Below are 57,671 nucleotides of genomic sequence, written 5' to 3' on the forward strand. Positions count from 1 at the left end.
TTCGTCTGTGCCTGAGCCATACCACGTTGTGTCACGCAGCACCGCCTCGCCTTTTCTAAACCGTTCCACTTCACTTTTCTTCACCAAATAGCCCGTTACACGGATTAAATCAGTATTTTTCAAATAGGTGGTGATGTAACGATAGTTCAGCGCAAAAGCACCATCAATAATATCGACTACCGCATCGAGGTGATCAACATAAGTTTGGTCAAAGGCAAACAGATCGCCCGTGCCTGATGGGAAATATTGATGAAACGGTGCAGATTGTTTTAAATGCGCCAGCAATGTTGGCTCTTGCCCCACTTTAATACGGTGTGCAGGCGTATTAGCTTTGTCTTCTTCGTGGCAGCTTGCCCCCACTTGTGCATGCAGTAAATAATGGTTATTGGTGCGCTCAACATAAAGCCCACGGTGCGCTTGGTTCACTTCATCAAGTTTTTGCATAATTTGAGTGGCAATTTCATCACCGCGCGTACTTTGCCCAAAGGTTTCATTGAGTCCCTCTTTGGCTAACAAATGATTGGTGGCGTCCGCTAACCCCACAATGGCGATCATGCTAGTGAAGTTTTCCCGCGCGATAAAGCCTTCTTTCGCCAAAAACGAGGTGTTGAAAAAGTTTGCTTCTTCCACCAAAAAGCGGTGGCGTTTGTCCATAGTAGACAGTGCCATTTTCGCTACCCTAGGGAGCAGATCGTTGACCATCTGATCGACACTTTCGCATGCACGAGCGATGGTACCCAAACGCAGGCGGGTTAAGGTATATGCCCCACCACACTCTGGCAGCGCATTATAACAACTGGCAATGCCATACTGCTCACCCAGATCGTCAATATAATACGCATCATTGGCAAACGACGGTTTAGACACAAGCAAACAGGCTTTCGCTGCCAATTCGGCAAATTCACGACTGGTTTTCGTTTTGTCATAGCGAATGGACATATTCGGCGTGGTGTTTTCAAGCTCAATCACCGCTTGCAAGATCAAACGCCCCGCACGGGTATCGTATGGTCCGATATTCGCGTGGCAAAAAGAATCAGGAATGGTTTTATCAATATGATTTAAAAAGCGTTTAATTTTGATGAAATCCGTTTTTTCATCAGTAACGAATGGATCGAGCAACACATCTAAGCGCCCGATGTAAACAGGATAGGTGGTAATCGACGGCACATTCGCATATAAAATCAGCAAGCCATCAAGCACGTCATCGAGCGTTTGCGGCACTGGCAATTCTAAAAATTCACAGCCTTTTTTAATGTACACCGAATAATCTGGCAAAATATAACGCGGACGGTAAATGGCATAGCCCTCATTGAGATCACAAATCATCTGATTTTCAATGTGTTGCCACTCTTCATCGGTGTATCCCAACAACTCACGAGGATCGAATAAACGTTCAGCAATATTGCCTAAACACATCAACTTTTGCTGTGTTGTCAAATTCTCCGCTTTCACTGTGTCTAAAATATCTTGTAATGTTGCCAGCATGTCCACCCCCTGAAAAAATCTGATCAGTGAATTTTATCGAAAAGGAAAATCGCGAACAATCAGATTTTCGCAAACAAGCACACCAATGTTGAAATTTGAGAGCTTTCTCACATTTTTGGTGCGGAAAAGTAAAAGTGCGGTTTAATTATTTTTAAGCCATAAAAAATAATGCAAACAATGCTTGCATAAGCGTGCAAATTTCAGTATGTTATTGCCATTACACAGGAGCTATTACATGAATTTTGTTCGTACCACTCATCATCACCATCATTTCCCTGATTAGTCTTTCAGGCGCTTGGTGTTGCTTGGAAGATAACTTCCGAGTGATGTACGACACAGTCAAACTAACCCCTCGGAAGGCCTTTCGAGGGGTTTATTTTTGCCAATTTTCAATGAAAAGAAAAAGGATATAACACTATGTCAGAAAAAAAACGCTTACGCATTGCTATGCAAAAATCAGGTCGCTTGAGTCGCGATTCCCAAGAATTATTAAAACGCTGTGGGGTAAAAATCAATCTCAACGAGCAGCGCCTGATTGCTTATGCGGAAAATATGCCTATCGACATCTTGCGCGTGCGCGATGATGATATTCCTGGCCTTGTATTTGATGGCGTGGTAGATCTTGGGATTATCGGCGAAAATGTGCTGGAAGAAGAAGAGCTTACCCGCTTAAGCGCAGGTGAAGATGTGAAATATCAAATGCTGCGGCGCTTGGATTTTGGTGGCTGTCGCTTGTCGCTCGCTGTACCACAAGATGCTCAATACAATGGCGCGCAATCGCTGAATAATATGCGCATTGCCACCTCTTACCCACAACTGCTCAAGCGCTTTATGGCAGAGCAAAATATTTCATTTAAAAGCTGCTTGCTTAATGGCTCAGTGGAAGTGGCGCCACGCGCGGGCCTTGCTGACGCTATTTGTGATTTAGTTTCCACTGGCGCAACCCTCGAGGCCAACGGATTACGCGAGGTAGAAGTAATTTACCGCTCCAAAGCGTGTCTCATTCAACGCGACGGCGAATTAGAACCTGAAAAACAGGCGCTGATTGATAAACTCTTGACTCGTATGCAAGGCGTGATTCAAGCGCGTGAATCCAAATACATTATGCTGCACGCACCAAAAGCACGCTTAGAAGAGGTGGTGGCACTGCTGCCTGGGGTGGAAAACCCAACTATTATCCCCCTTGCCCACGATGAAGAACGCGTTGCGTTGCATATGGTCAGCCAAGAAACCTTATTCTGGGAAACCATGGAACAATTAAAGAAAATTGGCGCAAGCTCAATCCTTGTGTTACCAATTGAAAAAATGATGGAGTAAAACATGCAAGTATTAAAATGGAATGAGCTGACTAAAAATGAACAGCAACAAGCACTTGTTCGTCCAGCCCTATCAGCGTCAAATAATATTCAAAGTGCGGTCAGCACCATTATGTCGCTGGTGCGCGAGCAAGGCGACAAAGCACTCATTTCACTGACAGAAAAATTCGACAAAGAGCTGATTGACTCCGTTGTGGTCAACCAAGCACAAATCGACGCTGCCTGCGAACGCGTGGATGTGGAACTGAAAGCGGCGATCCAAAATGCCTATGATAATATTCGCACCTTCCACCAAGCACAAACCACGCCTGCTGTGGATATAGAAACGCAAGCTGGCGTGCGTTGTCAGGTGCTCACCCGCCCAATCAACCGCGTGGGGCTGTATATTCCAGGCGGCAGCGCACCGCTCTTTTCAACGGTGTTGATGCTGGCAATCCCAGCCAAAATTGCAGGCTGTCACAAAATTGTACTTTGCTCTCCTCCACCGATTGCCGATGAAATCCTCTATTGCGCCAAACTGTGCGGCATTGAAACCGTCTACTCTGTCGGCGGTGCACAAGCGATTGTCGCGATGGCCTTTGGCACTGAAAGTGTTGCTAAGGTGGATAAAATCTTCGGCCCAGGCAATGCTTATGTCACCGAAGCCAAGCGCCAAGTAAGCCAAATGCCAGGTGGTGCGGCCATTGATATGCAAGCAGGCCCCTCAGAAGTGTTAGTTATCGCCGATGAAATGGCCGATCCTGATTTTGTCGCCTCTGATCTCCTCTCGCAGGCCGAGCACGGCGCGGATTCGCAAGTGATGCTTATCACCCCAAGTGAAAGTTTAGCCCTTGAGGTGGATTTAGCGCTGGAAAGCCAGCTCTCGAAACTACCCCGTGCAGAAACAGCACGCAAAGCGCTTGAACACAGCCGCACCATTATCGCAAGCGATCTCGCTCAATGCGTTGACATCAGCAACACTTACGCACCTGAACACTTGATTGTGCAAATTCAAAACGCGCGCAGCCTGTTGCCATTGCTGGATAACGCAGGTTCCATTTTTCTCGGCGCCTATTCGCCTGAAAGCATGGGGGATTACGCCAGCGGCACCAACCACGTGCTGCCAACTTATGGCTATTCACGCACCAGCTCAAGCCTAGGCTTGGCGGATTTTTCCAAACGTATGACCGTGCAAGAACTTTCCCCACAAGGGTTTAAAGATCTCGCCAAAACGGTTGAACTGATGGCCAGCGCCGAACAACTCGATGCGCACAAAAATGCCGTCAGCATCCGATTAAAAACGCTCTAAGGGTAAGTGAAGTAGAACGAGAAGCAGCTGTTGCAAAAAATGCAACAGCTCAAAAAACGTGCAATAGAACCGTTAATAGTATTTAAGAGAGAACACCATGACAATCACAGCATTATCACGCAAAAACATTCAAGCGCTGACACCGTATCAATCTGCACGGCGTTTGGGTGGCAGTGGCGATATTTGGCTTAACGCGAATGAATATCACAGCTCGCCCGACATTGCGCTGCAAAACCGTACTTTTCACCGCTACCCTGAGGCGCAGCCGCAAACGTTGGTTTCGCGCTATGCCCAATACGCCGGCCTTGATGACAGCAATGTGCTGGTTAGCCGCGGTGGCGATGAAGCCATTGAGCTGATTATCCGCGCGTTTTGCGAGCCTGGCCAAGATGCCGTACTCTACTGCCCGCCAACTTACGGTATGTATGCGGTGAGCAGTGAAACCTGCGGCGTGGCGCTCAAAGCCGTACCGCTGCGTGAGGATTTTCAGCTGGATTTGAGCGAAATCAAACGCAATCTCAACAGTGTGAAAGTGGTGTTTGTCTGCTCACCGAATAACCCGACGGGCACGCTAATTAACCGTGACGACCTGACCGCACTTTTGGATATGACCGCCGAGCGCGCCCTTGTGGTGGTGGATGAGGCCTACATTGAATTTTGCCCGCAGCACAGTGTGACCGCACTTTTAGCGCGCTACCCGCACTTAGCGATTATCCGCACACTGTCTAAAGCCTTTGCCTTGGCAGGATTGCGTTGTGGTTTCACGCTCGCCAATGCCGAACTGATTGGCGTGTTACAAAAAGTGATCGCCCCTTACCCGATCCCGGTGCCAGTGAGCGACATTGCCGAGCAAGCCTTGAGTGAAGAGGGCTTAAACGCCATGCGTGTGCGGGTGCAAGAGGTGTTGGATAACCGCACTTGGGTGATCAACGCCTTGCAACAATGCCCGATTATCGAGCACGTTTTTGACAGCGCCACCAACTATGTGCTCTTTCGCGCCAAAGACGGCCAAGCCCTGTTTAAATACCTGTGGGACAACGGCATTATCCTGCGCAACCAACACAGCCAATTAATGCTGCAAAACTGCATCCGCATGACCATTGGCACCCAAGACGAAAACGAACGCACACTCGCTGCAATTAACGCATTTGCACAACGCTAAGGACTGATTATGACACAACAAAATATCCTGTTTATCGACCGCGACGGCACGCTAATTGACGAGCCAAAAACTGACTTTCAAATCGACAGCCTCGAGAAGTTAAAGCTCGAGCCGAACGTGATTCCCGCTTTGTTGAAACTCAAAGATAATGGCTACCGTTTTGTGATGGTCAGCAACCAAGACGGCCTAGGCACCGAGTCCTTCCCGCAGGCGGATTTTGACGCGCCCCACAACGCCATGCTGGAGATTTTCCGCTCCCAAGGCATTACCTTTGATGACATCGTGATCTGCCCACACAAGCCCGAAGACAACTGCGACTGCCGCAAGCCGAAAACCAAATTATTGAAAAAGTACATCAGCAAAAAACTATTTGACCCTGCCCACAGTTTTGTGATTGGCGATCGTGAAACCGATTTGCAATTGGCGGAGAATTTAGGCATTACAGGCTTACAATATCACCCTGAAAAATTACCGTGGGAGCTGATCGCAGAAAAGATCCTCGCCGAGAAAAAAGTGTATAAAGATCACGCACCACGCCACGCTAGCGTAACACGCACCACCAAAGAAACCGACATTCACGTGGAAGTATGGCTGGATGAAACAGGCGTGAACAACATCGCAACGGGCTTAGGCTTTTTCGACCATATGCTCGACCAAATCGCCACCCACGGCGGCTTTAGAATGAATGTGAAAGTCAACGGCGACTTGCATATTGACGATCACCACACCATTGAAGACACCGCACTGGCTCTCGGCGAGGCGCTTAAACAAGCCCTTGGCGACAAACGTGGCATCGCCCGCTTTGGCTTTGTGCTACCGATGGACGAATGCGAAGCACAATGCTCATTGGACTTATCGGGGCGCCCATACCTGAAATTTAAAGCTAAATTCACCCGTGACAAAGTCGGCGATTTCAGCACCGAAATGGTGGAGCACTTTTTCATGTCGCTCACCTACGCGCTCGCCTGCACCTTGCATTTGAAAGTCAAAGGCAAAAACGCCCACCACCAAGTGGAAGCCCTCTTCAAATGCTTCGGCCGCACCCTGCGCCAAGCCTTTAAAGTCGAAAGCGACGTGCTACCCAGCTCGAAAGGGGTGTTGTAATGGCAAAGTGCGGTGCGACCGCACTTTAATGAGGTAAAAATAATGGATAAAAATTACCCACGAACAATCCAAATTTTTCTTCCAAGCGGTGATCCGACAAGTATTCGCATCGCTGAACAGACAACATCTATCATGCGTGTCATTGAAGTGCCGCGGCGTGATTTGCCTGCCTTTTTAGCCATGGAAGATGCCAAGCAAGTGGCGCTTTATTTTTTAATTGCGGGTGAAAATAAAGAGCGTGTCTATATTGGGCAATCAAATGATATTGGCGCACGATTATTGCGCCATCATCAAGATCCTAGAACAGAATATGAAGACTGGGAGCGTGCGCTGGTGTTGGTTTCACTAACACGGAATTTAACCCAAACCCATGTGCTTTATCTTGAGGCACTATCGCTCGAAAAAGCCAAATCATGCGAACGTTATCAAGTTGTTAATGCAAATAATGGTCAAAAAACACATATTACTGCGCCCATGAAAGCAGACTGTGATCAAATCCATGATATCACCGCACTTTTACTTGCTACGCTAGGTTACCCAATTTTTGAACCGCTACTCACTGAACATAATGAACAGCAAACGATCTTTTGCTGTACTCGTGGTGGCGTAGATGCACAGGGCATTTACACCAATGATGGTATGGTCGTATTAAAGGGATCAAGTATGCCCTATGCAGTCAAACGCAAAATGGATATCAAATCCGTTGAAAAACGGGATCATTTTTTACTTAAAGGTATTCTTAGGCGTGAAGGTGATCGCTGTATTTTTCAGCAAAATTATCTCTTCCAAACCCCTAGCGGTGCATCAAGTTTTCTACTTTTAGGCTCATCTAACGGCTGGGTAGATTGGAAAACAAAACAAGGTATAACATTAAGTCAACATCAAGGGCGAGAATAGTTTAATAAGGAATATTATGAAACTCACCATCATCGACACAGGTTGTGCGAACCTGTCTTCTGTTAAATTTGCGTTTGATCGCCTAGGGATTGCCGCTGAGATTAGCCGTGATTTAAATGCGATCCGTTCAGCGGATAAATTGTTATTGCCCGGCGTGGGCACGGCGAATGCGGCGATGGCGAACTTGCGCGATCGCGATTTGATTGACACCATCCAAGCCCTCACCCAACCTGTTTTGGGCATTTGTCTTGGCATGCAGCTGATGACGGATTTCTCCACCGAGGGCAATGTGGCGGCGCTCGGCGTGATTGGTGGGCAAACTGAAAAGCTGCTTGACTGCGCGCTGCCACTGCCACACATGGGCTGGAACAAAGTGCGGTTTGAAGACGCCCACCCGCTGTTTGACGGGATTGCGCAAGACAGCTACTTCTATTTTGTCCACAGCTTTGGCGTGCGCCCAAACGAGCACACCATCGCCACCTGTGACTATGGCGAGCCATTCTCGGCTGCCATCGCGCGCGGCAATTTCTACGGCGTGCAGTTCCACCCCGAACGCTCCGGCAAAGCCGGCGCGCAACTGCTGCGCAATTTTGTGGAGAAAGTATAATGCGCCCTTGGATAAAAAAGGGGCTGAAAAATGTCATCGCCCTCGCCCTGACATTGCTGGTGCTCTCGCTGATTATCGACCACCTCCGCCGCCCCGTTGCGCCGCAAAATGCGCTGGCGCAAGAGTGGGTGGATATCAATGACCGCACTTTGCACTTGGGGCAATTGAGTGAGGAAAAGCCTGTGTTGCTCTATTTTTGGGGCAGTTGGTGCTCGATTTGTCGGCTCACTTCGCCTGCGGTGGCGAGCCTTGCCGATGAGGGCGTGCAGGTGGTGAGCGTGGCGTTGCGCTCGGGGGATAAAAGTGCGGTTGCGGCCTATTTGCGTGAGCACGATTATCACTTTCGCACCATTAATGACCCACAAGGCGTGCTGGCAAAGGCGTGGCAAGTGCAGGTCACACCGAGCATTATTATCATCAAACAGGGCAAAATTGTGCATGCCACCACAGGGCTTGCCAGCCCGTGGGGCTTGAAATTACGATTATGGTTGGCGTAAATGCGCTGATTTCAGAAAAAATTAGGAAAAGGAAGACTATGACAACATCACTTATCATTCCTGCGCTCGATTTAATCGACGGGCATGTGGTGCGCCTGCATCAGGGCGATTACGCCAAGCAGACCACTTACAGCGACGACCCGATCACGCAGTTTGCTGACTATGTAGCTCAAGGCGCCGAGCAGCTCCACTTGGTGGATTTAACGGGGGCTAAAGACCCAAATGCGCGCCAAACAGCCCTTATCGGCGAAATTATTGCGCAAACGGGCTGCCCTGTGCAAGTGGGCGGTGGCATTCGCAGTGAGCGTGATGTGGCGGACTTGCTCCAAGTGGGGGCGAACCGTATTGTGATTGGCTCAACCGCTATCAAACAGCCCAATATGGTGAAAAGCTGGTTTGCGCGTTACGGTGCGGAAAAATTTGTGCTGGCACTGGATATTAACATCATCAACGAGCAGAAATTGATCGCCATTCACGGCTGGCAGGAAACCAGCAACCTAACACTCGAGGATGTGATCGACGATTTCAGCCAAGTAGGCTTGCAACATGTGTTGTGCACTGATATCTCGCGTGACGGCACGCTCGCTGGTTCCAATGTGGATTTGTACCGCCAAGTGTGCGCACAATTTCCCAAAGTGCGGTTTCAGTCCTCAGGTGGCATTGGCTCGCTGTCGGACATTGAAGCCCTCAAAGGCACAGGCGTAGCTGGCGTAATCGTGGGCCGTGCGCTGTTGGAAGGCAAATTTAATGTGGCGGAGGCAATCGCATGTTGGCAAAACGGATAATTCCTTGTCTGGATGTGCGCGACGGGCAGGTGGTCAAGGGCGTGCAGTTCCGCAATCACGAAATCATTGGCGATATTGTACCGCTGGCGAAACGCTACGCTGAAGAAGGTGCTGATGAGCTGGTGTTTTACGACATCACCGCTTCGGCGCACGGACGCACCATTGATAAAAGCTGGGTGCAGCGCGTGGCAGAGGTGATCGACATTCCGTTTTGCGTGGCGGGCGGCATTAAAACCGTCGCCGATGCCGAGCAAATTTTCGCCTTTGGGGCGGATAAGATTTCCATCAACTCGCCAGCACTCGCCGACCCAACGCTTATCGAACGCTTGGCTGATCGCTTTGGCGTGCAGGCGATCGTGGTTGGGATCGACACTTGGCATGACGTTGAAACGGAGAAATACTGGGTCAACCAATTCACGGGGGACGAAAAACGCACTCGCCAAACCACTTGGCAAACGTTAGACTGGGTAGAAGAAGTGCAACGCCGCGGCGCGGGGGAAATTGTGCTGAACATGATGAACCAAGACGGCGTGCGCAACGGCTATGACCTCGTGCAGCTGAAAAAAGTGCGGTCAGTCTGCCACGTGCCACTGATTGCTTCAGGTGGCGCAGGCGAAATGGTGCATTTTCGTGATGCCTTTGTTGACGCCAACGTCGACGGCGCACTGGCTGCGAGCGTATTCCATAAACAGATTATTAATATTGGCGAGTTGAAGGATTATCTCGCCATGCAACAGATCGACATTCGTCGCTAACAGGAAGGACAATATGACAACACTGCCTGAAATCAATTGGCAAAAAGTAGACGGGCTGTTGCCCGTGATTGTGCAAAGTGCACTCACCAGTGAGGTGCTGATGCTTGGCTACATGAACCGCGAGGCGTTGGAAAAAACGTTGGCAGAGAAAAAAGTGACCTTTTTCTCACGCACCAAACAGCGGTTGTGGACCAAAGGCGAAACCTCAGGGCATTTTTTAAACGTGGTGGATATGAGCGTGGATTGCGACAACGATACGCTGTTGATCATTGCTGATCCGATTGGGGAAACCTGCCACACGGGGGCTGAAAGTTGTTTTCACCAATTTGGGCAAAGTGATGCGCTCAATTGGGTGTTTTTCGCCAAGCTCGAACGGCTTTTAGGCGAGCGCAAGCATGCCGATCCACAAAGCTCCTACACCGCACAACTCTACGCCCGCGGCACCAAACGCATTGCGCAAAAAGTGGGCGAGGAAGGGGTGGAAACCGCACTGGCTGCCACCGTGAAAGACCGTGAAGAAACCATCTGCGAAGCGGCGGATTTGGCCTATCACTTAACTGTGTTGCTGCAAGATGCCAACTTAAGCTGGGCAGATGTGATTGGCAAGTTGAAAGAACGGCATAAATAATGCCCACAAAAAACCGCACTTTGATGATTAAAGTGCGGTTTTTACGATTAATTAACTTGGCTGCCCACGATGCGGCCGCGCAGGTAGTAGCGCACCATTTCGATCACGATGATCCAAATCGGGGTGCCGATGAGCTCTGAAATCAAGCTGTCGGCTGGCCACTGCCAAATCGGTGCAGTGAGGCCCAAAATTGGCAGCACAATGGTGTGAAAGCCAAGCACCGCGACCACCAGCCCAAACACCACGCCGCAGGCCATTTTCACTTTGGGGTACACCTCCACTAAACAGCAATAGAGAATCGCGATGGCGATGGAAAAGAGGTAATGAATGCCGTTGCCGCCCCAGTTGACGACTTGCTCTGAGAAGGTGTAGACCATGGAATCAGGCGAGAGGCCGAGGTCATTGATGATGCCAATTGGTGGTGGCACAGCGCCAGGTGGGCGCGGTGGCAAGATGTCTTCACAGCCAGATTTCACCATGGCAGAGAGGATCCCGCCGATGATGCCAGCCAATGTTGCTACACCATAATGGCGTGCGGAATAGGGTGTTGTACGTAGCCCTAGCATAGTTCCCCCTTAAGGATAGTTATTATTTTCGGCTCTCACACTACACCCATCTGTTTAAAAAAACAACAAAATAATCTACTTCGCCACCTGTTGTAGCCGAAAATATTTCGCCAGCACCAAGTAGCTCACCAGCTGCTCGTCGCGGGCGTTGAAAAACTGTGCCATCCACGCATTGGCGTTGGTGATGATGGCCTTAGCCTGCTCGGGGTGGGCGTTGTAAAAGGCGATTTTATCATCTAAATCGGAATAATCGCTTTTCAGCTCTACGTAGTGCTTGCCCGCTTCAAGACGACCTTCCATTAGCCAGGTTTCATACACGGGCTTGACCATAAAACACAATGAATTCGACGCCATAATCCATTTCAAATTGGTTGCTACATCATTGCCTTCAATGCTCAAGATATAGCGATATTGCAGCTGTTCAGCTACACTTAAAAAATCACGGTGATAAGGCGTTGTCAACGATCGCTTATGCACGCAGCCCACATCGCACAAAGGGTGATCATGAAAGCGTTCTAGAAATCGCTGGCGGTGTGGCTGATGCGATGCACCACGCCATACGACCATTGGTTTTTTGTCTTCAAACCGCACTTTATCGGGGTAAATATAAAAATGGTGCACGCTGTCGAGCTTGAGCACAACGGCGTTTTGGTTATCGCCAGCAATCGGGCGGCTTTTAACTAAGCTCGGCGCAGATGGAATGTGGGTAACATCACCAAACTCACGCAAAAAGGCAAAGTGCGGTGGGAACATTTTCAGCAGCGGCTTGCTGTCGAGATAATATGTCGAGCCATTATCACCTAAACGAAATGATTCAATCACCTGCCGCTCGGCGTGGTGCGTGATGTCAAAGGGCGCGTTGAGCTTGTTGTAGTAATTCACCCGCGCTTGTATCTCAGCGGCTTTGACGGGGTTTTTCGCCTGAATTATTTGCCAATAGCGCTCAAGTGCGCGGGCTTGGTGGCGTGCAAATGCGCTGGGCAAAAGTGAAAGTGCGGTTTACGTGAGATAAAAACGAGTGCGTGCGCAGGTTTTATGTAGCCGATTGAATAATTTCATCCGATTCACCGTTAAGAAAACGTTAATTGATTGTAGTCAATTTGGCTGAAATTACAATAAAAATAATATGGTGGGCGATACCGGGCTCGAACCAGTGACCCCCTCCTTGTAAGGGAGGTGCTCTCCCAACTGAGCTAATCGCCCGCAATGCGGAAATCAAGTGGTGGGTGATACCGGGCTCGAACCAGTGACCCCCTCCTTGTAAGGGAGGTGCTCTCCCAACTGAGCTAATCACCCCTTGATTTATTGGGTACAAGATAAGTGGTGGGTGATACCGGGCTCGAACCAGTGACCCCCTCCTTGTAAGGGAGGTGCTCTCCCAACTGAGCTAATCACCCTTATCTTGCGCAACAAGTGTACTTGAAAAAGTGGTGGGTGATACCGGGCTCGAACCAGTGACCCCCTCCTTGTAAGGGAGGTGCTCTCCCAACTGAGCTAATCACCCACTTGTTGTGAAGGTGCATTATAATTGACGCAGTATTTCAGTCAATGACTTTTTCTTTTTTTATGCTTAACTGGCGCAAAATTAGCCATTAATGGAGATTTTTGCTATTCATCATCTCGCCATCCGAGTACAATATGCCGTAATTTGCTTAACGAATCGAATTTTAAGGTTAGATTATGGAAATGAAACCCCTTTTTGAGTTGGATCCCAATGTCAAAATCCGTACCCGCTTTGCCCCAAGCCCAACTGGCTACTTGCATGTGGGCGGCGCGCGCACCGCACTTTACTCTTGGCTTTATGCCCGCCACAATCAAGGCGAATTTGTGCTGCGCATTGAAGACACCGATCTTGAACGCTCCACCCAAGAAGCGACCGATGCCATTTTAGACAGTATGCAATGGTTAGGATTAAACTGGGAGCATGGGCCGTATTATCAAACTAAACGCTTTGATCGCTACAACGAAGTGATCGATCAAATGCTTGAGCAAGGCTTGGCATATCGCTGCTACTGCTCAAAAGAGCGCCTTGAAGAACTGCGCGAGCAGCAAGAAGCGAATAAAGAAAAACCCCGCTATGACCGTCACTGCTTGCACGATCAGCATGAACATTCACCAGAGGAGCCACACGTGGTACGCTTTAAAAATCCACAAGAAGGCTCGGTGGTGTTTGACGACGCTATTCGTGGGCGCATTGAAATCAGCAACAGCGAGCTAGACGATCTCATCATTCGCCGCACTGATGGTTCACCAACCTACAACTTCTGTGTGGTAATCGACGACTGGGATATGGGTATCACCCACGTGGTACGTGGGGAAGATCACATCAACAACACCCCACGTCAAATCAACATTTTAAAAGCCCTCGGCGCCCCGATTCCCGTTTATGCTCATGTGTCGATGATTTTAGGCGACGACAACAAAAAGCTCTCCAAACGCCACGGCGCAGTGAGCGTGATGGAATATCGCGACGAAGGCATTTTGCCTGAAGCGCTGATCAACTATCTCGTGCGTCTCGGCTGGGGGCATGGCGATCAAGAAATTTTCAGCTTAGATGAAATGATCGAACTGTTCGATCTCCACTCAGTAAGCCGTTCAGCCAGCGCATTCAATACTGAAAAGCTCAAATGGCTCAACCACCACTACATTCGTGAAATGCCTGTGGAGAAAGTGGCTAAAGCGCTGGAATGGCAAATGCAACATCACCATATCGACACCAGCAATGGTCCAGCGCTGACCACTATTGTGAAAATGCTTGGCGAGCGCTGCCAAACGCTCAAAGAAATGGCATTAGCCAGCCGTTATTTCTACCAAGATTTTGAAATTTACGACGAAGCGGCAGACAAAAAACACTTCAAAGCAGGTGCCATCGCGCCACTGAAATTGGTGCTTGAAAAACTGACCGCACTTTCAAACTGGCAAGCAGAACCTATTCACCACGCGATTGAGCAAACCGCCGCGGAACTTGAGCTTGGCATGGGCAAAGTGGGCATGCCGCTGCGCGTGGCAGCGACAGGAGCGGGGCAATCACCGTCACTCGACGTAACCCTTGAGGCTATCGGGCAAGAACGCACATTAGCACGGATTAAAAAGGCCATTGCCTATCTCGAACAGAAATTTGCCTGATCGTATCAAATTTAGTCAGTTAAACAAAAATCACATGCAATTTTGCAAAAGTGATTGACAGATAAAAGTGCGGTCATTAATATAACCGCACTTTCTGTTTGAAAGCATTTCTTTGGGGATATAGCTCAGTTGGGAGAGCGCTTGCATGGCATGCAAGAGGTCGTCGGTTCGATCCCGTCTATCTCCACCAAAATTTCATTCTATTTCACTTATCTTTTTTCAATACTCCGTCTAAACCGCACTTTTATGTAATCTGTTCTTTTATTTTGCACTCGTTGTGTTTAATATTACGCCCATGTTTAATCTAATGGGAGTATTGTATGGAAACGTTTAATTTTACCGGGCTTGGGTTCGGCACACTGGCCATTGCGGCGGTCGGTTACTTTATTATCAAAGGCTATAATGCCAAAGGCGTTTTACTCACGGTTGGTGTTTTTCTGTTGATCGCAGCAGGATTTTTAGGCCACTCGCCAATCAAAGAGCCAAGCGGCATGTTCTTTGTGGATATCAGCGATTATATCTATACTCTAATGGAAAAACGCGGCGGCGGTTTAGGCTTGCTGATCATGACTTTGATCGGATTTTCGGTGTATATGTCGCATATCGGGGCTAACGATGCTGTCGTGCGGATTTTGTATAAACCCCTGCACAAAGTGCGCTCACCGTATATTCTGATGATTGGCGGGTTTATCATCGGCTCTTTGATGTCTTTCGCCATCTCCTCGGCCACCGCACTTGGGGTGTTTTTAATGGCGACCCTCTTCCCGGTGATGGTCGGGCTTGGCATCAGCGTGCCTAGCGCGGCAGCAGTGTGTGCCACCACCTTGATTGTCAACCTATCTCCAGCCTCCGCTGAAGTGATCGCCTCGGCTGAAAATGCGAAAGTATTGTTGACGGATTTCGTGTTCAAAACCGCCGTGCCGATGGGCTTGTTTGTTGTGGTGTGCGTCGCGGTAGCTCATTTCTTCTGGCAACGTTACTGCGATAAAAAAGAGGGCTTGATCATCACCGCTGCAGACGGTGATATCGAGCCAACCGACCCTATGGCACACTTAAGTGATGCACCTTGGTATTACAGTTTATTGCCGTTTTTGCCGATTGTTGGGCTACTGGTATTCACTGGCAAAGAAATTCACTTTGGATCATTCGCGTTCACCTTGCCTGCTATGTCATTAGGCAGCTTGGTAGTTTTGACTTTGATTATTGCAGCTGTGATTGAATTTCTTCGCAAAAGAAGTGCAGAGATCGTCTTCACCGGGCTCGAAAAATGCTATGAAGGGATGGCCGAAGCGTTCAGTGCGGTAGTCATGCTGTTAGTCGCGGCGGGTGTCTTTGCTGAAGGACTGTCGCAAGTCGGCTTTGTCTCTTCCTTGATTGATGCCACCCGACAAATGGACGGCGCCTCACTGGTGATGATGCTGACAATGGTGTTCTTAACCCTGTTGATTGCCATTGCCTCTGGCTCTGGCAGCGCGGCGTTCTTCGCGTTTGTGGAAATTGCACCTCGCTTGGCCGACCACTTAGGCATCAACCCTGTCTATTTGATTGCGCCAATGATGCAAGCCTCCAGCACTGGGCGGGCAATGTCGCCGGTGGCTGGCGTGATTGTGGCGGTGTCTGGTAGCGCGAAAATCTCCCCAATGTTGCTGGTTAAACGCACCTCAGTGCCAATGCTGGTGGCAACCGCGGCGATTATCGCCTACACCTTAGTCGCCATCCCGCTGCATACCGCCTAAAGCCATCCCCCTCGACCGTGAAATATCAAAGTGCGGTCGGGGGCTGAACAGAAAATTATACGTGTGATATATAATTATATTTTGCGTGTATAATTTTGTATAATTTTTCGTAACACATTGAAAAGGCAAGCTGAGCTTGCCTTTTTCATCAACCGCACTTTAGGGTTTCGCTTCGTTAAGGAGGGTGTTTTTCAACCAAGCGTGAAAGTGGGAATCACCAATTTTGAAGGTGTTATCCCCCCCTTTTGTGATTAAATCTGCCCGCGTGAGCTTGCGCACCTGCCCTTGAATTTGGCTGCTGCTAATGCTGTCCACGCCCAATTTTTCAGCAAAGCGCTGACGCACATCATGAGTGTATAATCGCGAGTTGCCATGAAAAATATGTAAAATGATCTGCTGCTCGAGCGCGTTGAGCTCACGCCACTGTGCGCTATAATCCGTCCGCTCGTTTAACTCTTCCACCCGCCGTGCCAGCGCTTGCTCAAATAACAAGGTTGGGTTGACAATCATGTCTTGAATAATAGAGCGCATATACAGTGGGATTGACCCCAGCTGCTCTTTAAATGTGTTGTATAACGTCGTTTTATCCAATTCACGCCCTGTTCGTGCATGGTAAACGTTCGCCAAAAAGTCGGTAAACGATTTGTCCAGCATGGGGAAGTCCATTGGATGCGCAAAATGAAAAAATGGCGCTTTATTATCATTAAACATCGCGCGCAATCCATTGGTGCTGGAGCCGGTGAAAATCACTTTAATTTTTTGCTGATTCGTATCAAGGCCTGTACGCAGCGATTTGATTAAGCCCTCCGTGCTAGGCTCACGCGCCAACTCTTGCACTTCATCAAGCAGTAATAGCGTTGGCTTTTTGCTCTCTTTAGCAATGAGGTTGAGTAGCTGGCTGACATGCGGTGTGTTATCAACCGCACTTTTATCTTTACCAATGCCCACACCCAGCACAGATACAGAGGTGATATTTTTCACCGTTTGTGCAATCACGCCATCAAGCTCAATCGCAAAGGCTTGCAAAGCCTGTGTGAAACGCACACTTAGCTCGCCTGCTTGATTGTCCATAAAACTGAAATAAAAGACATTGAACCCCATTGCCTTGGCCTGCGGCTGTACGTCATTGAGCAAAAATTGGGTTTTGCCCATCCGCCTTGGCGCAAACAGCGTGATGGCATGCGTGATGCCTTCTTTAAGATTAAGCAGTAACCCTTTGGCCAGCTGCTCTCGTTTAAAATACAAAGGATCGCTATACATGTTCACCTCTTTTATACAAAATTATACACGCTGAGTATAATTATACATCGCGTGTATAATTTTGTATAATTTTTCGTAACACGTTGAAAAGGCAAGCTTAGCTTGCCTTTTTCGTAGTTATTTGATAACGGTCACCATTTCGTCACGATGGCGGCGGACTTTTTTCATAGGGGCAAGCCAGTCGTTGGTGGGGTCGGCGTAGCCGATGTAGATCATGGATACGCTTTTAAGCCCTTTTTCTGCTAGCCCTAAGAGCTCATCAAGCACTTGGCTGTCAAAGCCTTCGATTGGCGTGGTGTCCACTCGTAGCTCAGCTGCTTGTGCCAATGCCAGCCCCATGGCGATGTAGGTTTGATGTGCAGCATGGTTGAAATTTTCTTCTGCACTGTGGCGGGCAACTTTTTGCTTGAGCATCGTAGTGTAACGCCCAAAGCGACCTCGCGGTAAACCTCGCTCATCAGTAATGCGATCATACATGTCATCTATGCGTTGTTCAGTGTAGTTATCCCATGCAGCAAACACCAACACATGAGAGCAATTGCGCATACATTCAGGGTTAAGTGCGGTTTCGCTCAATTTTTCTTTCAGTGCTTGATTTTCGATTACGATCATCTCAAATGGCTGTAAGCCTGATGAGGTAGGCGCCAAGCGCACTGCCTCAATAATTTTATCCACACTGTCTTGTGGTACTTTTTTATTTGGGGTGTAGGCTTTAACTGCATGTCGCCAGTGTAAATTCTCAATTAATGTTGTCATAATCTCTCCTTTTTTACATAAAAAATCTTGTGCATTATAAAACAAAAGTCACAAGTAGGATAAATGAAAAATACCTATGTTCTTCCCGACATTAACCTTTTATTTCAAACCTGAAAGATAACATAAGGCTGAGAGAGATTTCACTCATCAATTTTTCGGAAAGAAACAAATTGATTTTCTTTTGCGCTTTTCATATTATAACCGCCCTTTAACCTGCATATTTTTTACTTTTTAATCCAACCTTGGAGAGCTTTATGTTTGCTTTTTTAAAAGCGTCGCCGCCTGCGCCACGCATACAAAATCAACAACAAATCGATAAAGACTACAAACGCTTGCGCTGGCAGGTATTTTTTGGCGTATTCATTGGTTATGCCGCCTATTATCTCATTCGTAAAAACTTTTCCCTCGCAATACCGCACTTGATTGAAGAATACGGCTACACCAAAGCCCAGCTTGGTACCGTATCCTTCGCGCTGGCTATTGCTTATGGTTTCAGTAAATTTATTATGGGTAATGTGTCTGATCGCTCTAATCCAAAATACTTTATTTCCATTGGCTTAGTCGCCTCTGCCTTAGTGAGTATGATTTTCGGGCTGGTGCCAGGGGTGCTGGCATCGCTGCCTACGATGGTGGCATTAAGTGCGCTTAATGGCTGGTTTCAAGGCATGGGCTATCCGCCTGGTGCGAAAACTATGACAAACTGGTTTTCAACCTCAGAGCGGGGGTCTTGGTGGAGCTGGTGGAATATTTCCCACAATCTCGGTGGTGGGTTGATTGGGCCATTGGCTATTTTAGGGGTTTATCTGTTCGGCGCTTGGCAAGCGTTGTTCTATCTGCCAGCGACCATTGCCGTGTTGCTCAGTGTGATTATGTTCTTCTTAATGCGCGATACGCCTGAATCTGAAGGGTTGCCACCGATTGAAGAATACAAAGGGGAATCCACAGGTGAACAAGTCGCCTCCGCGCATACCCTAACTGGGCGCGATATTTTCTTCAAATATATTCTCACCAACAAATTTTTGTGGGCGATCACCATTGCTAATATTTTTGTCTATTTCATCCGCTATGGAATTATCGACTGGGCACCAACCTACTTAAAAGAGGTGAAACATTTCTCCTTTGATAAACAAAGTTGGGCCTATTTCTTATATGAATATGCTGGTATTCCAGGCATGCTTATCAGTGGCTATTTAAGTGATAAAGTCTTCAAGGGTCACCGCGCGCCACCCATGTTATTATTTCTTGTTGGTGTGTTAATTGCGATTATCATTTATTGGAAAAACCCAGCAGGCAACCCTGCGGTGGATAATGCGTGTTTGATCGCTATCGGCTTTTTGATCTATGGACCTGTGATGATGATTGGCTTACAAGCTGCTGACCTTGTTCCCAAAGTTGCAACGGGTACAGCAACAGGCTTAACCGGACTATTTGGCTATTTGATTGGCTCTGCCAGCGCTGGAACAGTGTTAGGTGCATTAGTGGATAATTTTGGCTGGGACGGTGGCTTCTATGCGCTGATTTCATCATGTTTCTTGGCATTTGGCTTTATTGCGTTAACATTGTTTAAGAAAACGAGCAAACAACTTGCCAAATAATGTACTCTTGTGTAAACAAAAACCGCACTTTGCTATAAAGTGCGGTTTTTTATTAGATTGAATGTTGTACTATGCCACCTTAAGCGGCTTGCAATCGGCTGCGGTGATGCGCATCGCTTCAATTTCTTCTGGCGTAAAGGTTCGCCCTGGCTCATTGAACAACAACGCGCCTTCTTTGAAAAAGGCAAAGCCATGTTTACCCATGCGCGTCCACTGTTCATCTTTGGTTAGTGGATAAGTTGAAATGATCACCACGCGATCATCAGGCTTGGCGTATTGGCTGAAATCGATCACCTCATCATCATCAACACGACAAGCTTTGCCGAACGGTGCTTTGCGACAGATGTAGTGCAAATTGGTAGAGCAATGCGCCAACATCCATTGCCCATTGGAGAGAATGTAGTTAAATGTGCCTCGGCTAGAAAGCTCAGGCGTAATTTCTTTCATAAACTCAAAAATGTCTTGCTCGCTCGGTTTGCTGGCAAAACGGTTTTTAATACTGTCAACAATGTAGCAAAATGCTGCTTCAGAATCAGTCGTGCCAATCGGGTGGCAATGGCTGCGCTCAAGCTCAGGCAATGTTTCAAGGTTACCATTATGCGCAAACACCCAATTCTCACCAAACACTTCGCGGATAAACGGATGAGTGTTTTCAAGGCTGACTGTACCACGCGTAGCTTTGCGAATATGGGCAATGACATTATACGATTTAATATGATATTGCTTTACCAAATCCGCCACAGGTGAAGACGCACCAGGGCGATCATCACGGAAAATACGCACTCCTTTACCTTCAAAAAATGCAATGCCAAAGCCATCATTGTGCTGATCGGTCACGCCTGCTCTACGGCGAAAGCCTTCAAAGGAAAACACAATATCGGTCGGACTATTGCAGTTCATTCCTAGCAGTTGACACATAGATTAGACTGTCCTTGTTAATTATTTTACTAATTGAATTAATCGTGTGGTTATTATACGCTTTTTTTATCAATACAAAATAGAGGGGAATCAATTTCTTGACCGCACTTTGCATAATTTACAAAAAAGCCAGAGCGAACTCTGGCTTGAGAAAACATAAAGTGCGGTTTGGGTTTGCTTAGCAAACACCTTGTGCGAGCATAGCATCAGCCACTTTCACAAAGCCACCGATATTTGCCCCGACCACATAGTTAATGGAGCCATCAGCTTGTTTACCGTATTTCTCACACACTGCGTGGATATCCAACATAATTTCGTGCAATTTGGCATCCACTTCTTCCCGTGTCCAGCTCAGGCGTTGAGCGTTTTGCGACATTTCAAGGCCAGAGGTTGCCACTCCGCCCGCATTAGCGGCTTTACCTGGGCCAAAAGCCACACCTGCTGCAATTAATTCATCAGTTGCTTCAATGGTGGTTGGCATATTTGCGCCTTCTGCCACCAATTGCACGCCGTTGGCAATCAAGGTTTTCGCATCTTCAAGACCAAGTTCATTTTGGGTCGCACAAGGCAGCGCAATGTCCACTTTCACGCTCCATGGTTTTTCGCCTTCGCGGTATTCAAGACCGAATTTTTCAGCATACTCTTTCACGCGGCCATATTTTTCATTTTTGATTTCCATCAAGGCAGCGAGTTTCTCAGTGGTAAAGCCATCTTTATCCACCACGGTGCCTTGAGAATCAGAGCAGGTCACCACTTTCGCACCAAGCTCTAAACATTTTTCAATCGCATATTGTGCCACGTTACCTGAGCCTGAAACCGACACCACTTTGCCTTTAAAGCTGTCGCCTTTGTGTTTGAGCATCGCTTGCGCAAAATACACCAAGCCATAACCTGTCGCTTCAGGGCGAATCAGGCTACCGCCAAAACTTAACCCTTTACCTGTATAAACACAGGCGGTGTTGTTGGTGATTTTTTTCATCATACCCGTGATGTAACCAATTTCACGCCCGCCAACACCGATGTCGCCAGCTGGTACGTCAGTGTCTGGCCCAACGTGGCGGTAAAGTTCAGTGACTAACGCTTGACAAAAACGCATGATTTCGCCGTCACTTTTGCCTTTCGGGTCAAAGTCTGATCCGCCTTTACCACCACCCATTGGCAACGTGGTCAGCGCATTTTTGAACACTTGCTCAAAGCCTAAGAATTTCAAAATCGACAAGTTCACCGATGGGTGAAAACGCAAGCCGCCTTTAAATGGCCCAATGGCATTGTTAAATTGCACGCGGAAGGCGCGGTTGACTTGCACTTGACCTTTATCATCCACCCATGGCACACGGAATTGAATCGCGCGCTCTGGCTCACAAATGCGCTCAAGCAAGGCTTGGGAGTGGTATTTTGGATTTTTTTCAATAAACGGCCAAAGTGATGTTAGCACTTCACGCGCGGCTTGCAAAAATTCAGGTTGGTTTGGGTCGCGTTGTTCAAGACGGGCTAGAAAGTCGTTTAAGCTTGGTAAACTGCTCATGTGATACCTCTGTTGTTGATGATGTTGTGTTGTATTTTGTTTTATTATTTTAAGTTTCGTCTAAAAGTAATCTTTTAGGTCTTAAACATAACCCAAAAACTCACTGTTGTAAACTATAATTTTTCTAAAAAATAGCTAACTTTTCCCATAGTTCATCTATTTTTTTTACCACTTCTTTATCTTTTACAATAGGAATACCCCATTCTCTTGTAGTTTCACCTTGCCACTTATTGGTAGCATCGATCCCCATTTTTGACCCCAAGCCTGACACTGGCGAGGCAAAATCAAGATAATCAATCGGCGTATGCTCAACCATTGTCACATCACGGGCAGGATCGCTACGGGTGGTAATCGCCCAAATCACGTCTTTCCAATCCCGCGCATTAACGTCGTCATCACATACGATCACATACTTGGTGTACATAAATTGGCGTAAAAATGACCACACTCCGAGCATAATCCGCTTAGCATGCCCTGGATATTGCTTTTTGATCGTCACCACCGCCAAACGATAAGAACAGCCCTCTGGCGGCAAGTAGAAATCCACAATTTCAGGGAACTGCTTTTGCAAAATCGGCACAAACACTTCGTTAAGCGCCTCACCAAGCACGGCAGGCTCATCAGGCGGGCGGCCAGTGTAAGTCGAGTGATAAATCGGATTTTCCCGCATGGTGATATGGGTAACGGTAAATACGGGGAAATAGTCCTGCTCGTTATAATACCCTGTGTGATCGCCATAAGGCCCCTCAAGTGCGGTTTCATCTGGGTCGATATAGCCCTCAAGTACAATCTCCGCGCTGGCTGGAATTTCAATATCATTGGAAAGAGATTTCACCACCTCGGTTTTATTGCCGCGCAAAAGCCCCGCAAAGGCATATTCCGACAGCGTATCTGGCACAGGCGTCACTGCCCCCAAAATCGTGGCAGGATCAGCGCCCAGCACCACTGAAAGCGGGAATGGCTCATTTGGGCGCGCCTCTTTCCAATCTTGAAAATCCAGCGCACCGCCGCGATGAGAAAGCCAGCGCATAATCAATTTATTTTTGCCAATCAATTGCTGACGATAAATGCCTAAATTTTGCCGCTTTTTATAAGGCCCTTTGGTCACCGTCAACCCCCACGTCACCAGTGGCGCCACATCGCCTGGCCAGCAGTGCATAATTGGCAATTTGTATAAATCAACCTCTTCGCCTTGCCACACCACTTGTTGACATGGCGCTTTGCCCAAGACTTTGGTGGGCATATTAAGCACTTGCTTAAAGTGCGGTAATTTTTGGATAAAATCTTTAAAGCCTTTTGGCGGCTCAGGCTCTTTCAAAAACGCCAACAATTTACCCACATCGCGCAGAGCACTCACTTCTTCTTGCCCCATGCCAAGCGCCACGCGTTTAGCTGTACCGAATAAGTTACACAACACGGGAATATCAGAACCCACAGGGTTTTCAAATAATAATGCCGGCCCCCCTGCCCGCAAAGTGCGGTCAGCGATTTCGGTCATTTCTAAATGCGGATCAATCGGCAAGCTGATGCGCTTAAGCTCGCCACGTTGCTCTAAAAGATCTAAAAAGTCACGCAAATTTTTGTATTTCATCGCTCACCCTTAATGTGCTTCGTCCCAATTGTCACCCACGCCCACGTCCGCAATTAATGGCACATTCAACGCAACCGCACTTTCCATTTTTTCTTTGATTAGCGCACACCATTTGTCCACATGTTCTTCCGCCACTTCAAACACGAGTTCATCGTGCACCTGCATAATCATCTTGATGTCATCACTGTGTTGAATTTCTGCATCAATGGCCAACATTGCTTTTTTGATAATATCTGCCGCCGTGCCTTGCATAGGTGCGTTTATCGCCACCCGCTCAGCCGCTTTGCGCCGCATACCATTGCTGGATTGAATTTCAGGCAGATACAGCCGCCGCCCGAACAGTGTTTCCACATAGCCCTGCGCGCGCGCTGTTTCTTGAATGTCTTTCATAAAGCGCTGCACGCCTGGGTAGCGTTTAAAATAAAGATCGATATAATCCTGCGCTTGATTGCGCGCAATACCCAACTGGCGCGCCAGTCCAAAGGCACTCATGCCATAAATCAGCCCAAAGTTGATCGCTTTGGCACTGCGGCGTTGCTCGCTGCTTACTGCCTCAAGGCTGACGCCAAAAATCTCCGCTGCCGTGGCACGGTGGATATCTTTGCCACTGGCAAACGCCTCACACAAACCTTTATCGCCTGATAAATGCGCCATAATCCGCAGTTCAATTTGCGAATAGTCCGCCGCCACAATGCGCTTACCGCTTTCTGCAATGAAGGCTTGACGAATGCGTCGCCCTGCTTCATTGCGGATTGGGATGTTTTGCAAATTCGGATCACTAGACGACAATCTGCCTGTAATCGTCACCGCTTGATGATAAGAGGTGTGTACACGCCCTGTGTTGGCGTCAACCATTTGTGGCAATTTGTCGGTGTAAGTAGACTTGAGTTTCGCAAGCCCACGGTGTTCAAGCAGCAAGCGCGGCAGTTCATACTTCAGCGCCAGCTCTTCTAGCACCTCTTCGTTGGTGCTCGGCGCCCCTTTGGGGGTTTTCTTCAACACGGGCAGGCCGAGTTTGTCGAATAAAATGCCTTGCAATTGTTTGGTGGAGGCCAAATTAAACGGCTCGCCAGCAATCTCGTGGGCGGCGGCTTCCAGCTCTGCCAAGCGGGCGGTGATTTCTTGGCTTTGTTGTGAAAGCAAATCACAATCGAGCTTCACGCCGTTGCGCTCAATGCGCGAGAGCACCAACGCCAGCGGCATTTCCATTTCTGCAAACAAGGTTTTGAGCGCATCTGTTTTTGCTAACTGTGGCCACAGCGCTTGATGAAGCTTCATCGTCACATCGGCATCTTCAGCGGCATACTCAGCAGCTTTTTCGATCGCGATTTGATCAAAGGTCAGCTGCCCTTTACCTTTGCCTGCCAGAGTTTCAAATGTGATGGTTTCATGCCCCAAATACCGCTTGGCGAGATCATCCATATTATGTCGCCCAGTGCTATCAAGGGTGTAGGATTCCAGCATGGTGTCAAACTTCACGCCTTGCAGCACAATGCCATAACGGTTAAAAAGGGTGTAATCATATTTGATATTCTGCCCCACTTTCGCAATAGCTGGATTTTCTAAAATCGGCTTGAGTTGTGCCAAAGTGCGGTCAAAATCCAGTTGTTTAGGCACATCAAGATAGTGATGCGCCAGTGGCAAGTACGCCGCTTCGCCGTTTTCCAACGCAAATGACACGCCCACAATGCTCGCTTGCATATAATCCAATGACGTGGTTTCCAAATCAACCGCAAACAAAGCGGCTTGGGATAATTTTTCCAGCCACGCATCAAGTTGTTCTTGGCTTAAGAGGGTGTCATAACGGCTGCGATCAATGTTCACGCCGACAACCGCACTTTCATTTTTTTCGCGCTCACTATTGCCTTTCGCCGCTGCGCTGACATTCATTGGCTTGCTCTCAGCACCCAATAATTCGCTCAACCACCGCTTAAATTCATAGCGTCCAAATGCTTCAATCAAGCCGTCGGTGTCTTGCGATTGCATAATGAGTTGATCATATGCAATAGACAAATCAACATCGGTTTTAATGGTCGCCAATTGATAGGACAGCTCGGCCAGCGTTTTGGCTTCTTCAAGCTTAGCGCCTAACGTTTTCGCGCCACGCACCGACAAACTCGCCACATCGCCTAAATTAGCGTAGATTTTTGCCATCGAGCCGATGCCTTGCAACAGTGCTAGTGCGGTTTTTTCCCCCACACCAGGCACGCCAGGAATGTTATCCGAACTGTCCCCTCTAAGGGCTAAATAATCAATCATCAGCTCGGGCGGAATGCCGTATTTTTCTTCTACGCCTGCGCGGTCGAGCAGCGTATTGGTCATGGTGTTGATCAACATAATGTTATCGTCCACCAGCTGCGCCATATCTTTATCGCCCGTGCTAATCAGCACCTTTTGACCGCACTTTGAGGCCTGCACCGCCAATGTGCCAATCACATCATCCGCTTCCACGCCGTCCACCACCAAAAGCGGAATGCCCAGTTGTTTGATCATCGCGTGCAAGGGCGCAATTTGGGCGCGCAAATCCGACGGCATTGGCGGGCGGTGGGATTTGTATTGCGCATAAAGTTCATCGCGGAAGGTTTTTCCCTTGGCATCGAACACCACGGCGATATATTTCGGATTGGCCTGCGCGATCAGGCTTTTTAACATATTCAGCACGCCATACATCGCCCCTGTTGGCTCGCCTAACGAATTGGTCAAGGGCGGGAAGGCGTGAAAGGCACGATAAAGGTAAGACGAACCGTCCACTAACACGAACGGATTTTCAGCAATTTGGGCACTCATGGGCAATACTCAATAGGATTCAACATGGCAACTATCCTAAAGGATTTTAAGGTGTGAGTACAGATGAAAAATAACCGCACTTTGGGGCGCAAAGTGCGGTCAGGCATTATTTATTCCACGGCATTTTTTGCAGCAAAATCGCCATACCGCACCAGCCTGTGGCACCAGCAAAAATCAGCCCACAGCCGATCAACAGTGTCAACACAGAAAAACCGTGCGCGCCAGCAAGGCTAAGCAGAGAAAATAATGCTACAAGGCTGCCAGCGGCTAATTGCACTTGACGCATAATCGGCAGCTTTTGGGTATTACCCGCGCTGATAAGCGGTAAGCCTGCCTGTTGCCAAGCCTCAATGCCACCTTCAAGATTGTAAAGCGCATGGTGCGGCGCATGGGTTTCAATGATTGCACAGCCCTTTTCACCCCGTTTGCCTTTTTGGCATTGCACCACCACTTTGCACCCCGCTGGCACATAGGCGAGACTTTGTTCCAGCTGAGAAAGTGGCAGGGAGCGTGCTTGTGGAATATGGCTGATGGCATATTCATTAGGTTCTCGCACATCGATAAGAACAGCTTCATCATTATCGAGCCATTGCTTAAGTATATCGGCAGTAACTGTTTGCATAATTGCTCCTTATGGCTGAATACGTTGATTATCGTGATAAATCACGGCACGTCCTTGGCGCGCAAATCCAATCAGAGTGAAGTGATACGCTTGCGCTAAGCGCACGGCGTAATCCGTCGCGGCGGAAATGGCAATCAGCATCTCAATGCCACACGCCACACATTTTTGCACCATTTCATAACTGGCTCGGCTTGATACAAGAACAAAGCCTGATGGCTGACCGCACTTTGCATGCCAGCCAAGCAATTTATCTAACGCCACGTGTCGCCCGACATCTTCTCGGATGGCCAGCAACTCGCCTTGTGGTGAAAAAAAAGCGGCCGCATGGGTAGCACCGCACTTTTGTGCTAACACTTGTTGGCTGTGCATAAGAGAAAGTATCGCATCTAATTGTGTCAAAGAAAAGGTGATTTTTTGTTCAACGGCATTCAGCGGCCGGCTGACTTGATTGAGTTGCTCCACCCCACACAGCCCACACCCCGTGCGCCCTGTCAGCGTGCGGCGTTTTTCTTTTAGCGCAACAAAGCAGCGGGTGGCGATCTCAAGCTGCACTTCGATGCCGTTACACTGCTCGGCCACCTCAATGCCATAGACCGCACTTTTATTATCCACAATGCCTTCCGCCAGAGAAAAACCCAGCGCAAAGTCTTCTAGATCCGCAGGTGTACACATCATCACTGTGTGTGCAATGCCGTTATAGACCAGCGCCACAGGCACTTCATTGGCAACCATATCGCGCTGACGCTCACACGCTGGCTGTAGGTTGGTTTGGTAACGGATTATATAACGCTCAGATAAACTCTTCACCTCGAACTCCTTAAGCGTGATCCATATCAATATTTTTAACCAAAATAGTGGGCTGATTGTACCGCAATTGTGAGCGAGATGGCATAAATTACGTTAAAATATTGCACACGGGCTTGATCAAGAGTACTATTGAGCCGATTTGTAATTTTACAATTTCGTTACAAATGCAAATACGAATGATTACTTTAATTCTACATCCCACAACATTAAGGAGTTCTTATGCAACTAAGCAGAAGAAAATTCTTTAAAGTCTGTGCAGGTGGTATGGCGGGAACAACCGCTGCGGCGTTAGGCTTTGCGCCAGCAACCGCTTTGGCTGCACCACGTGAGTATAAACTCTTGCGTGCACGCGAAACGCGTAACACTTGTACATACTGTGCTGTTGGCTGCGGCATGCTGCTTTACAGTTTAGGCGACGGTGCAATGAATGCCCGTGAAAAATTAATCCACATTGAAGGGGACCCTGATCATCCCGTTAGTCGTGGTGCATTGTGCCCGAAAGGCGCTGGCGCGTTAGACTATGTCAACAGTGAACGCCGTATGCTATTCCCTGAATACCGTGCGCCAGGTTCAAAAGAGTGGAAACGCATCAGCTGGCATGACGCACTCACCCGCATTGCACGTTTGATGAAAGACGACCGTGATGCTAACTACATTACCACCAATGCCGAAGGCACACCTGTCAACCGCTGGTTAACCACTGGTATGTTAATGGCCTCTGCGGCAAGCAATGAAACGGGTTTACTCAGCCAAAAATGGGCGCGCTCTTTAGGGCTTATCTCCATTAACAACCAAGCGAGTATCTGACACGGACCAACGGTAGCAAGTCTTGCTCCATCATTTGGTCGCGGTGCGATGACAAATCACTGGTGTGATATTGCCAACTCAGATATGGTGATTGTGATGGGCGGTAACGCCGCTGAAGCACACCCTGTTGGTTTCCGCTGGGTTATTGAGGCAAAAAAACGTCGTGGTACAAAACTGTTTGTAATTGACCCGCGTTTCAATCGAACAGCCTCCGTTTCTGATTTTTATTCTCCAATTCGTTCTGGTACGGACATTACGTTCCTGTCAGGCGTTATTCGCTATTTGCTAGAAAACGATAAAATTCAGCACGACTATGTGCGTGAATACACCAATGCCAGTTTCCTCGTTGATGAAGGCTTTGGTTTTAGCGATGGTCTATTTACAGGCTACGATGAATCAACGCGTAAATATGATAAATCCACATGGAATTATCAATTTGACGAACAAGGTTTTGCTAAACAAGATAAAACCTTACAACATCCACGTTGCGTGTTAAATCTGCTTAAAGAACACGTGTCGCGTTATACCCCTGAAATGGTAGAACGCATTTGTGGTGTGAAACAAAAAGATTTCCTTTATTTCTGTCAAGAATTGGCAAAATGCTCGGCGCCTGATAAAAACGCCACCATTTTGTACGCCTTGGGCTGGACTCAACACTCTGTGGGTTCACAAAATATTCGCACCATGGCAATTATCCAACTCTTACTCGGTGACATTGGGGTTGCTGGGGGTGGCATCAACGCCTTGCGTGGTCACTCCAATGTGCAAGGCATTACAGATATGGGCTTGTTCCCGCACATGATGCCAGGCTATATGCCATTGCCAACCGATAAAGACACCAGTTTAGATAAATTCCTTGAGCGGATTACGCCAAAAAATACCCGTCCAGATCAGGTGAATTACTGGAAAAATACCCCTAAATTCTATACCAGTATGCTAAAAACCTTCTTTGGTGATAACGCAACACCTGAAAATGAATTTGGTTTCCATTATTTGCCAAAAATCGACAACACATACGACCAATTTATGTATGTGGATATGATGAATGAAGGCAAAGTCAACGGCTATCTCTGCCAAGGCTTTAACCCGATTGCTTCATTCCCAAATAAAGAAAAAGTGCGGTCAGCCCTGAGTAAGTTGAAATTCTTAGTGGTGATGGATCCATTGAAAACCGATACATCTGACTTCTGGCAAAACTTTGGGGAATACAACGACGTTAACCCTGAAGAAATCCAAACTGAAGTATTCCGACTGCCAACCACATGTTTCGTTGAAGAAGACGGCTCCATTGCCAACTCTGGTCGTTGGCTACAATGGCACTGGAAAGGCGCTGATGCACCAGAAGAGGCAAAAACAGACAATGAGATCTTATCGGAGCTACGTCACCTTCTTATTGAGATGTACGAAAAAGAAGGCGGCCCAGGTTTTGAACAAATCAAAGCCTATAGCTGGAATTATCTCAATCCATTAGAGCCAAGTGCAGAAGAGCTAGCCAAAGAAAATAATGGCTACGCATTGGAAGATCTAAAAGATGCCAACGGTAATGTGATTCTGAAAAAAGGTCAATTGCTACCAAGTTTTGGATTGTTGCGTGATGATGGTTCAACCAGTGCTGGTAACTGGATTTACACAGGTCAATGGACTGAACAAGGCAACTTAATGGCCCGTCGTGATAATGCGGATCCATCAGGATTAGGTATTACGCTTGGTTGGGCGTTTGCATGGCCAATGAATCGTCGTGTAATCTATAACAGAGCATCAGCTGATGTTCAAGGACAACCATGGGATCCAAAACGCCAGCTCGTTAAATGGAATGGTAAAAACTGGAACTTCAACGATGTTGCAGACTACGGTACAGCACCTCCAGGCAGCAATGTGACGCCATTTATTATGCAACCAGAAGGCGTTGGTCGTTTATTTGCGCTCAATAAAATGGTGGAAGGACCATTCCCTGAGCATTATGAGCCGTTTGAAACACCAATTGGTACTAATCCGTTGCATCCAAATGTGGTGCAAAATCCATGTGCTCGCGTGCTACCAAATGATAAAGATTCATTTGGTAAAGCTGATGAATTCCCTTATGTTGCAACAACTTACCGGTTAACAGAGCATTTCCATTTCTGGACCAAGAATGTACTGTTAAATGTAATTGCCCAACCAGAGCAATTCATTGAAATGGGTGAGGCACTAGCCAAAGAAAAAGGCATTAACAATGGTGATACCGTGAAAGTCTTCTCTAAACGAGGCTATGTTAAAGCTGTTGCGGTGGTAACTAAGCGAATCAAAGAATTGCAAGTCGATGGCAAAACAGTACATACCATCGGTGTACCAATTCACTGGGGATTCTCATCGCTCGGTAAAAAAGGCTTCTTTGCCAATAACTTAACCCCACCAGTAGGCGATGCGGATACGCAAACACCAGAATTTAAAACCTTCTTGGTGAACATTGAAAAAGTGACGGAGGCTTAATATGGCAGTACAAACACAAAATATTATTAAAGCATCCGCCACATCAAGTTTGACGCCCGCACCACAAACGCGTGATTTTGTGAATGAAGTAGCAAAATTAATCGATGTGACGGCATGTATCGGATGTAAAGCTTGTCAAGTAGCGTGTTCGGAATGGAATGACATTCGTGACACACCAGGAAAATGTATCGGCAGTTACGATAACCCAATTGATTTAACCGCTAAATCTTGGACGGTGATGAAATTCAACGAAGTTGAAGAAAATGGCCGACTTGAGTGGTTAATTCGTAAAGAAGGTTGTATGCACTGTTCCGATCCAGGCTGCTTGAAAGCCTGCCCTTCCCCAGGTGCAATTATTCAATACGCCAACGGGATTGTGGATTTTCAATCGGATAAGTGCATTGGCTGTGGATATTGCATTTCAGGTTGTCCATTTAATGTGCCTCGTATTAACAACGAAGATAACCGCGCCTACAAATGCACCTTATGTTCAGATCGCGTACAAGTCGGACAAGAACCTGCCTGTGCAAAGACCTGTCCAACTGGTGCCATCCATTTTGGTAGCAAACAAGCGATGCTTGAATATGCCGAAACACGGGTTGCTGATCTGAAAAATCGTGGCTATGAAAATGCTGGTGTTTATAATCCAGAAGGCGTGGGCGGCACGCACGTAATGTATGTTCTCCACCATGCTGATCGTCCAGAGCTGTATGCAAATCTACCTAAAGATCCAAGTATCAGCCCTGTGGTTAGCTTATGGAAAGGCATCTTAAAACCACTTTCTGGTATGGCAATGGGCGCCTTGGCCTTAGCTTCGGCTGCTCACTACATCGCTCTTGGTCCAAACACCGAGTATGAGGAGCAAGAAGAGCCACTCGATCCACACGACGACAACCACCATGGTAAGGAGGAATAATTATGGTCGATTTAAATACTAGAGTGTTGCGCCATAATGTGAAAGAACGCCTAAGCCACTGGTTGTTGGTATTGTGCTTCTTCATGACCGCACTTTCAGGGTTATCCTTTTTCTTTGCAGATTTTGCTTGGCTCGCAGAAATTCTTGGCACACCACAACTTGCCCGAATTGTTCATCCATTCACAGGGCTAGTCATGATTGTGTCATTCAGTATTCTTGCGAAACACTACTGGCGTGATAATCTGATCGAAAAAGGAGACTGGCAATGGCTTTTCAATGTCGTTGAAGTGCTCAAAGGTAACGAACACCACGTGGCAGATGTTGGTCACTATAATATGGGACAGAAGTTACTCTTCTGGACTTTGATTATGGCACTACTCATCTTACTCGTAACAGGTGTTATTATGTGGCGTCCTTATTTTGCCCATAATTTCCCTATCCCTGTCATTCGCGTAGCACTTTTGCTCCATGCGGTAAGCGCCATCGCCCTCATTTTAGGGATTATGGTACACATCTACATGGCAATTTGGGTTCGGGGTTCAATTCGTAGCATGGTAGAAGGTTGGGTTACTGCACGCTGGGCGAAAAAACATCACCCACGTTGGTATCGCAACGAAATTTTACCAAAACTCGAAGAGATGGAACGCAACAAAGCAAAAAAGGAAACACTAGCTCATGAGCACACGCATATTGCCAGAGAGCGAGATTAAGCAAGCGGCGGGGGAAATGTACACCCCGCCTTTACTGTTTGCTAATCCGAAAAATCTCTATCAACGCCGCGCAGCGCGCCTTCGCCAACTCAGCGAAAAGCACCCACTGCAGGCGTATCTTCGTTTTTGTGCTGCTGTTGCTGATGCACAACTGGCCGTGCTTAGTGAACATAGCGTACCTAAAGATACTCGCTTGGCTAAATTGCCTACAGACGATGGCCTTTGGCAGCAAAAACCACTAGATGCCAAACGTTTTCAACGTGATGATGTTTGGCTCACCCTTTTGAGCGCATTATTAGGTAAAGTGAAAAATGATGCGAATGACACAATTTTAGGCACCATTGAGTGGCTGGAAAAAGCCTCCAATAACGAACTAAACACACTCGCCGATACTCTACTCGCTGAAGGTTATCTCCCTCAACAAAGCGATAAAGCCTTCTTCTTATGGGCTGCACTTTCGCTTTATTGGGTACAACTGGTACAACAGCTGCCTCGACGTAAACACAGCGAAATTGGCGAACAACGCCAAACTTGCCCTGTGTGTGGTTCAATGCCCGTTGCCAGCACTATCCATATTGGAGAATCTCAAGGCGCGCGCTATCTCCACTGTGGGCTGTGTGAAAGTGAGTGGCACCTCGTTCGTGCACTGTGCAGCAATTGTGAGTCGGGTAAGTCGTTGCACTATTGGTCTATCCACGGTGAAAATGCCGCCGTCAAAGCCGAAAGTTGCGATGAATGCCACAGCTATTTAAAGGTCATGTATCAAGACAAAGATGTTGACGTAGAAGCTATCGCTGACGATCTCGCCAGCCTCTTCCTCGACGATGAAATGGAGCAAAAAGGTTACGCCAAAAGCACCATTAACCCACTCCTTTTCCCTGCGGAATAGTTGTAATCTAAAGTGCGGTTAAACCGCACTTTTCCTTTTCGAAAATTCCTCTTGCATTTTTTACCCCACGCGGTATCATCTTCAGCTCGATTAACCCTTGGGTTCCCTAACCCCAATTGAAACTAAAAAGGTACAATATGATTTCTGCAAATGCGTTATTCAATACGCAACAAAAGCGCCGCGCGCTGGTTTTATTAAGCCTCTTTCATATTCTGATCATCGCTGCCAGTAACTACCTCGTGCAAATCACATTTGAAGTGAGCGTGCCATTCACCCATTTCAGTTTTGACAGCACCTGGGGCACGCTGACGTTTCCATTTATTTTCCTCGCAACCGATTTAACCGTACGAGTGTTTGGCGCACGCGAAGCTCGCTGGATCATTTTTATGGTAATGATCCCCGCACTTTTCATCAGCTATATTGTCTCCACCTTATTTGTGGATCAGCAATTTCAAGGCATTGGCGCACTGGCGGATTTTAATCTGTTTGTATTCCGTATCGCCTTCGCCAGCTTTGCCGCCTATGTGTTCGGGCAATTATTGGATGTGTTGGTGTTCAACCGCCTGCGCAAGCTGAAAACATGGTGGATTGCACCAAGCTGCTCAATGGTGTTTGGCAGTGCATTCGATACGTTGCTGTTTTTCAGCATCGCATTTTATCAAAGCAGCGATCCATTTATGGCGGAAAACTGGTTTGCCATCGGCGTGGTGGATTATTTGTTCAAACTGTTTATCGGCTTGCTTTTTTTCGTGCCAACCTACGGTGTGGTCTTGAATTTTATCTTGCGCAAACTACAATCGCTCACCGAGCGCACTGAATTAGCCATTAACTAACGCCCGTTTGAAACAAAACCGCACTTTGAAACCCTAAGTGCGGTTTTATCTCTTATTTTGTCACCACGACTTTCCCGATCATATCCCCTTGTTCGACCATGCGATGCGCTTGTTTTAAGGTCTCAGCATTAAGCCCAGACAGCGTAGTCGTCAATGTCGTTTGAATTTTACCCTTCTCAATTAGCTGCGCCATTTTCTGCAAAATTTCCCCTTGTATTGCTATGTCAGCCGTTTGGTAAAGTGAGCGCGTAAACATAAACTCCCAATGTACACTGACACTTTTATCCTTTAAGGGATTAATATCCAGCACATCTGGGTCATCAATTAAAGCAAATCGTCCTTGTGGTGCAATCAACTGCGCAATTTGGGGGAGATAGTGTGCACTTTCATTTGTACTAAAGACAAATTGCGGTATTTGTTTTAATGCACTAAGTTGCGTAACCAAGTCATGATGATGATTAATGACCTCATCAGCGCCAAGTTTGCGTACCCAATCCGCACTTTCTTGGCGTGATGCGGTTGCAATAATCTTAACATCTGATAACGCTTTGACGAGCTGAATGGTAATTGAGCCAACACCACCAGCACCACCAATCAATAGCAAAGTGCGGTCACCATCAGGCAGTTTTTCATTAATACGCAAACGTTCAAACAATACCTCCCATGCAGTTAATGTCGTTAACGGCAATGCAGCAGCTTGTGCAAAGGTCAAATTTTTCGGTTTTTTCGCAACCAGACGAGCATCCACCGCATGAAATTGTGCATAAGCGCCTGGGCGGTTTATCGCTCCAGCATAATAAACTTCATCACCAACACGAAGATTATTCACTCGCGAACCGCACTTTATTACACGCCCTGCAGCATCGTAGCCTAAAATACGATATTTCCCTGCTGAAGGCGTGTGGCTGGCACGAATTTTTACATCTGCGGGGTTGACTGAAACAGCGTAAATCTCAACTAAAATATCAAATTCACCTAACTCTGGCATGGGCGCTTCGATATCAAGTAAAGCATCTTTATGAGTAATCGGCAGAGGTTGGTTAAATCCGATGGCGTGCATAATAAGCTCCTTAAATTAGATAGGTTGTCAGAATAAATGCAAGCGTGTATGATGACACGATTACTACTTACCAACAATAATGCACTTATTTTTCATATAGTTACTTAAAGGTAATCAAGTATGAGTAAAATAGCTCACGCACAATTTGATTGTAATGAAGGTTGCTCAGTCGAATATGCTTTGTCGCAGATTGCGGGCAAATATAAAGGCACGATTTTATATCGCTTATTAAGCGACCAAACACTGCGATTTAATCAACTATTTAAGTTATTTCCTGAAATTTCTCAAAAAACGCTGACCAACCAACTTCGTAGTTTAGAAAGGGACGGGCTGATTATCCGCACCATTTACCCCGAAATGCCACCCAAAGTAGAATATCAATTAAGCGAGAAAGGGCGCACACTAGCACCCATTTTGAATGAGTTAAAAGCCTGGGGTGATTGCTATAAAACCAAAACCGCACTTTAGATATAAAGTGCGGTTTTTATTTAGCGCAGAAAATCAGGAATGGTTTTTTCATAATCGGCTATCGACTGCTCATGCTGGAGCGTTAAGCCGATGTTATCCAACCCATTGAGCAAGCAGTGCTTACGAAATGGATCCAGTTCAAAGTGATAAACCTGCTCCCCGACATTCACCGTTTGCTGCTCAAGATCGATTGTAATCGCCTGATTTGGGTGGGTTTTCACCCAGTTAAAGATCTCATCAACCACACTTTCACTTAAGCGAATCGGCAACAAGTGATTGTTGAGGCTGTTAGAATAGAAAATATCCGCAAAACTTGGGGCAATCATCACCTTAATGCCATAATCCGCCAGCGCCCATGGTGCGTGCTCGCGCGATGAGCCGCAACCAAAATTTTCCCGTGCAAGTAAAATACTCGCGCCTTGATATTCTGGGAAATTCAGCACAAATTCAGGATTGGGCTGGCTGCCTTGCTCGTCAAGGTAGCGCCATTCGTGGAATAGGTGCTTGCCAAACCCCACGCGGGTGACAGCTTGCAAAAATTGTTTTGGGATGATGGCATCAGTGTCCACATTCGCTGCATCTAATGGCACCACAAGCCCTGTATGTTGTTTAAATCCAGCCATTATGCCTCCTCAAGCGTTCTAATATCAGTGAATTTACCAAACACCGCGGCGGCGGCTGCCATCGCGGGGCTGACAAGGTGAGTGCGACCATTGCGCCCTTGGCGGCTTTCAAAATTGCGGTTGCTGGTTGACGCACAGCGCTCCCTCTCACCCAAGCGGTCGTCGTTCATCGCCAAACACATTGAACAACCTGGCAAGCGCCATTCAAAACCCGCATCGATAAAGATTTTATCCAAGCCTTCACGCTCGGCCTGCGCACGCACTAAGCCTGAACCTGGCACCACCAGCGCCTGCACGCCACGGGCGACTTTGCGCCCTTTGGCCACCGCGGCGGCGGCGCGCAGATCTTCAATCCGCGAGTTGGTACATGAGCCAATAAAGACTTTATCCACCGCCACATCACAAAGTGCGGTTTCAGGGGAAAGCCCCATGTAGTCCAGCGCTTTTTGTGCCGATTGGCGTGCGATAGGGTCAGCCATTTTGGCGGGATCGGGCACACGTTGATCGATGGCAATCACTTGCCCTGGATTCGTGCCCCAAGTGACTTGTGGCGCAATCTCAGCGGCCTCCAGCACCACGTCGGTGTCGAACTGGGCGTCGTCATCGCTTTTCAAGGTTTTCCAGTAGTCAACAGCGCGATCCCACATCTCGCCTTTCGGTGCATAAGGGCGGCCTTTGAGGTAGGCGAAGGTGGTTTCATCAGGGGCAATCAAGCCCGCTTTGGCGCCCATTTCGATTGCCATATTGCACACTGTCATGCGTCCTTCCATGGAAAGATCGCGAATCGCTTCGCCACAAAATTCCACCACATGGCCAGTGCCGCCTGCCATCGTGGTTTTGCCGATGATCGCCAAAATAATGTCTTTGGCCGTAATGCCTGACCGCACTTTGCCCCGTACTTCAATTTTCATCGTTTTCGCACGTGCTTGTTTAAGGGTTTGGGTGGCAAGCACATGCTCCACTTCTGAGGTGCCAATGCCAAACGCCAATGCCCCAAACGCGCCGTGCGTGGCGGTGTGCGAATCCCCACACACAATGGTCATGCCGGGTAGGGTTAAGCCCTGCTCTGGCCCCACCACATGCACAATGCCTTGTTTTTCGTTTTGCAAATCATAAAGGGAAATATTATTCGCATGGCAGTTTTTATCCAGCTCTTGCACTTGAATGCGCGCCTGCTCACCACAGGCGGCAGGATCACGGCTTTGGGTGGAAATGCTGTGATCCATGGTCGCAAACGTCTTCTCTGGCGAGCGCACTTTGCGCCCAGCCACGCGCAAGCCATCAAAGGCTTGCGGGCTGGTCACCTCGTGCATCAAATGGCGGTTGATATACAAAATCGGCGTTTCCCCTGCCACCTCGCGCACCACATGGGCATCAAATAATTTTTCGTATAATGTTTTTGGCATAAAAACTCCTTTGCCTTAACGTGCCGTTATTGCTGCCACAATCAAATCCCCCATCTCACTGGTTGAGATTGGGGTCGTGTTGTCGCTGAGATCGGCGGTACGGTGGCCTTGGGCGAGCACGGTTTTGACCGCACTTTCAATATCATTGGCGGCCTTATCCAGCCCAAAGCTGTAGCGCAGCATCATCGCGGCGGATAAAATTTGCGCGATAGGGTTAGCAATCCCTTTGCCTGCAATGTCGGGCGCGGAGCCACCTGCGGGTTCATAAAGCCCGAAGCCTTTTTCATTGAGGCTAGCCGACGACAACATACCCATAGAACCTGTGATCATTGCACATTCATCGGAGATGATGTCGCCAAACATATTAGAGCAGAGCAATACATCGAAAAAGTGCGGTTGCTTAATTAACTGCATGGTAGCGTTGTCGATGTAAAGGTGATCAAGTGTAACATCAGGGTACTCTTTCGCCACGTCACACACCACTTCACGCCACAGCACGGAGCTGGTGAGCACGTTGGCTTTGTCAATCGAGGTGACGTGCTTGCGGCGCTTGCGTGCGCTTTCAAAGGCAATGCGGGCGATGCGTTCGATTTCAAAGCGGTGATAAATTTCGGTGTCAAAGGCGTGTTCTTGTGCGCCTTCACCTGCGCGCCCTTTCGGTTGCCCAAAGTAGATTCCGCCCGTCAATTCACGCACGCAGACAATATCAAAACCTGTCTCGGCAATGTCGGCACGCAGTGGGCAGAATTTTTCTAAGCCTGCATAAAGGGTTGCTGGGCGCAGGTTGCAAAACAGCCCGAAATGCTTACGTAAAGGCAGCAAAGCACCGCGCTCTGGCTGCTCAGCTGGTGGCAAATATTCCCATTTTGGCCCACCCACAGAGCCAAACAGCACCGCTTGCGCCTGCTCGCAGCCGTCAATGGTGACCTGTGGCAAGGCGCAGCCGTGGTTGTCAATCGCCACACCGCCCACATCATAATGGCTAAGGTTGAACCGCACTTGGTGTTTTTGTGCAACCGCCGCTAAGACTTTTTCAGCCTCACGCATAATTTCAGGGCCGATGCCGTCGCCAGGTAATACTGCAATGTTAAATTCGTTCATTATACTGTCTCCAACTGTGATTTTTTATCTTTAAAATCGGCCACTTTCTGTGCCAAATAAATGGCATTGATGGCGTGAATGAGTGCTCGAGCAGAGGCCTCGACGATGTCAGTCGCCAAGCCAACACCATGAAAGCGACGTGCCTGATATTCCACCACGATATCAACTTGCCCCAGCGCATCCTTGCCCTCGCCTTTAGCGCTCAGCTTGTAATTCACAACGCTCAAATCTAAACCTGTAATGCGCTGCAAGCAGTTGTAAACCGCATCCACAGCACCATTACCAGTAGCGGCATCCAACCGCACTTGATCATCCAAACTCACACGCACAGAAGCTGTAGCGGGCAAATGACTAACCGATTGCACCGAAATAGACTCTAAGCGCAAGCGATCGCCATCGCCTTGTTGCATATCAATAAACGCCAGTGCTTCTAAATCATAGTCAAATACTTGTCCTTTTTTGTCCGCCAGCGCTAAAAATGCGGTGTAGAGTTTATCCAAATCGTAATCTTGCTCGCTATAGCCCATATCTTGCATATGGCTTTTCACCGCTGCTCGGCCGGAGCGTGCTGTAAGATTAAGTTTTTCTTTTTTCAACCCAATGCTTTCAGGTGAGAGGATTTCATAGGTATTCGCATTTTTAAGCATACCATCTTGGTGAATGCCTGACGAGTGAGCAAAGGCGTTGCTGCCAACAATGGCTTTATTCGGCTGAATCGGCATATTGCACATTTGGCTGACCATTTGGCTCACGCGATAAATTTCTTTGGTGTTGATATTGGTCTCCACCTTGAACAGATCGTGGCGGGTTTTCAGCGCCATCACCACCTCTTCTAACGAGCAGTTGCCCGCGCGCTCGCCAATGCCGTTGATAGTGCACTCAATTTGACGCGCACCTTGCTGCACCGCACTTAAGGAGTTGGCGGTTGCCATGCCGAGATCGTTGTGGCAATGCACAGAGATGACGGCTTTATCCACGTTCGGCACGCGGTTCATCACTTGATGGATAATCTCACCAAATTGATTAGGCACGGTGTAGCCGACAGTGTCAGGAATATTAATCGTGGTGGCACCTGCGTCAATCGCCGCCTCCACAATGCGGCAGATATTATCAATGCCCGTGCGCCCAGCATCTTCGCAGGAAAATTCAACGTCATCGGTGTAGTTGCGTGCGCGTTTGACCGCACTTTGCGCCATTGCGACCACATCATCAAAAGTGCGCTTAAGTTTCGCCTCCACATGCAAGTTGGAGGTGGCAATAAAGGTGTGAATACGAAATTGCTCCGCTAGGCGCAGCGCCTCAAAGGCGGCATCAATGTCTTTATCCACCGCGCGAGCCAACGCCGCCACACGCGCATTTTTAATATTTTGCGCAATGGTCTGCACTGATTGAAAATCCCCTGCTGATGAAACAGGAAAACCCACTTCCATTACATCAACGCCAAGGCGTTCAAGTGCAAAAGCAATCTGCAATTTTTCTTTCACCGTGAGACTGGCACTTAATGCTTGCTCGCCATCGCGTAACGTTGTATCGAAAATTATCACCTTGTCGCGCATAATCACTCCTTGGGTTAGCCTTGCAACAGTTATAAAAAAACCCGCACTAAAGTGCGGGTTGTGTGGGCAAATATTATGTTTTATCCACGCTCAAACCGCACATCGCAGATGCGCAAGAGAGCGAGAAGTAGAGAAGAAACTTGGAATGTAAACATAATCAAACCACGTAAAAAGGTAAAAAGTAAAAACTCAATGTCGGGGTTAATAATACGCGCACAACCACTAAAGTCAAGGATAAAAACAGGATTTTTGTCTGAAATATTTATTTATCACGCTAAAATATTAGTAATTTATGCCAATAATAGAATAAATAAAGATATATTATATTATTTAACGCCAAAGCAGCAGCATATCTCACCCAGTCAGCGCACATGAACTAGCAGATCCTGCTTTTAATTAAAATTGTGATTTCTATTTGTTTTTATGCCCACAATCAGGGAAAATAGCCCCATTTGAAACACTGAAGTGAAGATTATGTCTGAAAAAGCCTATCCAGAGCAGGTGAACAAACGCCGCACCTTTGCGATTATTTCCCACCCCGATGCAGGGAAAACCACTATTACGGAAAAAGTGTTGCTTTATGGGCAAGCGATTCAAACCGCGGGCACGGTGAAAGGACGCGGCAACGCACAGCACGCTAAATCTGACTGGATGGAGATGGAAAAACAACGTGGAATTTCCATCACCACCTCTGTGATGCAATTCCCGTATAACGATTGCTTGGTAAATTTGCTTGACACCCCTGGGCATGAGGACTTTTCGGAAGACACTTACCGCACTTTGACTGCGGTAGACAGCTGCTTGATGGTGATCGACTCCGCCAAAGGGGTTGAAGAACGCACCATCAAATTGATGGAAGTCACTCGCTTGCGCGACACGCCAATTTTGACCTTTATGAATAAGCTCGACCGCGACATTCGCGACCCGATGGAGCTGCTCGATGAAGTGGAAAGTGTGCTAAAAATTCACTGCGCGCCGATTACCTGGCCAATTGGCTGCGGCAAATTGTTCAAGGGCGTTTATCACCTCTACAACGATGAAACCTACCTCTACCAAAGCGGCCAAGGCCACACCATTCAAGAGGTACGCGTGATTAAGGGGCTAGATAACCCTGAACTTGAAAGTGCGGTCGGCGAGGATTTGGCGCAACAATTGCGCGATGAGTTAGAGTTGGTACAAGGGGCCTCAAACCCCTTTGATTTGGATATGTTCTTAAGTGGTGAATTGACACCCGTGTTTTTTGGCACTGCGCTGGGCAACTTTGGCGTGGATCATATGCTCTCAGGCTTAACTGAATGGGCGCCTATCCCACAAGCTCGCCAAAGCGATGTGCGTGAAGTTTCCCCCTTTGAAGACAAACTCACTGGCTTTGTGTTCAAAATTCAAGCGAACATGGACCCAAAACACCGCGACCGCGTGGCATTTATGCGTGTGGTATCGGGCAAATATGAAAAAGGCATGAAGTTCCACCATGTGCGCATTGGCAAAGACATTGTCATCTCCGACGCGCTGACCTTCATGGCTGGTGACCGCACTCACGCTGATGTGGCCTATGCGGGCGATATTATTGGCTTACACAACCACGGTACTATTCAAATTGGGGATACATTCACCCAAGGCGAAACGTTGAAATTCAGCGGCATTCCGAACTTCGCACCTGAGTTGTTCCGCCGCATTCGCCTAAAAGATCCGCTCAAACAAAAACAACTGCTCAAAGGCTTAGTACAACTCTCTGAAGAAGGGGCTGTGCAGGTGTTCCGTCCACTAATAAATAATGATTTGATTGTGGGCGCAGTGGGTGTGTTGCAGTTCGACGTGGTTGTGGCAAGGCTAAAAAGTGAATACAACGTGGAAGCGATTTATGAACCCGTGAACGTTGCCACGGCACGCTGGGTTGAATGTACGGATGACAAGAAATTTGAGGAATTTAAGCGCAAAAATGAGCAAAATCTCGCCCTTGATGGCAGCGATCATCTCACCTATATCGCGCCAACCATGGTGAACTTAAACTTAACTCAAGAGCGCTATCCAGATGTTCAATTTTTCAAAACAAAAGAACATTAATCCCAAAACACATCACCAAGAAAAGTGCGGTCAAGGATGACTTAAATCAAAAACTGTAAATTCTAATACATTTTTTGTACAACGTTATGTTATAGTCTCGTTGCAAAGATGAAATAAATTTTTTACGATGTAGATTATTGTGAATAATGACTAATAAGACAAATGGATGGACTATGCAGACGCCTAAAATATTAATTGTTGAGGATGAAGCAGTAACCCGTAATACCTTAAAAAGCATTTTTGAAGCTGAAGGTTACCTTGTGTTCGAAGCGGCTGACGGCAATAAAATGCATGCCATTTTAAATGATCACACCATTGATTTGGTGATTATGGACATCAATTTACCTGGCAAAAATGGGCTAATGCTTGCGCGCGAACTGCGCGAGAATGCCGACACGGCATTGATGTTTTTAACAGGGCGAGATAACGAAGTGGATAAAATTCTGGGGCTTGAGATTGGTGCGGACGATTACATCACTAAACCCTTTAACCCGCGTGAGCTGGCTATTCGCGCTCGCAATTTACTGCAACGCACTATGGGTGATAAAGACGGTATCCACGCCGAGCATGTAGAATCTTACCGCTTCAATGGCTGGACATTAGATCTCAACAGTCGCACACTGATTTCCCCAGCAGGTGAAGCCAGCAAGTTGCCGCGCAGTGAGTTCCGCGCGCTTTTGCACTTTTGCGAAAACCCTGGCAAAATCCAAACTCGCGAGGACTTACTGAAAAAAATGACAGGCCGCGAGCTAAAACCGCATGATCGCACCGTGGATGTTACCATTCGTCGCATTCGCAAGCATTTTGAAAGCTGCCCTGACACGCCTGAAATCATCGCTACCATCCACGGCGAGGGCTATCGTTTTTGCGGTGAGTTTGAATAACCGCACTTTTCTCGTCAGAATAAAAAAACCACCCAGCAGGGTGGTTTTTTTATATTAAGTGCGGTTATTTTTTCAGTTTCAATACCACGGTTTCACCGACTACGGCTTGGCCTGCGGATTTTTCCATACTTGAAATTTCATCCATGTTAGAAATCACCACTGGGGTTAACACGGATTTTGCTTTTTCTTCCAGTAAAGCCAGGTCAAATTCAATCACAGTGTCGCCTTTTTTCACTTCTTGGCCTTCTTCTGCGATGCGTGTAAAACCTTCACCTTTAAGTTCAACAGTATCAATACCGAAGTGAACGAAAAGCTCTACACCTTCTTTAGATTCCATCGAAAAAGCGTGATTGGTTTCGAAAATTTTACCAATAACACCATCAATTGGGGCAACGATTTTATTGCCTGTTGGGCGAATCGCGATGCCATCACCGACAATCTTTTCTGAAAACACAACATCTGGCACATCTTCAATGCTGACAATTTCACCTGACAGTGGTGCATAGATTTCCACCTCTGCGCCTTTATTGTCTTTTGAACCAAAAAGTTTATCGAATAAACCCATCTTTGCTCTCCTGTTTTAATTCAAATCAGTAGTATATTACCCGAAATTTCGGCATTTGTATCTAGTTCAGACCATTTTCTGTTAAAAAGTCCGCAATTTTCGCCTCAATATCGGCTGCCGTCGGCTGTTCAAGTACTTCTGCCGCAAGCCGTTGCGCATCCTCATAGTTGACATTACGAATCAATTTTTTAATCCGTGGCACTGAAATTGCGCTCATACTAAACTCATCTAAACCCATGCCCAAAAGCAACAAGGTAGCACGTTCATCACCTGCTAGCTCACCGCACATCCCCGTCCATTTACCTTCTGCATGGGAGGCATCAATCACTTGTTTGATTAAGTTTAACACCGACGGTGTCATTGGATTATACAAATGTGAGATTAATTCGTTGCCACGATCCACCGCCAAGGTGTACTGTGTTAAATCGTTGGTACCGATACTGAAAAAATCCACCTCTTTGGCTAAAAAGCGAGCATTAACTGCTGCCGATGGCGTTTCCACCATCACACCCACTTGCATATTTTCATCAAACGCTTTGCCCTCGTTACGCAGCTCTTGTTTCAATTCTGCCAACACCGCTTTCAGTGTGCGAATTTCCTCAACGGAAATCACCATTGGGAACATTACTGCCAACTTACCAAAGGCCGATGCCCGCAGCACAGCCCGCAATTGCGCATTAAGGATTTCACGTTTGTCCAATGCAATACGGATAGCACGCCAGCCCAAAAATGGGTTCATTTCTTTTGGTAAATTCAAATATGGTAACTCTTTATCGCCACCAATATCCATCGTGCGCAATACCACCAAACGGCCGTCCATCGCTTCCACCACATCTTTGTAGGCTTTGAATTGCTCTTCTTCCGTCGGCAGTTGATCGCGATCCATAAATAAAAACTCGGTACGATAAAGCCCCACGCCTTCCGCTCCGTTGCGTTGTGCGCCGTCCACATCACGAATCGTACCAATGTTGGCACACGCTTCCACACGGCGGCCATCTAACGTTACCGCAGGCAAATCTTTCAATTTAGCCAACTCGGCTTTTTCCGCCGCGAGGGTTTGTTGCAACGTTTTAATTTTTTCTAACTCTTTGGTGTTTGGATTGATCAACACGCGGTTATTTTCTGCATCCAGCACCAGCATATCGCCATTTTTGATACGTTGGGTGGCCACATTCGTGCCAACAATCGCTGGCAATTCAAGTGAGCGCGCCATAATTGAAGTGTGCGAAGTACGCCCGCCGATGTCGGTGACAAAACCGAGCACTTTTTCCAAGTTCAGCTGTGCGGTTTCAGATGGTGTGAGATCGTTGGCGACCAAAATAACTTCATCTTTAATCTCGCCGAGATCGACAATCGTCATGCCTAAAATATTTTTCAGCAAGCGATTACCAATATCACGAATATCGCCCGCGCGCTCTTTGAGATACTCATCATCAATTTCAGAGAGCATTGCCACTTGTTGGTCAATCACTGTGCTGGCAGCCATATCAGCAGTAACCAGCTCGTCTTTAATAAAGGCGACGATTTCTTCTTCCAGCTCTTCATCTTCTAAGATCATCAAGTGACCATCAAAGATCGCGCCCTTTTCTTCGCCCAACGTGCGTGTGGCCTTTTCTTTGATCGCCTCAAGCTGTTCAACCGCTTTGGCGCGACCATCGTAAAAGCGTTTCACTTCGCTTTCAACTTGTGATGCGGTAATGGGCTTGGTGTTAAGCACAATATCTTCTTCTTTTAATACCAATGCCTTGCCAAACACAATACCTGGAGATGCTGGGATACCTGAAATCATAATCCGCCCTTATTGTAGGAGTTAATCACAAACCGAACCGCCGTTTAAAAGTGCGGTTATTCCAATGTTGGAATCAAGGCCACCAAATGCTCAACAGCTTTTTCTTCGTCTGCGCCTTCAGCACTGATGGTGATAGTAGTGCCTTGCACCAAACCTAATGTTTGCAATTTAAACAGGCTTTTTGCGCTTGCGCTTTTGCCATTGGAAGTCACTTCAATTTTTGATTCAAAGGCTTTGGCCTCTTTCACAAATTGTGCCGCTGGGCGAGTGTGTAAACCGTTTGGAGCTGTGATAGTAACGTCTTTAGAATACATAGCATTTTCCTTTTTTTGGGTGTTATCAAATCCGCTCAAGCGACTTTTCAAGCCTGCAAAAGCGCCGTTTACAATTTGTTCATAATTATTTTATGCATAAAAATAATTATTTTCTAAAAAGTACCACCATTCTCAGGCAAGAATCAAGCAGCAAACTTTCGAAATATGATTTACTGCACAGTTTTTAAATCAAAAAGTTTAAATTTTGAGCACGCAGACCGCACTTTGCTGCATTCTCCACCAGCCCAAAAGCCGATATACTCGCAACGCTTCACCAGAAAACGTTAACACCGCAAAGTGCGGTCAATCCTCCGTGAAAAAATGACGCTGCGCCTTGTTTTCTGCCAATGCGGCGATCAAACGGTGGTAATTATCATAACGCTCACGGCTAATTTCCCCGCGCTCAACTGCGGCACGAATGGCGCATTGTGGATCGTCTAAATGGGTGCAATCGCGAAACTTGCACCCACCCAAAAACGGCTGAAACTCGCGATAGCCTTCAGTAATCGCCGCCACATCCAAATGCCACACACCAAACTCACGAATGCCTGGCGAATCAATCACTTCACCACCGTGTGCTAAACGCAACAAGCGCGATACTGTTGTGGTGTGCTGCCCTAGACGTGAGTTTTCACTCACCTCGCCGGTGGCTAAATCCAAATTCGGATCAACCGCATTAAGCAAGCTCGATTTTCCAACACCCGACTGTCCAACTAAAATAGAACACCCTGCGTGCAACAACTCAGCCAGCGCCGCAATGCCTTCTCCCGTTTCGCTCGACACAAACAGCACCTGATAACCAATCTCGCGATAAATGGCAAATTGCGTCGCCAGTTCACGTCGGCGTGCATCATCGGCCAGATCAATTTTATTCAGCACCAAAATAGGCTTAAAGCCAATGTTCTCGCAAATCACGATATAACGGTCAATAATATTGGTGGAAAAATCAGGCAACAGCGCCGAAACCACAAAAATGCGGTCAATGTTGGCGGCAATGGGCTTGATGCCATCGTAATAATCGGGGCGCGAAAGCACATTAGCGCGCGGCTGTACCGCCTCAATCACCCCACTGATGCCTTGCAACTGCTCATGCCCCTCACGCCAAAGCACGTTATCGCCCACCACCAAACTGGGGATCGTGCGCCGCACATTGCAACGAAACACCGCCCCTTGCGCATCCTCCACGTCGGCATGCACGGAATAGCGCGAGATCACACGCCCGTGGCGCATTTCACCGAGCATCGCTTCCTGCCATTCCACATCCTTGCCCCGCCGCGTGCGATGGGCGCTGAGTGTGCGTTGATGATTAGACTGAATGCGTCGCTTTTGGTTTTGGGTTAACTTTTTTTTGCCCAACGGAGCCTCTCTTGCGTGATTTTCGGGTACAATATCCTATATTTTAATCAGGATAACGCGTATATGCCAACAGATAAACACAATCTTATTTGGATCGACCTTGAAATGACAGGGCTTGAACCCAACACCGATCGCATTATTGAAATTGCCACCATTGTAACCGACAAAGATCTCAATATTTTGGCTGAAGGCCCCGTGCTAGCCATACATCAAAGTGAGGACGTGCTCGCAGGCATGAATGCGTGGTGCGTCAAAACTCACAGTGCCAATGGCTTAATTGAGCGCGTACGCCAAAGCCGTCTTACAGAGCGCGCCGCCGAACTGCAAACGCTGGACTTTTTAAAACAGTGGGTAGGCAAAAATTGTTCGCCGATTTGTGGCAACAGTGTGGCGCAAGATAAACGTTTTTTGTTTAACTATATGCCAGAGCTGGCGGACTATTTTCATTACCGCTATTTGGATGTAAGTACCCTAAAAGAGCTGGCTGCCCGCTGGAAGCCAGAGATTTTAAGTGGGTTTAGCAAAAAAAATACTCATCTTGCGTTAGATGATATTCGTGAATCCATTGCCGAACTGGCCTATTATCGTGCGCATTTGTTAGATCTCGGTGAGAAATAGGTGTGTGTTGCGCAAATCTCAACCGCACTTTGCTTTAATTTTCAGCAAATAGATATTTGGGATAATTTTTCGCTTGCAAGGTGTAGAGAATTTTGTATAATGCACCTCGTTAACAAGTTAACACAATGCGGGAATAGCTCAGTTGGTAGAGCACAACCTTGCCATGGTTGGGGTCGCGAGTTCGAGTCTCGTTTCCCGCTCCAAAAAACACACTTTCGGGTGTGTATTTTTTTGTCTAAAATTCACCTCACCGCACTTTTTCTTTTATGACTCCGTTATGGCTATCGCGTTTCGCCGTTTTGAACTGACGCTCGGTACACCAGCTCAAAATAATGCGCAATAAAAAACCGCACGTTAAAGTGCGGTTTTGCGTTATGTAAATGCTCACTTACTGCTTAGCAGAGATCACCACACGGCGGTTAGGGCGTAAGCAGTCTTTCAACGCTTGACCGCTTTCGCCATCACAGGCCACCACTTGGTCGGCTTTACCGAAGCCATGGGTGCTGATATTTTGTGCTGGGAAGCCAAGGTTCGCCATATAGGCTTTCACCGCGTCCGCACGATGTTGTGAGAGTTTCAGGTTGTAGCTCTCTGAGCCTAAGCGGTCGGTGTAACCGTCCACAGTCACCGCAGTGATGCCTTGAGATTTCAAGCCTTCCACCACGGTTTCTACCACTTTTTTACCTTTCGGTGTCAATTTGGCAGAATCAAAGTCAAACAAGAAGTCGCCGTTCAATTCATACTGGTTGTTACAGCCTTTCGGATGCCAGAAGAACGATTGGGCATTCATGTCGGTGTCAAACAACACTTTGAATTGGCAGATTTTGTGTACGCCGTTTTGACGGTAGTTGAACACATAATCCCATTCACGCACGCCGAATAAACCTTCTTGGTAGTGTGGGCGACCAATTAAATAATAGAGTTGGTCTTTGTTCATGCCCGCTTCAATTTGGCGCACGTTGTCCCAGTTTGGCCAGGTGCCGTATTGAGAGCCTGAGAAGTTGACACTCGCGTCTTCAATCTTCGGCCATTTTGGCTCATCGGTTGTGCCGTTTTTTTTCACATCACTTAAGTTGCCGCACGCTGCCACAACGCTGGCTGCCAACAATGGCAAGGCCCATTTTGCTAATTTTTTCATTGCTTTTCCCTTATCAAAACTGACCGCACTTTGTGCAAAGTGCGGTCAAAGTTATTACCATTGATAGCCTACACTGACTGCGCCACCCACATCGCCTTGGCTAGTTGCCATACCGCTGAGTTTCACACCCACATGGCCACTGTCGCTAATGCGTGAGGCGCCCACCGCTAAGGCATGTTCACCTTTGAATGTACCCACGCCCACGGCAACCATTGAGTGCCCTGGTGTGTAAGCGTGGTACAGGTTAGCGGTAGCTAGCGCACCAGCCACGCCCGCACGCGCATCTTTTTCAACACCGTTGATGCGGTTGTTCAAGTTTTGTTGAACTTGATAGAGCTGCCCACCATTCACGGCATCTTTACTATTTGGTGCTATATGACCAGGTGCCACATTGGTGATGCGAGTGTTGCCAGCATCAATGCCGTTTTGGTTGATGTTCACCTTGCCCACTTTCACAGAGTCAAAGCTGACATCTTTTTTAGTCGCCACATTGAAATCATAGCTGCCGTCGGCTTTCACGCTACGGGTGACTTTGATGTTGTCCCCTGCGCTCACACTGGTACGAGAGGCTTTGATAGCGTCACTGATGTTGCTCTTGCCAGTGCCACCAATGTTTTTGTTGGTGTATTGGCCAGTTTTGGCATCATATTGTGTGTTGCCACCAATGATGTTTTGCACGCCCACACCTTGATTATAGAGCTGACCGCCGTTGATGGCATCTTTCGAGTCTTCTTTCACTTCACCGTCAGCCACGTTGGTTAACTGCATTGGCTCTTTAGTTTTTTCAATACCAATCCGCACTTTGGCTGGCTCTGATGGTCTTAATTCCTTGCTACCATCTTTTTTCTTAGTTACGGTGTAGAATTTGCCACTAATATTGACCAACTCCTCGCCTTTGTCGTTGACGAATTGCATCGGCAAGCCAGTCACGTCAATTTCATAACTGTAGCCTATCACGTTGCCACTGGCATCTTTCACTTCTTTCAGTTCAGACACTTGGGTGTTATAGCCATTGTTGATAACAATGCCTTTATCGGCAATTTCTTTGGCTTTATCAGCTAATACTTTGGCGTTTTCTTCTGGAGTTGGGTTAGCAGCCTCGGTGTTGGTTGCTAGCTTCCATGGTGTTCCATTACCATCTACACCATCTTTGCCATCTTTACCGTCCTTACCGTCTTCACCTTTTGGGCCTTTAAAGGCATCATCGTCTTTCAAGGCTTCTTTATTAAGAGAAAGGGTTACCTTTCTACCGTCCTGCTCAACCTTTAAGCCATCACCAGCAACCAGTTTAAAGATGTCTGCAAAGCCAAAGGCTTGTGGGGTAGACTCAGCATTAGGCGTTTTATCATCATTAACGTGTTTACCTAAAGCACCTGTTCCTGTTTTATCCACCACCAAATTCCACACATTGGCGCCAGCCAAGGCTTTCAACTGTGCAACGTTTACAGCATCCGTATCTTCGGAACCTGCTGCTACGTTAGTAATTTGACGAGTCGCATCAGCATTACCAACGGATACTGCAGCTAACTTACCTTTTACCGTTTTCTTAATCGCTGCTTTATCATCCGCAGAGGTTGCTTCTAAGGCGTATACTTTATTCACTTTAGCGGCCGAACCTGCTTCGATAGTATCCGTGCTCGTATCTACCGCATCCGCATCAATCGCTTGACGATTAGCTACAGATTGTGCCCCTAGAGAAACGGCCCCATCCAATGCCGTAGCATCATCCGTATTAGAGGCTACAATTTTAGCGCCATCACCAAGAAGAACCCCATTCTTCGTTCCTTCTTGAACCGTGATGTCCGAACCAATTAATTGGTTATTAGAAATACTTTTACCAATTTTATTAGCATCTTTATCTTGGAACCCTAATACCACGTTGCGTTTTACGTCAGAACGATCATCCGCATCACCAACGACGGACACATAATTGCCCATTACAATATTTTCTTCTGCATTCGTAACCGTATTATAGCTACCTTGTTCACTCAAATGTTTTACATTAGTAGCTTTATTCATATATCCATCAATGGATACATATTCACTCGGTTTGTCATCACCACCGCTCTTTAATTGGTTGTTAACACCGCTCACATTCACAAAGTGAGAATTATCAACTTCATTGGCACCGCCAAAAATACCTACAGATGCGAGTTCTGGTTTTTTGCCTTCACTATCCGCTTTATTAAGTAAGCTGTTCAATTTGGATGGATCCGTGATATTAGTAAAGCTTGGACTAGAAGCGAGTTTAAGTTCTGTCATCGAATTAGTGATTTTATTGCCCATCCCCATAATCAATGAGCCATTACTATGTTCAATAACGTTAGCCGTACCCGTAATTGCATTCGCCACACCATCAAATGTTGCAGCAGCTCCTTTATCCGCGGTAGTAGAATCTGCTTTAATCGTATTCAATGTACCATTAATTGTGGAAGCAAAACCTTGCGAGTGTAACCCTCTGCTAAAAGTTTCTGTTGTGCCTCCTTTAATATCAGAATAAGAGCCTGTGATTGTAGAGAAATGCGCACCAGCATAACTATCCGCACCAACAGAAACTACCCCACGACGGTTAGCGCTTTTAGCTTCATTTCGCGTAGATTTCATACCAATGTCAACAGTACTTTCATTAGCATAGGTATCTTTACCGATTGCGATACCGGATACACCGCCTGGCAAATTACGAAAATCGCCCAACAAACCCACACTGCTACCATCTACTGATTTGGCATTTGTACCAATAGCAATACCTTCTTTAGTAGATGGGCCCATATCTTCAATATAAGCACCTTTACCAATAGCTACACCATTCGGGGAGAAGGACACTCCATCACCAATAACGATGGAGCTTTCGCCTTTTGCACGAGCACCAACACCAATAGCCAATGCTTTATCTTTAGTTGCGGTCGCTTTACCAACTGCCATAGCATCTTTAGCCGTTGCACCATCATTATTGTAGTTTGGATTACCTGTAGTATTTACATGGAAATAGTGAGTCGCATTCGATGAAGCTAATTTAGAAGCTTCTGCTGCCACGTTAGCGACAGCATAAAGTTGGCTGCCATTAACCGCATCGGTCGAAGTGCTAGAAATTTCACCAGCGGCCACGTTTTGAATACGGCGTTCTGCCCCAGCGGCCCCCACTGTCACCACACCTTTAGCGGTGGCGCCAGCAAAGTCGGAGTAAGTGACCGCACTTTTACCAGTGCCAATTGTCGCACTCGACACTTCTCCAGTATCACCAGCTGTGGTCGTTGCGCCGTCTTCGCCAGCGCTAGTTTTTACGGCCGTACCAACTCCAGCGCCCGCCGTTGCACGGGATTCATTGCCGAGATATACGGAATTATCTACGTCGGCTACTACGGAGTTACCCAATACATGCATGCCCACTGCTTCGGCATTCTTAGCATCTTCTTTACCAATCGTATTGTTATTGCCGAAGGAGTAAGAATTTTTCGAATATACTTTGGAAGGATCACCGAAAGCGCCGGCATTGTCGCCGTAAACTTCATTTAATACACCTACAGCGATAGAGTTAACACCTTCTGCATGACTTGTATCACCAATCGCAATAGCTGACTCTCCCAAAGCTCGAGTTTCAGAGCCGACAGCTACAGTAAAATCACTATTAGTCCAAGCTTGATAGCCTAATGCTACGGATTTATTCGTTGAATTTCTTTGTTTAGGATTTTCTTTATCCAAATTAAAAGCATTATTAGCCCAATATCCTAAAGCAACATTAAAGTTACCATCATTCAAATAACCTGCACGTCTCCCTGAATAAATATTGTCACTGCCATGTGCTGCACGACCTGTATCACTGCCTATATAAACATTTTCATGACCTATTGCACTTCTTGCTACGTCCATACCAGCATAAACATTGACACTACCAGAGGTTAAGTAACCTGCATTGTTACCTATATTAATATTGTAGCCCGTAGAACCGCCTTTTTTAGCTTGTCTACCTGCTTGGTAACCAACGTTAACATTGCCACTTCCTTCTGCATCTTTACTGGACCAACGGCCAATAGAAATGTTTTCTTCCCCTTCTAATCCTTGGCCAGCTTCACTACCAAAAGCAAAGTTAAAGTACCCCGTTGTGCCTACCCCCGAAGATACACCGACGGACACGGAGTGATAGCCTGATGCTGTCGCTTGATACCCAACGGCGACTCCATTCCCTTTAGTCCCTTTACCATTCGTAGTAGCTGCCACCGTTTTGGCATCCCTGCCAATCACTACAGAGTTATCTCCTATAGCGCTGGCATTGGAACCGATAACAATATCATAATTATCTTCTGCTTTTGCCGCATCACCGACTACGACATTACCAGTCGCATCAGCTTTTACGGTTGCTGCCGCTGTTGGTTCTGGACCATTAAGTACTACATTCGTTTTTGCCGAACCATCTTGTACTGCCGCAGTTGCACTCACAGACACCGCCCCCAACACGAGAGCGGCAGCGAGGGTAAGGGTGGCTTTGACCGCACTTTGCATTTTTTCGCTTTTCGCACGGGTTACGCCGCGAGCAAGTTCGGAGGTCACCACCATTTGGTTTAAATGACGGTTGAAAATCACTTTAAAAATCTTGTTCATTGTCAAATCCTTAGGTTGGTTTATATAAACGTGTTTAGTATTGCGCAGTTCTGATTAAATTTTAATTTGATTTTGTTTTTTTTTTGAACAAGATCACATTTTGTTTTCGTTGCTTGCTGTGTTTTTGTTCGATTTTCAATTTACGTTAAAACACACTGCAATTTTTGTGAGGGTTGGGGTGGGTCTTGACTTCGTCATCGCTATCGGTTTTCGCCGTTTTGAGCAAGCGTTCGATGCAAAATGATGAGCAACAAAAAAACCGCACGTTAAAGTGCGGTTTTTGAGAAAGATTACTTTATCTTGCTAGATTGGTTATAAAGCGCCATCGCTTGTGGCAATAATCGTTGCAAATTCGCTTGGCGATCAGCGTTGGTTGGATGGGTTGAAAGAATGCTTTCAATCGTGTTGCCTGAGCTGCCAGTGGCTTGGCTCATTTTCTCCCACAAGTGCGGTGCGGCTTGCGGATTATAGCCCGCTTTTGCCATCAGCATTAAGCCCACTTCGTCCGCTTCGGTTTCGTTACTGCGTGAAAAGGGTTTGTTTAAGCCGTATTCTTGCGTTAATCCGATAACGGGGCGAAAATCCACGCCAGTCACTGCGGCTACTGCCACAGAGCTGATTTCAGCGAGAATGCCTGTCGCCATATTGAAATTGACGCTTTGCTTGCCATGCTCTTTGAGTGCATGCGCCATTTCATGGCCCATTACGGTGGCGATTTCGTTGTCATTGAGTTGTAGGCGATCAACCAAGCCAGTGTAGAACATCATTTTGCCACCTGGCATTGCCCACGCGTTAAGCTCTTTATTTTTCATCACCGTGATTTCCCAGTCAAACGGTACGCCTGTTTGGTTTTCTTGTTGGGCGATCGGTTTTAGGCGAGCAAACACCCGTTGAATGCGTTTTGCCGTTGGCGAGCTGGTGTCCACCATGCCTTGCGCGCGCATTTGTTGCACCGCTTGCGTGTAGCTGTTAGCGGCTTCTTGATTAACGCTGCGCGTGTCGGCACAGCCACTGATGATGCCAAATGCCAATGTGGCTGCCAGCCAGAATTTTTTTGTCATAACGCCCCCAATTGCATAAAAAAACCGCACTTTATGTGCAAAGTGCGGTTTATTTTACTTAACTTTAAACGAGAATGCTATTTTTTTGCCGCGCGTTCAAAAGATGTACGAATTTCTTCGCGGGCAGCGTCCACGCCTTCCCAGCCGTCAACTTTCACCCATTTGCCTTTTTCCAACGCTTTGTAGTTTTCAAAGAAGTGTTGGATTTGACCTTTCAGCAATTCTGGCACATCGTTGATGTCTTTGATGTGGTCGTATTCTTTGCTTAATTTGGTGTGCGGCACGGCGATCAGTTTGGCGTCTTCGCCGCTTTCATCGGTCATTTTCAACACACCCACTGGGCGGCAGCGGATAACGGAACCTGGAAGCAACGGATACGGGGTTGGCACCAACACATCCACTGGGTCACCATCTAAAGAAAGAGTGTTGTTGATATAGCCGTAGTTGGCTGGGTAAAACATCGCGGTGCCCATGAAACGGTCAACAAAAATAGCACCAGTTTCTTTGTCTACTTCGTATTTGATTGGATCAGCATTCGCTGGAATTTCAATCACAACATAAATATCATCTGGCAATTCTTTGCCTGCTGGAACATTTTTTAAGCCCATACTATTTTCCTTTTTGTTAGTTTTATGGGGCGATTATGCCCCAATTGGTTTAATTTGTCGAGCCACCGCACTTTATGCTTTTGGCAATTTGTCAACCAACTCAACCGCCGCACCGATGTAGCCTTCAGGTGTGAGCGCTTTCAAGCGCGCTTTTTCTTGATCGGGAATGGTTAAGCCGTCGATAAACTGCTGCATCGCCGCTTTGTCCACTCGCTTGCCGCGAGTCAGTTCTTTAAGTTTTTCATACGGCTTTTCAATGCCATAACGGCGCATTACAGTTTGGATTGGCTCGGCGAGCACCTCCCAGTTGTGGTCAAGCTCGTCACGCAGGTGTACTTCGTTGACCTCAAGTTTGCTGATACCTTTACGGGTGGCGGCATAGGCAATCACGCAATAACCCAAGCCCACACCAAGATTACGCAGCACAGTGGAGTCAGTCAAATCCCGCTGCCAGCGTGAGATTGGCAATTTGGCCCCCAAGTGCCCCATCACCGCGTTGGCAAGCCCTAAATTACCTTCGGAGTTTTCAAAGTCAATCGGGTTGACTTTGTGTGGCATGGTGCTTGAGCCGATTTCGCCAGCGATAGTGCGTTGTTTAAAATGGTTAAGCGCAATATAGCCCCACATATCGCGGTCAAAATCGATCACAATGGTGTTAAAGCGCGCCACGCAGTCAAATAGTTCTGCAATGTAGTCGTGGGGCTCAATTTGGGTGGTGTACGGGTTCCACGTGATGCCAAGGCTTTCCACAAAGCGTTGGCTAAAGGCGTGCCAGTCAAGCGCTGGATACGCGCTCAAATGGGCGTTATAGTTTCCCACTGCGCCATTGATTTTGCCTAAAATCTCGCAGTTTCGTAGCTGTTTGAGCTGGCGCTGCAAGCGGTAAGCCACATTCGCCATTTCTTTACCCACAGTGCTTGGGCTGGCGGGCTGGCCGTGCGTGCGAGAGAGCAGTGGAATGGTTTTATAGCGTTCAGCCAAACCTTGAATGTCATTTAATATCGCCTGCCACGCAGGGATTAAAATGGTTTCTTTGGCGGCTTTGAGCATTAACGCGTGAGAGAGGTTGTTGATGTCTTCTGAGGTGCAAGCAAAGTGAATAAATTCACTCACCGCCGCCAATTCTGGCATCACCGCACTTTGCTCTTTTAAGAAATACTCCACCGCTTTCACATCGTGGTTGGTGGTCTTTTCGATCTCTTTGATGCGCTCGGCGTTTTCCAGCGAGAAATTGGCCACAATATTGTCTAAAAATGTATTGGCGTCAGCACTGAGCTCTGGCACTTCGTGAATATCAGCGCATTGTGCAAGGGCTTGCAGCCAACGCACTTCCACTGTAACACGGTGTTTCAGCAAGCCAAATTCACTGAAAATGCCGCGCAATTGTTGGGTTTTGTCGCCATAGCGCCCGTCGATAGGGGAAAGTGCGGTCAAAGGGGTGAGTTGCATAGTCTGTCCTTATTCAATGGAAGCAAGAAGTTGTTGAGCAGTTTGAAAATAGGCTTTGCGCGCAAAAAAGAGTTTAAGCCGCGAGCCACCACACTGACGCCACAGCACCGCTGAGCGCATGCCACATAAAAGCGCGCTGCGAATACGGTGGTGAATGGCAATTTGTTGTAGGTACAGCGGCGAACCTTTCACTTGAATTTTCGCGCCCAAGGGGCTAATGACATCCACATAAACACTCGCCACGCTGGCGAGGAATTGATCATCGAGCAGATCCACATGCTGATGCTGGCGCATCAAATTGCCAATGCGCACACCCAGCTGGCTTTTCGCCTGCGTGTTTTTATTCAGTTTATTTTCCAGCACCAACAAACTCATCCAATAGCGACCAAGCTCAGCATCAAACTGCCCTTGATGGCCACCAAATTGTTCAAGCAACGTGGTTAACCCAAGTCTAAGGTTGGCAAGATCGCCGCCGTAAACATCCAGCGTGTCGCTCGGCGCGGTATTGAGCAAACTTTTCAAGCTGGTACGCATGGCGTTTTCATCTGCCACGCCTTGGTGAGAAAATTGATGCACTA

General features: G+C 47.3%; 48 protein-coding genes, 6 tRNA genes and 1 other annotated feature (2 of these 55 running past the window's edge). Of the genes, 24 read left to right on the forward strand and 30 right to left on the reverse strand.

The genetic code is table 11. From position 1 onward, the window contains the following. Window positions 1-1,485 carry the 5' portion of a YjjI family glycine radical enzyme gene (locus HPC38_RS03480; RefSeq protein ID WP_208119885.1) on the reverse strand. Its footprint begins 57 nt before the window's first position, so the window shows 1,485 of its 1,542 coding nt (coding positions 1-1,485); the start codon lies at window positions 1,483-1,485; its stop codon lies off the left edge, out of view. Between the two features lie 258 nt (window positions 1,486-1,743). Then, window positions 1,744-1,865: a sequence feature (His leader region), on the forward strand. 37 nt (window positions 1,866-1,902) lie between these two features. Between HPC38_RS03480 and hisG the strand changes: the two genes are divergently transcribed. The 10 genes from hisG to hisIE all read left to right on the forward strand — a co-directional run bounded on the left by hisG (window position 1,903) and on the right by hisIE (window position 10,524). Next, a complete protein-coding gene (hisG, locus tag HPC38_RS03485; protein WP_208119886.1) occupies window positions 1,903-2,802 on the forward strand; it encodes an ATP phosphoribosyltransferase in 900 nt (299 codons plus the stop codon). Between the two features lie 3 nt (window positions 2,803-2,805). Beyond that, window positions 2,806-4,089, forward strand: coding sequence for a histidinol dehydrogenase (gene hisD, locus HPC38_RS03490; RefSeq protein ID WP_208119887.1), 1,284 nt, complete (start codon window positions 2,806-2,808; stop codon window positions 4,087-4,089). Between the two features lie 97 nt (window positions 4,090-4,186). Beyond that, a complete protein-coding gene (hisC, locus tag HPC38_RS03495; RefSeq protein ID WP_208119888.1) occupies window positions 4,187-5,251 on the forward strand; it encodes a histidinol-phosphate transaminase in 1,065 nt (354 codons plus the stop codon). Window positions 5,252-5,260: 9 nt separating this feature from the next. Then, window positions 5,261-6,355, forward strand: a complete 1,095-nt coding sequence (gene hisB / locus HPC38_RS03500) for a bifunctional histidinol-phosphatase/imidazoleglycerol-phosphate dehydratase HisB (RefSeq protein ID WP_208119889.1) — start codon at window positions 5,261-5,263, stop codon at window positions 6,353-6,355. 42 nt (window positions 6,356-6,397) lie between these two features. After that, entirely contained in the window at window positions 6,398-7,252 is an 855-nt protein-coding gene (locus HPC38_RS03505; protein WP_208119890.1) for a GIY-YIG nuclease family protein, read from the forward strand. 13 nt (window positions 7,253-7,265) lie between these two features. Further along, complete coding sequence (gene hisH / locus HPC38_RS03510; protein WP_208120065.1) at window positions 7,266-7,859, forward strand: imidazole glycerol phosphate synthase subunit HisH; 594 nt, start codon at window positions 7,266-7,268, stop codon at window positions 7,857-7,859. Continuing rightward, window positions 7,859-8,356, forward strand: coding sequence for a protein disulfide oxidoreductase (locus tag HPC38_RS03515; protein WP_208119891.1), 498 nt, complete (start codon window positions 7,859-7,861; stop codon window positions 8,354-8,356). The genes hisH and HPC38_RS03515 overlap by 1 nt, the downstream gene beginning before the upstream one ends. A gap of 38 nt (window positions 8,357-8,394) precedes the next feature. Further along, window positions 8,395-9,141, forward strand: coding sequence for a 1-(5-phosphoribosyl)-5-[(5-phosphoribosylamino)methylideneamino]imidazole-4-carboxamide isomerase (hisA, locus tag HPC38_RS03520; protein ID WP_208119892.1), 747 nt, complete (start codon window positions 8,395-8,397; stop codon window positions 9,139-9,141). Then, window positions 9,123-9,896 carry an imidazole glycerol phosphate synthase subunit HisF gene (gene hisF, locus HPC38_RS03525; protein WP_208119893.1) on the forward strand — a complete coding sequence of 258 codons (774 nt, stop codon included), beginning with the start codon at window positions 9,123-9,125 and terminating at the stop codon, window positions 9,894-9,896. Before hisA ends, hisF begins: the two co-directional genes overlap by 19 nt. 13 nt (window positions 9,897-9,909) lie before the next feature. Beyond that, window positions 9,910-10,524 (forward strand): bifunctional phosphoribosyl-AMP cyclohydrolase/phosphoribosyl-ATP diphosphatase HisIE, encoded by a 615-nt coding sequence (gene hisIE, locus HPC38_RS03530; RefSeq protein WP_208119894.1) that lies wholly within the window; start codon window positions 9,910-9,912, stop codon window positions 10,522-10,524. Between the two features lie 47 nt (window positions 10,525-10,571). Here the strand turns inward: hisIE and HPC38_RS03535 are convergent, their stop codons facing one another. From HPC38_RS03535 to HPC38_RS03560, 6 genes are all read right to left on the reverse strand, one after another. Next, window positions 10,572-11,090, reverse strand: coding sequence for a DUF1440 domain-containing protein (locus tag HPC38_RS03535; protein WP_208119895.1), 519 nt, complete (start codon window positions 11,088-11,090; stop codon window positions 10,572-10,574). Window positions 11,091-11,165: 75 nt separating this feature from the next. After that, window positions 11,166-12,074 (reverse strand): glycosyl transferase family 90, encoded by a 909-nt coding sequence (locus HPC38_RS03540; RefSeq protein WP_208119896.1) that lies wholly within the window; start codon window positions 12,072-12,074, stop codon window positions 11,166-11,168. Between the two features lie 143 nt (window positions 12,075-12,217). Beyond that, window positions 12,218-12,293 (reverse strand) — tRNA-Val (locus HPC38_RS03545). A 17-nt stretch (window positions 12,294-12,310) separates the two neighbouring features. Then, a tRNA-Val gene (locus HPC38_RS03550) sits at window positions 12,311-12,386 on the reverse strand. 25 nt (window positions 12,387-12,411) lie between these two features. Then, window positions 12,412-12,487 (reverse strand) — tRNA-Val (locus HPC38_RS03555). A gap of 31 nt (window positions 12,488-12,518) precedes the next feature. After that, window positions 12,519-12,594 (reverse strand) — tRNA-Val (locus HPC38_RS03560). A gap of 176 nt (window positions 12,595-12,770) precedes the next feature. Between HPC38_RS03560 and gltX the strand changes: the two genes are divergently transcribed. From gltX to dcuC, 3 genes are all read left to right on the forward strand, one after another. Then, window positions 12,771-14,216 (forward strand): glutamate--tRNA ligase, encoded by a 1,446-nt coding sequence (gene gltX, locus HPC38_RS03565; RefSeq protein WP_208119897.1) that lies wholly within the window; start codon window positions 12,771-12,773, stop codon window positions 14,214-14,216. A gap of 114 nt (window positions 14,217-14,330) precedes the next feature. After that, window positions 14,331-14,406 (forward strand) — tRNA-Ala (locus HPC38_RS03570). 130 nt (window positions 14,407-14,536) lie between these two features. Next, window positions 14,537-15,952 (forward strand): anaerobic C4-dicarboxylate transporter DcuC, encoded by a 1,416-nt coding sequence (gene dcuC / locus HPC38_RS03575; protein ID WP_208119898.1) that lies wholly within the window; start codon window positions 14,537-14,539, stop codon window positions 15,950-15,952. Between the two features lie 159 nt (window positions 15,953-16,111). Here dcuC and HPC38_RS03580 read toward each other — a convergent pair whose 3' ends face one another. Together HPC38_RS03580 and HPC38_RS03585 are read right to left on the reverse strand one after the other, a co-directional pair. Next, complete coding sequence (locus HPC38_RS03580) at window positions 16,112-17,212, reverse strand: ATP-binding protein (protein WP_208119899.1); 1,101 nt, start codon at window positions 17,210-17,212, stop codon at window positions 16,112-16,114. 117 nt (window positions 17,213-17,329) lie between these two features. Then, a complete protein-coding gene (locus HPC38_RS03585; protein WP_208119900.1) occupies window positions 17,330-17,968 on the reverse strand; it encodes an NAD(P)H-dependent oxidoreductase in 639 nt (212 codons plus the stop codon). A 254-nt stretch (window positions 17,969-18,222) separates the two neighbouring features. Here HPC38_RS03585 and pgtP point away from each other — a divergent pair, with 254 nt between their 5' ends. Further along, window positions 18,223-19,563, forward strand: a complete 1,341-nt coding sequence (gene pgtP, locus HPC38_RS03590) for a phosphoglycerate transporter protein PgtP (protein ID WP_208119901.1) — start codon at window positions 18,223-18,225, stop codon at window positions 19,561-19,563. 69 nt (window positions 19,564-19,632) lie between these two features. Here pgtP and HPC38_RS03595 read toward each other — a convergent pair whose 3' ends face one another. The 6 genes from HPC38_RS03595 to fdhD form a co-directional block, all read right to left on the reverse strand. Beyond that, entirely contained in the window at window positions 19,633-20,481 is an 849-nt protein-coding gene (locus HPC38_RS03595) for a class II glutamine amidotransferase (RefSeq protein ID WP_208119902.1), read from the reverse strand. 178 nt (window positions 20,482-20,659) lie between these two features. Then, window positions 20,660-22,006: an NADP-specific glutamate dehydrogenase gene (gene gdhA, locus HPC38_RS03600; RefSeq protein WP_208119903.1), complete on the reverse strand. Its 1,347-nt coding sequence runs from the start codon at window positions 22,004-22,006 to the stop codon at window positions 20,660-20,662. 124 nt (window positions 22,007-22,130) lie between these two features. Then, on the reverse strand, window positions 22,131-23,597 hold the full coding sequence (gene ubiD, locus HPC38_RS03605) for a 4-hydroxy-3-polyprenylbenzoate decarboxylase (RefSeq protein WP_208119904.1): 1,467 nt from the start codon (window positions 23,595-23,597) through the stop codon (window positions 22,131-22,133). Between the two features lie 9 nt (window positions 23,598-23,606). Then, a complete protein-coding gene (gene polA, locus HPC38_RS03610) occupies window positions 23,607-26,384 on the reverse strand; it encodes a DNA polymerase I (protein ID WP_208119905.1) in 2,778 nt (925 codons plus the stop codon). 106 nt (window positions 26,385-26,490) lie between these two features. After that, on the reverse strand, window positions 26,491-27,006 hold the full coding sequence (locus tag HPC38_RS03615; protein ID WP_208119906.1) for a rhodanese-like domain-containing protein: 516 nt from the start codon (window positions 27,004-27,006) through the stop codon (window positions 26,491-26,493). A gap of 9 nt (window positions 27,007-27,015) precedes the next feature. Next, the gene (gene fdhD, locus HPC38_RS03620) at window positions 27,016-27,843 is read right to left on the reverse strand and encodes a formate dehydrogenase accessory sulfurtransferase FdhD (protein WP_208119907.1); all 828 of its coding nucleotides are present in this window, start codon (window positions 27,841-27,843) and stop codon (window positions 27,016-27,018) included. 189 nt (window positions 27,844-28,032) lie between these two features. Between fdhD and fdnG the strand changes: the two genes are divergently transcribed. The 5 genes from fdnG to HPC38_RS03650 all read left to right on the forward strand — a co-directional run bounded on the left by fdnG (window position 28,033) and on the right by HPC38_RS03650 (window position 34,437). Beyond that, window positions 28,033-31,089, forward strand: a complete 3,057-nt coding sequence (gene fdnG, locus HPC38_RS03630; protein WP_235977608.1) for a formate dehydrogenase-N subunit alpha — start codon at window positions 28,033-28,035, stop codon at window positions 31,087-31,089. A 1-nt stretch (window position 31,090) separates the two neighbouring features. Next, window positions 31,091-32,005 carry a formate dehydrogenase subunit beta gene (fdxH, locus tag HPC38_RS03635; RefSeq protein WP_208119910.1) on the forward strand — a complete coding sequence of 305 codons (915 nt, stop codon included), beginning with the start codon at window positions 31,091-31,093 and terminating at the stop codon, window positions 32,003-32,005. 2 nt (window positions 32,006-32,007) lie between these two features. After that, window positions 32,008-32,715 carry a formate dehydrogenase subunit gamma gene (locus HPC38_RS03640; RefSeq protein WP_208119911.1) on the forward strand — a complete coding sequence of 236 codons (708 nt, stop codon included), beginning with the start codon at window positions 32,008-32,010 and terminating at the stop codon, window positions 32,713-32,715. After that, window positions 32,681-33,604 carry a formate dehydrogenase accessory protein FdhE gene (gene fdhE, locus HPC38_RS03645; RefSeq protein ID WP_208119912.1) on the forward strand — a complete coding sequence of 308 codons (924 nt, stop codon included), beginning with the start codon at window positions 32,681-32,683 and terminating at the stop codon, window positions 33,602-33,604. The genes HPC38_RS03640 and fdhE overlap by 35 nt, the downstream gene beginning before the upstream one ends. Before the next feature lie 137 nt (window positions 33,605-33,741). Then, window positions 33,742-34,437 carry a 7-cyano-7-deazaguanine/7-aminomethyl-7-deazaguanine transporter gene (locus tag HPC38_RS03650; protein WP_208119913.1) on the forward strand — a complete coding sequence of 232 codons (696 nt, stop codon included), beginning with the start codon at window positions 33,742-33,744 and terminating at the stop codon, window positions 34,435-34,437. A gap of 52 nt (window positions 34,438-34,489) precedes the next feature. Here the strand turns inward: HPC38_RS03650 and HPC38_RS03655 are convergent, their stop codons facing one another. Next, complete coding sequence (locus tag HPC38_RS03655) at window positions 34,490-35,497, reverse strand: zinc-binding alcohol dehydrogenase family protein (protein WP_208119914.1); 1,008 nt, start codon at window positions 35,495-35,497, stop codon at window positions 34,490-34,492. Window positions 35,498-35,617: 120 nt separating this feature from the next. Between HPC38_RS03655 and HPC38_RS03660 the strand changes: the two genes are divergently transcribed. After that, window positions 35,618-35,965: a winged helix-turn-helix transcriptional regulator gene (locus HPC38_RS03660; protein WP_208119915.1), complete on the forward strand. Its 348-nt coding sequence runs from the start codon at window positions 35,618-35,620 to the stop codon at window positions 35,963-35,965. A 20-nt stretch (window positions 35,966-35,985) separates the two neighbouring features. Here HPC38_RS03660 and leuD read toward each other — a convergent pair whose 3' ends face one another. The 4 genes from leuD to leuA are packed head-to-tail and all read right to left on the reverse strand — an operon-like array spanning window position 35,986 to window position 40,651. After that, a complete protein-coding gene (leuD, locus tag HPC38_RS03665) occupies window positions 35,986-36,588 on the reverse strand; it encodes a 3-isopropylmalate dehydratase small subunit (protein WP_208119916.1) in 603 nt (200 codons plus the stop codon). Next, window positions 36,588-37,994, reverse strand: coding sequence for a 3-isopropylmalate dehydratase large subunit (gene leuC, locus HPC38_RS03670; RefSeq protein ID WP_208119917.1), 1,407 nt, complete (start codon window positions 37,992-37,994; stop codon window positions 36,588-36,590). Before leuC ends, leuD begins: the two co-directional genes overlap by 1 nt. 15 nt (window positions 37,995-38,009) lie before the next feature. Beyond that, window positions 38,010-39,095, reverse strand: a complete 1,086-nt coding sequence (gene leuB / locus HPC38_RS03675; RefSeq protein WP_208119918.1) for a 3-isopropylmalate dehydrogenase — start codon at window positions 39,093-39,095, stop codon at window positions 38,010-38,012. Next, window positions 39,095-40,651 (reverse strand): 2-isopropylmalate synthase, encoded by a 1,557-nt coding sequence (gene leuA, locus HPC38_RS03680; RefSeq protein ID WP_208119919.1) that lies wholly within the window; start codon window positions 40,649-40,651, stop codon window positions 39,095-39,097. Before leuA ends, leuB begins: the two co-directional genes overlap by 1 nt. Window positions 40,652-41,125: 474 nt before the next feature. On the opposite strand from leuA, the gene prfC reads away from it, so the two are divergent. Together prfC and arcA are read left to right on the forward strand one after the other, a co-directional pair. Then, window positions 41,126-42,715 carry a peptide chain release factor 3 gene (gene prfC / locus HPC38_RS03685; RefSeq protein WP_208119920.1) on the forward strand — a complete coding sequence of 530 codons (1,590 nt, stop codon included), beginning with the start codon at window positions 41,126-41,128 and terminating at the stop codon, window positions 42,713-42,715. A gap of 173 nt (window positions 42,716-42,888) precedes the next feature. Continuing rightward, a complete protein-coding gene (gene arcA / locus HPC38_RS03690) occupies window positions 42,889-43,599 on the forward strand; it encodes a two-component system response regulator ArcA (protein ID WP_208119921.1) in 711 nt (236 codons plus the stop codon). A gap of 64 nt (window positions 43,600-43,663) precedes the next feature. Here arcA and crr read toward each other — a convergent pair whose 3' ends face one another. The 4 genes from crr to rsgA form a co-directional block, all read right to left on the reverse strand. Further along, window positions 43,664-44,164, reverse strand: coding sequence for a PTS glucose transporter subunit IIA (gene crr, locus HPC38_RS03695; protein ID WP_208119922.1), 501 nt, complete (start codon window positions 44,162-44,164; stop codon window positions 43,664-43,666). A 61-nt stretch (window positions 44,165-44,225) separates the two neighbouring features. After that, the gene (gene ptsI, locus HPC38_RS03700) at window positions 44,226-45,953 is read right to left on the reverse strand and encodes a phosphoenolpyruvate-protein phosphotransferase PtsI (protein ID WP_208119923.1); all 1,728 of its coding nucleotides are present in this window, start codon (window positions 45,951-45,953) and stop codon (window positions 44,226-44,228) included. A gap of 56 nt (window positions 45,954-46,009) precedes the next feature. Beyond that, window positions 46,010-46,267 (reverse strand): phosphocarrier protein Hpr, encoded by a 258-nt coding sequence (gene ptsH, locus HPC38_RS03705; protein ID WP_208117484.1) that lies wholly within the window; start codon window positions 46,265-46,267, stop codon window positions 46,010-46,012. Between the two features lie 303 nt (window positions 46,268-46,570). Beyond that, the gene (gene rsgA, locus HPC38_RS03710) at window positions 46,571-47,623 is read right to left on the reverse strand and encodes a small ribosomal subunit biogenesis GTPase RsgA (RefSeq protein WP_208119924.1); all 1,053 of its coding nucleotides are present in this window, start codon (window positions 47,621-47,623) and stop codon (window positions 46,571-46,573) included. 63 nt (window positions 47,624-47,686) lie between these two features. Here rsgA and orn point away from each other — a divergent pair, with 63 nt between their 5' ends. Further along, a complete protein-coding gene (orn, locus tag HPC38_RS03715; RefSeq protein WP_208119925.1) occupies window positions 47,687-48,241 on the forward strand; it encodes an oligoribonuclease in 555 nt (184 codons plus the stop codon). A gap of 127 nt (window positions 48,242-48,368) precedes the next feature. Next, a tRNA-Gly gene (locus HPC38_RS03720) sits at window positions 48,369-48,444 on the forward strand. 185 nt (window positions 48,445-48,629) lie between these two features. Here the strand turns inward: HPC38_RS03720 and HPC38_RS03725 are convergent. From HPC38_RS03725 to hflD, 6 genes are all read right to left on the reverse strand, one after another. Then, window positions 48,630-49,379: an OmpA family protein gene (locus tag HPC38_RS03725; protein WP_208119926.1), complete on the reverse strand. Its 750-nt coding sequence runs from the start codon at window positions 49,377-49,379 to the stop codon at window positions 48,630-48,632. Between the two features lie 54 nt (window positions 49,380-49,433). Further along, entirely contained in the window at window positions 49,434-53,975 is a 4,542-nt protein-coding gene (locus HPC38_RS10565) for a YadA-like family protein (protein ID WP_208119927.1), read from the reverse strand. Window positions 53,976-54,265: 290 nt separating this feature from the next. Further along, entirely contained in the window at window positions 54,266-55,036 is a 771-nt protein-coding gene (locus HPC38_RS03735) for a M48 family metallopeptidase (protein WP_208119928.1), read from the reverse strand. A gap of 77 nt (window positions 55,037-55,113) precedes the next feature. Further along, window positions 55,114-55,644 carry an inorganic diphosphatase gene (gene ppa / locus HPC38_RS03740; RefSeq protein WP_208119929.1) on the reverse strand — a complete coding sequence of 177 codons (531 nt, stop codon included), beginning with the start codon at window positions 55,642-55,644 and terminating at the stop codon, window positions 55,114-55,116. Window positions 55,645-55,716: 72 nt separating this feature from the next. Further along, entirely contained in the window at window positions 55,717-57,093 is a 1,377-nt protein-coding gene (purB, locus tag HPC38_RS03745; protein WP_208119930.1) for an adenylosuccinate lyase, read from the reverse strand. A gap of 9 nt (window positions 57,094-57,102) precedes the next feature. After that, window positions 57,103-57,671 carry the 3' portion of a high frequency lysogenization protein HflD gene (gene hflD, locus HPC38_RS03750; RefSeq protein ID WP_208119931.1) on the reverse strand. Its footprint extends 61 nt past the window's final position, so 569 of the gene's 630 nt are visible here — the last part of the coding sequence; its start codon lies beyond the right edge, outside the window — the gene reads right to left on this strand; it ends in the stop codon at window positions 57,103-57,105.

The sequence above is a fragment of the Spirabiliibacterium pneumoniae genome, from assembly GCF_014884995.1.
Lineage (GTDB): Bacteria > Pseudomonadota > Gammaproteobacteria > Enterobacterales > Pasteurellaceae > Spirabiliibacterium > Spirabiliibacterium pneumoniae.

What these genes read in the sequence shown, in the direction of transcription:
- ptsI (WP_208119923.1), bottom strand. Translation starts at nt 45,953, where the DNA reads ATGATTTCAGGTATCCCAGCATCTCCAGGTATTGTGTTTGGCAAGGCA.
- hisA (WP_208119892.1), top strand. Translation starts at nt 8,395, where the DNA reads ATGACAACATCACTTATCATTCCTGCGCTCGATTTAATCGACGGGCAT.
- leuC (WP_208119917.1), bottom strand. Translation starts at nt 37,994, where the DNA reads ATGCCAAAAACATTATACGAAAAATTATTTGATGCCCATGTGGTGCGC.
- HPC38_RS03615 (WP_208119906.1), bottom strand. Translation starts at nt 27,006, where the DNA reads ATGCAAACAGTTACTGCCGATATACTTAAGCAATGGCTCGATAATGAT.
- arcA (WP_208119921.1), top strand. Translation starts at nt 42,889, where the DNA reads ATGCAGACGCCTAAAATATTAATTGTTGAGGATGAAGCAGTAACCCGT.
- gdhA (WP_208119903.1), bottom strand. Translation starts at nt 22,006, where the DNA reads ATGAGCAGTTTACCAAGCTTAAACGACTTTCTAGCCCGTCTTGAACAA.
- hisD (WP_208119887.1), top strand. Translation starts at nt 2,806, where the DNA reads ATGCAAGTATTAAAATGGAATGAGCTGACTAAAAATGAACAGCAACAA.
- leuA (WP_208119919.1), bottom strand. Translation starts at nt 40,651, where the DNA reads ATGCGCGACAAGGTGATAATTTTCGATACAACGTTACGCGATGGCGAG.
- ppa (WP_208119929.1), bottom strand. Translation starts at nt 55,644, where the DNA reads ATGGGCTTAAAAAATGTTCCAGCAGGCAAAGAATTGCCAGATGATATT.
- orn (WP_208119925.1), top strand. Translation starts at nt 47,687, where the DNA reads ATGCCAACAGATAAACACAATCTTATTTGGATCGACCTTGAAATGACA.
- HPC38_RS10565 (WP_208119927.1), bottom strand. Translation starts at nt 53,975, where the DNA reads ATGAACAAGATTTTTAAAGTGATTTTCAACCGTCATTTAAACCAAATG.
- HPC38_RS03505 (WP_208119890.1), top strand. Translation starts at nt 6,398, where the DNA reads ATGGATAAAAATTACCCACGAACAATCCAAATTTTTCTTCCAAGCGGT.
- prfC (WP_208119920.1), top strand. Translation starts at nt 41,126, where the DNA reads ATGTCTGAAAAAGCCTATCCAGAGCAGGTGAACAAACGCCGCACCTTT.
- ptsH (WP_208117484.1), bottom strand. Translation starts at nt 46,267, where the DNA reads ATGTATTCTAAAGACGTTACTATCACAGCTCCAAACGGTTTACACACT.
- HPC38_RS03655 (WP_208119914.1), bottom strand. Translation starts at nt 35,497, where the DNA reads ATGCACGCCATCGGATTTAACCAACCTCTGCCGATTACTCATAAAGAT.
- pgtP (WP_208119901.1), top strand. Translation starts at nt 18,223, where the DNA reads ATGTTTGCTTTTTTAAAAGCGTCGCCGCCTGCGCCACGCATACAAAAT.
- hisF (WP_208119893.1), top strand. Translation starts at nt 9,123, where the DNA reads ATGTTGGCAAAACGGATAATTCCTTGTCTGGATGTGCGCGACGGGCAG.
- fdxH (WP_208119910.1), top strand. Translation starts at nt 31,091, where the DNA reads ATGGCAGTACAAACACAAAATATTATTAAAGCATCCGCCACATCAAGT.
- hisIE (WP_208119894.1), top strand. Translation starts at nt 9,910, where the DNA reads ATGACAACACTGCCTGAAATCAATTGGCAAAAAGTAGACGGGCTGTTG.
- HPC38_RS03725 (WP_208119926.1), bottom strand. Translation starts at nt 49,379, where the DNA reads ATGAAAAAATTAGCAAAATGGGCCTTGCCATTGTTGGCAGCCAGCGTT.
- hisC (WP_208119888.1), top strand. Translation starts at nt 4,187, where the DNA reads ATGACAATCACAGCATTATCACGCAAAAACATTCAAGCGCTGACACCG.
- HPC38_RS03640 (WP_208119911.1), top strand. Translation starts at nt 32,008, where the DNA reads ATGGTCGATTTAAATACTAGAGTGTTGCGCCATAATGTGAAAGAACGC.
- hisB (WP_208119889.1), top strand. Translation starts at nt 5,261, where the DNA reads ATGACACAACAAAATATCCTGTTTATCGACCGCGACGGCACGCTAATT.
- hisG (WP_208119886.1), top strand. Translation starts at nt 1,903, where the DNA reads ATGTCAGAAAAAAAACGCTTACGCATTGCTATGCAAAAATCAGGTCGC.
- HPC38_RS03735 (WP_208119928.1), bottom strand. Translation starts at nt 55,036, where the DNA reads ATGACAAAAAAATTCTGGCTGGCAGCCACATTGGCATTTGGCATCATC.
- leuD (WP_208119916.1), bottom strand. Translation starts at nt 36,588, where the DNA reads ATGGCTGGATTTAAACAACATACAGGGCTTGTGGTGCCATTAGATGCA.
- HPC38_RS03650 (WP_208119913.1), top strand. Translation starts at nt 33,742, where the DNA reads ATGATTTCTGCAAATGCGTTATTCAATACGCAACAAAAGCGCCGCGCG.
- HPC38_RS03535 (WP_208119895.1), bottom strand. Translation starts at nt 11,090, where the DNA reads ATGCTAGGGCTACGTACAACACCCTATTCCGCACGCCATTATGGTGTA.
- HPC38_RS03580 (WP_208119899.1), bottom strand. Translation starts at nt 17,212, where the DNA reads ATGTATAGCGATCCTTTGTATTTTAAACGAGAGCAGCTGGCCAAAGGG.
- dcuC (WP_208119898.1), top strand. Translation starts at nt 14,537, where the DNA reads ATGGAAACGTTTAATTTTACCGGGCTTGGGTTCGGCACACTGGCCATT.
- purB (WP_208119930.1), bottom strand. Translation starts at nt 57,093, where the DNA reads ATGCAACTCACCCCTTTGACCGCACTTTCCCCTATCGACGGGCGCTAT.
- HPC38_RS03660 (WP_208119915.1), top strand. Translation starts at nt 35,618, where the DNA reads ATGAGTAAAATAGCTCACGCACAATTTGATTGTAATGAAGGTTGCTCA.
- HPC38_RS03595 (WP_208119902.1), bottom strand. Translation starts at nt 20,481, where the DNA reads ATGTGTCAACTGCTAGGAATGAACTGCAATAGTCCGACCGATATTGTG.
- gltX (WP_208119897.1), top strand. Translation starts at nt 12,771, where the DNA reads ATGGAAATGAAACCCCTTTTTGAGTTGGATCCCAATGTCAAAATCCGT.
- HPC38_RS03585 (WP_208119900.1), bottom strand. Translation starts at nt 17,968, where the DNA reads ATGACAACATTAATTGAGAATTTACACTGGCGACATGCAGTTAAAGCC.
- HPC38_RS03515 (WP_208119891.1), top strand. Translation starts at nt 7,859, where the DNA reads ATGCGCCCTTGGATAAAAAAGGGGCTGAAAAATGTCATCGCCCTCGCC.
- fdhE (WP_208119912.1), top strand. Translation starts at nt 32,681, where the DNA reads ATGAGCACACGCATATTGCCAGAGAGCGAGATTAAGCAAGCGGCGGGG.
- polA (WP_208119905.1), bottom strand. Translation starts at nt 26,384, where the DNA reads ATGAGTGCCCAAATTGCTGAAAATCCGTTCGTGTTAGTGGACGGTTCG.
- crr (WP_208119922.1), bottom strand. Translation starts at nt 44,164, where the DNA reads ATGGGTTTATTCGATAAACTTTTTGGTTCAAAAGACAATAAAGGCGCA.
- ubiD (WP_208119904.1), bottom strand. Translation starts at nt 23,597, where the DNA reads ATGAAATACAAAAATTTGCGTGACTTTTTAGATCTTTTAGAGCAACGT.
- leuB (WP_208119918.1), bottom strand. Translation starts at nt 39,095, where the DNA reads ATGAACGAATTTAACATTGCAGTATTACCTGGCGACGGCATCGGCCCT.